The organism is Halorubrum rutilum, from assembly GCF_042665015.1.
GTDB classification, from domain to species: Archaea; Halobacteriota; Halobacteria; order Halobacteriales; family Haloferacaceae; genus Halorubrum; species Halorubrum rutilum.
Map to the genome: position 1 here is coordinate 201,275 of NZ_JBHTBL010000008.1, position 55,160 is coordinate 256,434.

Consider the following 55,160-nt stretch of genomic DNA (forward strand, 5'->3'; position numbering starts at 1 on the left):
CGCGAGGGACGCGGTGAGTGAGGGGCGACCGCAGGGAGTCCCGAACGAACCGCGAGGCTGGGGAGGCGTGAGGTGCGGTCGCCGTGCTGGGCGGGGCGGGACTCAAAGGGGCAGGGGCGAGGACGAAGCACGGCGCAGTAAGCACCGCAGCGAGGGAGCGAACGAAGTGAGCGACCAAGCGAGGAGCACAGCAAGCCGCGCGAGTTCTCGCGCCTGGGGCTTTGCCGGTGTTCACGGGAGTAATGTCGGTGACGTATCGCCGAACGGCCGGTACTGTGGAGGTAGTCGCCGTCGAGTCAGTATTCGCGTGTCGTCGAGCAGCCGGGGGCGTGTCGGTGTTCGCCGCGACCGCGACTCACTCCGACGAGTTCGTCGAATCGGTCGCGGATTCCGAGGCCGAAACGCTTCCGCTCACGCTCGTCGATCCGCCGAGGAGGGAGGAGTCCGAGTCGCCGCGCAGCGTCGTGACCGTCTCGCCGTCCTGTTTCACGATCAGGGTCCAGGGATCGTCGCCCGCGGGAATCCGCATCGTGCCGTTGTAGCGGACGACGCCCGAACACGACCGGGACGCGTTCCCGGCCTCCTCGATCGGCACGTCGAGGACGTAGGCGGACTCGTTCAGCCGTTCGAACGTCGGATCCCCGACGGCGTACGAGGAACTCGGCAGGGAGACGTTTCGAGCGTACGTTATCTCCGTGTTCTCGGGCCCGGCGGACACCGCGGTCGAACTGTTGGCCGCGAACTCGTCGGGGCAGCGGACCTCGTCGGAATCGAAGTGAAGCAGCGCCGGCTGATCGCTCGCTCCGCCGAAGAGGCTGCCGGGCCCTCCCGACACGGGGCCGGCGAGGGCGACGGCGCTACCGGCCACGAACAACGCGAGCGCGACGACGACGACGGCCAGACTACGTCTGCTCATCACGTTTCGGACGACGGGGGAGACGCGGATAGTACCGCGTATAACTCAAAGAGGGGTTTGCGTCACCGATCGCCTCACGGGCGCAGACGGAACCGCCGGGGCGGTGAACCGAACGCGCCGGAACCGACGAACCGCCTCTCAGTCGTCCGCGGTCGCGGCGTCGACCTCGCCCTCGTACAGCTCGCCGGCGCGCTCGCGCTCGGAGAGGTAGTCGTCGGCGTCGAGCGCGGCCTGCACGCCCATCCCGCTGGCGGTGGCCGCCTGCTGGTAGTGGAAGTCGACCACGTCGCCCGCGCCGAAGAGCCCCTCGACGCCGGTCCGGGTCTGCCCGCCGCCGCGGCCGCCCTCGGTGATCAGGTAGCCGTCGTCGTCGGTCTCGATCCCCGTCCCCTCTAGGAAATCGGTGTTCGGCGTGTGGCCGATGGCGAAGAAGACGGCGCCGACGTCGAAGTCGTACTCGTCGACCTCGTCGGCGGTCGCGGGGTCGTCGAGCTTCTCCTTCGGGTGGCCCTCGGGGTGCTCCACGAGCGTCACGTGGTCAACGCCGTCCTCCGGCGTGCCGTGGATCTCGGTGAGCTCGGTGTTGAGGAGGAGCTCGATCTCGCCGTCGTCGACCTTGTCCATCACGCGCTCGATCCAGACGTCCTCCGCGCGGAACTCCTCGCGGCGGTGGGCGATATAGACGGTGTCCGCGAACTTCGTCAGGAAGTTCGCCTCCTCCATGGCCGCGTCGCCGCCGCCGACGACGAGCATGTCCTCACCGCGGAAGAACGCGCCGTCGCAGGTCGCGCACGTCGAGAGCCCGTACCCCATCAGCTCGTTCTCGCCGGGGACGCCGAGGGTCCGGGCGCTCGCGCCGGAGGCGGCGATCACGGCGTCGGCGGTGTAGACGTCGCCGTTGGTGAGCTCGACGCGGAAGTGGCCCACCGGCTCCTTCGAGACGTCCTCGATGACCCCGTTGCGGGCCTCGGCGCCGAACTTCTCGGCCTGCGCTTTCATGTCGTTGATCAGCTGCGGGCCGGAGATCCCCTCGGGGAAGCCGGGGTAGTTCTCCACGTCGGTGGTCAGCGTGAGCTGGCCGCCCGGCTCGTCGCCCTCGATGAGCAGGGGGTCGTTGTTCGACCGCGCGGCGTAGATCGCGGCGGAGAGCCCCGCGATACCGGTGCCGGCGATGATCAGTCGGCGGTGGTCGACGACGTCGTCGGTCATGTGAGACCGTTCGCCGCCGCGAAGTATGTAGGTTGCGCCATCGGGCGCGGTTGCCGAACGCGAGCCGACGGGCGCGTGACGCGGCCGCGGGGACCCGAGCCGGCGCGTCCCCGCCCCCGCCCTCAGTCGGTCGGGAACTCCGACGCCGCGCCGGTCGGCTGCGTCGGCGCGTCGTCGAGCGCCTCGAAGAAGCGCCCGGAGACGAACGTCTCGACGACCTCCGGCAGCGACTCCGACTCCGACACCTCCTCCAAGATGCCGAGCGGGACCTGCGCGCCGGCCATCGTGGCGTGGCCGCCGGCGGAGCCGACCGGGTCGAGCGCGTCGCGGAGGAGCTCGCCCACGTCGAGGTCCGTGCCGCGCGACCGCGCGGAGCCGTAGATCACCCCGTCCATGTAGCCGTAGACGAACGTGACCGCGACCCCGTCGAGGTCGAGGAGGCGCTCCGCCGCCTGCGCGAGCGTGTCGCGGTCGCTGATCTCGCCGACGCAGGAGGCGACCGTCGACCCCCGCACGTCGCGCCCCTCGATGGCGTTTGCGAGCACCCGGAGCGTCTCCTGGCTCACGCTCGGGCTCTCGACGCGTTCGAGCGTGGACTCGTCGGCGAGCGGCGACAGCGACGCCGCCGCCTCGAAGTCCGGGATCGACGTCGACCGCGTGAAGTCCTTCGTGTCGATCCGGATCCCGTACAGCAGGGCCGTGGCGAGGGGCCGGTCCGGCTCGACGCCGAGTCGAGAGAGGTACTCCTCGATCAGCGTGCTCGTCGCGCCGACGTCCGGCCGGATGTCGACGAACGACCCCGCGACCGGCCCGCGCGGCGGGTGGTGGTCGACCACGACGTCGACCGGGTGTCCCTCGGGGAGGCTGTCGTTGATCCCCGCCCGCGAGTGGTCGACGAGGGCGACGCCGTCGTAGTCGTCGAGGTCGATCCCGTCGAACGTCGACAGCGAGAGGTCGAGGAGGTTCACCATCGCGCGGTTCTCCTGGTGGGCGATCTCGCCGCCGTAACAGGGGTCGGCGGGGACGCCGACGACGTCCGCGACCCGCGCCAGCCCGATCGCGCTCGCGATGGCGTCCGGGTCGGGGTTGTCGTGGGCGACGACGAGGAGGGGGCCGGAGAGCTCGCGGAGCGTCGCGAGCAGCCGGACCGGGAGCTCGTCGGTCCCCCCCTCGTCGCCGTCGGCGCCGATCGCCTCGCAGACGCGGGTGACGAGCGCCTCGACCGGGTCGACGACGCGGTCGGCGGCCGCCTCCAGCGCCGACCGCTCGGCCGCGGTCGGACTCGTCCCGACGTGCGCCACGATCATCGCGTCGGGGTAGCGCTCCCGCGCGGCCTCCGCGGCGGCGACGTTGCGCGCGGGGTCGTCGCTCGCGACCAGCACGACCGCGGCGCGGTCGGGGTACGCCGACGGGTCGGTGGGGTCGGCCTCGACGGTGGCGACGTTGCGGTCGCGGAGCGTCGACGCCCACCCGGTGTCGTCGGTGATCGCGATCAGCTCGCCGCGCTCTCCGCGGCTGCGCTCGACGAGCGTGTTCCCGACCGCGCTACAGCCGAGCAGCAGACGCCGGGCCATACGGGCGCGACGCGACCCGAGAGGAAAACGCTGCCGTCATTCGTCGGGGACGTCGTCGCCCTCCGGAGGGCCGCCGTCGAGAGCGTCGCCCTCCGGAGGCCCGCCGTCGGGAGCGTCGCCCTCCCGCAGCGCCCCGTTCACCGCGGCGGCCACGTCGACCGCGGCGCGGTTCTCCGCCACGTCGTGGACGCGCACGAGGTCGGCGCCGCGGTCGGCGGCGAGCGCGGTGGCGGCGACGGTGGCGTGCTCGCGGTCGTCCGGGTCGCGACCGACGGCGCCGAACATCGACTTGTGCGAGTGCCCGATCAGCACCGGGCAGTCGAGCGCGGCGAACTCCCCGACGCGGTCGACCAGCTCGAACGCCTCGGCCGCCGACTTCCCGAAGCCGAGCCCGGGGTCGACGATCACCTTGTCCCGGTCGATCCCGGCCGTGTCGGCGAGCGCCAGCCGCTCGCGGAGCGACGCGATCACGTCGCCGACCGCGTCGTCGTACTCGGGGTCGTTCGTCGGGTCGACCGGCGCGTCGAGGCTGTGCATCACGACGACGGGGCAGTCCGCCTCGGCGACGACCTCGCGCATCGCCGGGTCCTCCAGCCCGGTCACGTCGTTGATGACGTCGGCGCCGGCCTCCAGCGCCGCCGCCGCGACCTCGGCCTTCCGCGTGTCGACCGAGACCAGCACGTCGCCGTCGGCGACCGCCGGCACCGACCGCACCGCCTCGACCGTCGGGACGACGCGGTCGATCTCCTCGTCGACGGGGACCGGCTCCGCGCCCGGCCGGGTCGACTCGCCGCCGACGTCGACGACGTCGACCCCGGCCTCGACCATGCGCTCGGCGCCGGCGACCGCGTCTTCGAGGGCCTCGTGGCGCCCGCCGTCGTGGAAGGAGTCCGGCGTGACGTTGAGCACGCCCATCACCGCGGTGCCGTCGGACCAGGGGTAGTCGGGGGCGGCGTCCGACCCCTCCTCGGCGTCCGATCGGTCCCCGTCGAGCCCGAGTCGCCCCGCGAGGTCGGTCGCGACGCCCGCGAGCCCCTCGCCCTCCCGGTCGCGCAGGCGGTCGAGCAGCCCGCGGTACTCCGCGACGGTCGCGCCGAGCGTGACCGGGACCTGCTCGCCGCCGGGGACGCGGCCCTCGCCGGCGCCGAGCCCGCCGATCGCGGCGTCGCCGCCGACCTCGCGGACCGCGGCCGCGAGGCGCTCGGCGTGGTCGCCGCGCAGCCGGAGCGTGAGGACGCGGTGGTCGAGCCCGTCGGCGCGGGCCGCGGCCGCGTCGGGCGGGACTCCGGCCGCGTCGAGCGCGCGGCGGGCGTCGGTGTTCCGACTCCCTCCGCCGCGGTCGCCCTCGCCCCGTCCGCCCGCCCCGCCGACCGACCGCGGCGTCACGGTCCGGAGCCGGGCGGCGCGCGCCTCGGCGACCGCGAACAGCGAGCCGACGAGCAGCACGCAGTCGTCCGGGTCGGCGCGGGCGACCGCGCGGTCCAGCGCGGCGGCCACGTCGCCGCCGACGGTCACCTCGTCGACGCCGGCGCCGCGGAGCGCGGCCGCGAGCACCTCGGGGTCCTCCGCGCGGTCGAGCGCCGGCCGGCAGGTGACCGCCGAAGCGGCGTCGGGGAGCGCGCTCGCGGCGCCCGCGTGGTCCTTGTCGTGCATCGCCGCGTACACGAGGTGGAGGTCGTCGTAGTCGTACTCGTCGAGCGTCCCGGCGAGCGTCCGGCAGGCGGCCGGGTTGTGCGCGCCGTCGAGCACGGTCAGCGGCGCCGTCTCGACCACCTCGAACCGGCCGGGCCACGTCGCCCGCGCGAGCCCGTCGCGGACGGCCGACTCCGGGATGGGGTCCGAGGCGCCGTCTTCCGCGTCCGCCACCGCGGCCGCGGTCCGTCGGGCCAGCGCGACGGCGACCCCCGCGTTCGTCGCCTGGTGGTCGCCGACGAGCGGGATCCGGTAGGTCCCCGCGACCTCGCCCGCGAGCGTCGCCTCGGCGTCGGTGGGGCTCACGCGCCCGTCGTAGGCGACGGAGAGGGTCGGATCCGGGTCGGGACCGTCGCCGCCGTCGGCGTCCGTGCCGTCGACGTCCGTGCCGTCGGCGTCCCGGTCCGAGCCCGCCCCCACCACCGTCGCGACCGGCGCGCCCGCCTCGCCGGCGACCTCGCGGACGACGCCGAGCGCCTCGCCCTCGCAGGCCGTCACGAGGGGGGCGCCCGGCTCGGCGATCCGGGCCTTCGTGCGGGCGATCTCGGCGATCGTGTCGCCGAGGACGTCGGTGTGTTCGAGCGAGACGTTCGTCACGGCGGTCGCGACCGGGTCGACCGCGCTGGTCGCGTCGTACTCGCCGCCGAGCCCGACCTCCAGTACCGCGACGTCGACGTCGCGGCGCGCGAAGTCGCGGATCGCCATCGCCGTGACGACCTCGAAGAAGGTGAGCGGCTCGCCGGCGGCGGCGCGCTCGACGAGCCACGGCTTCGCCTCGGCCACGAAGTCGGCGACCGCGTCCTCGGTGATCGGGAGCCCGTCGACGCGGACGCGCTCGGCGAGCGCGGAGAGGTGCGGCGAGGTGTAGAGGCCGACCGAGAGCCCGGCCTCGCGCAGGATCGACTCGGTCATGCGCGCCGCGCTCCCCTTCCCGTTCGAGCCGGCCACCTGCACGAACGGCACGTCGTCCTCGGGGTTGCCGAGCCGGTCGAGCAGCGCCGCGATCCGCTCGGTCCCGGGCTTGACCGAGAAGCGGCGGAGGTCGAAGAGGAACGCCGCCGCCTCGTGGTAGTCCATGTCCCTGGGTCGGCGCCGCGTCGCTTAGGCGTAACGGACCCGAGCGAGCTGGGACGGCACCGCCGACGCGAGGACCGGCGGTCGCCGACCGTCCGCGGGGAGCCGGCCGCGAAGAGCAACCCTTACGCGCGCGGCACCCCGACTCGGTCGCATGAACGAGACAGCGGCCGCGTCGGCCGCCGGGGGAGGTGCGGCGGGGGACGACGCCGCCGGCGACCCGGTCCTCGTCGGCGAGGACGTCCGGCGGTCGTACGGCGACGTCGTCGCGCTCGACGGGGTCGACCTCCGCGTCGAGGCCGGCGAGGTGTTCGGGCTCATCGGCCCCAACGGCGCCGGCAAGACCACGCTCGTCCGCGCGCTGACGGGGACGACCGACGCCGAGGGCGACCTGCGCGTGTTCGGCGCCCCGCCCGACGCGGTCGACCCGCAGCGGATCGGGCTGCTCCCGCAGTCGTTCGACCCGCCGGAGCGCCTCACGGCGACCGAGCTCGTCGAGTACTACGGCGGCCTCTACGACGACGCCCGCGACGTCGAGTCGGTCCTGCGGGACGTGGGGATGGCCGGCGACGCCGACGCGTGGTACGAGACGCTCTCGGGCGGGCAGCGGCGCCGGACCTGCGTCGCGACCGCCGTCGTCAACGACCCGGACCTCCTCTTCCTCGACGAGCCGACCACGGGGATCGACCCCGCCGGCCGCCGGTCGATCCACCGCCTGATCGAGCGGCTCGCCGACGGCGGCACGACCGTCTTCCTCACGAGCCACGCGATGGACGAGGTCGAGCGGCTCGCCGACCGCGTCGCCCTCCTCCGGGACGGCGCGGTCGTCGCCGTCGGGCCGCCCGACGAGCTGATCGCCGAGCACGGCGGGGCGCCCCGACTTGACGTGACCCTCGACGGGCCCGCGGGCGAGGCGGTCGCCGGGCGCGTCGGCGAGCGCGCCGCGGCGGCGCTCGCGGGCGGCGCGGGCGACGGTTCGAACGACGTCGCCGTCGAGTCGACCCGCGACGGACTGCGGATCCGCGGCGTTCGACCCGAAGCGATCGGCGACGCGGTCGACGCCCTCGACGCGGCCGGGGTCGCCTTCGAGTCGATCGCGTGGTCCGAACCGTCGCTGGAGGACGTCTACCTGCGGCTCACCGGCGAGGAGTACTCGCCGCGCGAGGAGGTCCTCGACGGGGTGCCCCGAGACGGAGGCGACCGATGACCCGCGTGGGCCGGGTCCGCACCGAGGCGACCGCGGCGGCGCGGTCGTTCCTCCGCCGGCGGACGGCGGTGTTCTTCACGTTCTTTTTCCCCGTGATCCTCGTCGTCATCTTCGGCGCCTTAGTCCGCACCCAGCCGACCGGCGGGGGGCTGTTCGCGGAGCCGGCCGGCTACTACATCCCCGGCTACCTCGCGGTCGTCGTCCTCTTCACCCCCCTCTCGCGGGTCGGCTCCGAGATCGCCCGCCACCGCGACGGCGGCCGGTTCGAGAAGCTGGCGACGACCCCGCTCTCGCGGGCGGAGTGGCTGCTCGCGCACACCCTCGTCAACGTCGCGATCATCGGGGCGGCGAGCCTCCTGATCTTCGGGCTCGTGCTCGCGGTGACCGACGCCGAGCCGGTCGTCTCGCCCGCGCTCGCCGTCCTCCCCGTCTTCGTCGCCGTCGGCGTCGCGCTGTTCTGCGGGCTCGGGGCGGTGCTCGGCGCGCTCACCGACTCGCAGGACGGCGTGATCGCCGCGAGCAACACGGTCGCGCTCCCCCTCCTCTTCCTCTCGGAGACGTTCGTCTCTCCCGACCTGCTGCCGGGGTGGTTCCGGCCGGCCGTCGCCGCGTCGCCGCTGACGTACTTCGCGCGCGGGACGCGGGCGATCGTCCACGAGCCCGGGGCGTGGGTCGGCGACCTCGCCGCCCTCTCCGCCCTCGCCGTCGCGTTCCTCGCGGTCGGCGCGTACGCGGTCCCGCGGACGGATTAGGCGGAGGGCCGGCGGCCCGGCGTGGAGCGGGGAGCCGGCCGCTCGGCGCGGCGCCGCCCCGAAGCCGGTCATTTATACGGTCCGCCGCCGTCTCGGAGAGACGAGAGAGGGCCACCGTTGACGACCGTTCACTTCACCTGTTCCGACTGCGCGCAGACCATCGAGGTCAACGAGGAGATGCGGGAGACGATCCTCGCGGCCGGCTGTCCGGTGTGTACGACCGGCGCCAGCGAGGACGACTTCTCCGACGACCCCGACGACGGGTAGGCTCCCGCCCGGACGCGGTGCCCGCGCGGTCGGACCTCGGGGGGCGGAGCGTCGGCGGCCCCTCACTCCTCGTCGCGGTCGACGACGATCCGTCGGCCGGTGAGTCGCTCGGGGACGAACCGGTAGAGGTCGATGTCGAGGTCGGACTTCCCGTCGGCCCAGATCTCGAAGAGCGGGCGGCGGGTCTCGCCGTACTGCGCGATCGTCTCGGGCGTGAGCTCGTCGAGGTCGACGCGCCGGAGCACGCCGACGCCGACGACGCTCCCGTACTCGTCGCCGTCCTCCTCGTACACGACGATCCGCGCCTTCGGCTCGGAGGCGAGGAACTCGCGCTTCTCGCTGTCGGGCGTCGACACCAGCCGGAGGAAGGCGTCGCGGGACTCCTCGTCGAATCCGTAGGAGATCGGGATCGCGTACGGCGTCTCGTCGCGCGCGAGCGAGAGCACGCCGGTCTCGTGACGCGAGAGGAACGCGTCGACCTCCGCGTCGGTCATCTCGACCTCGCCGTTCGTCGCCATACGCGAAGGTCGGCGTACGCCGGGATAAAGGGCACGAGACGGATCGGGGGTGTGAGGACGCGAGCGGGAGTACCGGGACGCGAGCGGGGGGTGCGACGACGCGAGCGGGAACGACGAGGGGCGGGCGGTCCTACGCACTCTGCGGATCGGCGATGTCGCCCTCGGTGACGGGCTCGCCGCAGACGACGCAGCCCACGTCGAGCAGGGTCGCCCGCATGGCGTCGTCCACCTCGATCGACCGACGACACTCCGGGCAGACGAACGTGTGGGTCCGTGGGGTCGTCATGGATGCGCGTACGACGCGGACGCTCATGAAGGATGGATCGGATTCCAGAGGGTTCGGAATACGGTCGACCGACGGCGCGGGGCGGTCCCCGGCCGCTCAGTCGATCAGCGTCGAGAGCAGCTTCCGCTGCGCGGCGGCGATGTGCTCCGAGAACGTCGAGCGGTCGATGCCGAGCGAGTCGGCGACCTCGCCGGCGTTGGCCCCCTTCGGGTGGTCGAAGTAGCCGGCGTCGTAGGCGGTCGCGAGCACCTCGCGCTGGCGCTCGGTGAGGTCGCTCCGGTCGACGGTGACGAGGTCCGACTCCTCCGGCGTCGACGACGACTGGAGGAGCCGCAACACCTCCATGTCCGGGGTCGACTCCCGGAACGCGTCGAGGACCGACCGGAGCGTCGGGAGGTCGGTCGCGTGGAACGTGACGAGGAGCCGCCCGTCCCGGACGGTCGTCTCCGATGCGGGGAGCCCGTGGCGGTCGAGCACCGCGAACGGCGACGCCTCGTCGGGGTCGGTCTCGAACCGGTAGGCGGCCTTTGCGCCGTAGTCGAAGACGACGTCGACGCCCTCGGGCACCGACAGGTCGGCGTCGGCGACGAACTCGAAGACGACCGTCCCCGCGGCCCCGTCCGGAGCGGTCCGCGCGACGCTGTATATCGGCGTCGAGCCGTCGGCGATCCCGTCGAACGGCGACGGCGTCCCCGCCGGGAGCGAGACCTCCGCCCTGATTCCGGATCCCATCTGCGTCCGTCCGTGACCGCCCCCGGGCAAAACGTTGACGCCGCGGAAGCGGTGGCGGCGCGGAGCCGCCCGCGGCCGCGTCGGCCGGTCCGACGCCCGCCGCGGGAAGGAGGCGAGAGGCGGTCGAAGGCGACCGGGTTCGGCGCGTCCTTATAAAACACCCCTCATATGCAGGGGCGGTGTTGGGGTGGGTGGAACCGGTACGTACATCCATGAAGCGACAGGCCTCGTACGCGACCGGACCGACGACGGCGACCGAGGGCGACGAGACGCTGGACGCCACCTTCGACGTCCTCGCGGACCCGGACTGCCGAGCGATCCTCGGCGCCGCCGACACGCCGATGACGACGAGCGAGCTGGCCGACGCGTGCGACATCGCGCTCTCGACGGCATACCGGAAGGTCGAGCGCCTGAGCGAGACGCCGCTCCTCGTCGAGGGCGTCCGCTTCGACCCCGAGGGCGACCACGCCGCCGAGTACACCCGCGGCGCCACCGACGCGGCGATCGAACTCGGGGACGACGGTGTCACGCTGACCGTCGAGGACGGGGGCGTCGACTCGCTCACCGCGGCCGTCGAGACGACCGGGGTCTCGGCCGACTGAGCCCGGACCGATTTTTTCGTCTGCGATAATCGGGGAGTCAGCCTTATCTATCGCTCAGCGAACCGGTTCCGTATGCGCGACGGGCCGGACCCCGAGACCCTCCTGGACCTCGCTCAGGACAAGGTCGTGGTCCTCGACGAGGAAGGGGTGTACCGGCACCTGAACGCGGCCACCGCCGACGTGATCGGGTTCGACCCTGAGGAGCTCGTCGGCACGGACGCGTTCGAGCTCGTCCACCCCGAGGACGAGGCCCGTCTCCGGGAGACGTTCGCGGCGATCGTCGCCGGCGAGGCCGAGCCGGACGGACCCTTCGAATACCGCTACGCGACCGCCGACGGCGGGTGGGTGTGGCTCCGGACCAGGGTGCACACGCCCGACTCCACCGGGGTCGACGGCTACGTGTTGACCTCCCGCGACGTGACCCGCGAGGTGGAGTCGCGGCGTCGGTTGGAGACGATCGCCTCGGTGTCGCCGGACGTGTTCTGGATGTTCACCCCGGACTGGTCCGAGCTGCTGTTCGTCAACGACGCCGTCGAGCGGGTGTTCGACGTCCCCGCGGAGCGGCTCGAACGCGAGCCGCGGGTCTTCCTCGACTCGATCCACCCCGAGGACCGACCGTACGTAGAGCGAGCGATGCAGCGGCTCTCCGCCGGCGAGTCGACGCTGATCGACTACCGGCTCGGGACGCCCGACGGGGCCACCCGATGGGTTCGAGTGCCCGGCGAGCCGGTCGTGGAGGGTGACGAGGTCGTCGCCGTCACGGGCTTCGCGCGCGACGTCACGGACGAGTACCGCCGCGACCGCCAGCTCACCGTGATGGACAACCTGCTCCGGCACACGATCCGGAACGACATGAACATCGTCGACGGCACCGCGGAGCGGATCGTCGAGCGCGTGGCCGCCGCGGACGCGCTCGATCCGGAGGCCCGGGAGGGAGCCGAGACGACGGAGGGAACGGGGCCGGAGGAGACGGGGTCGGGGGAAACGGGGACGGCGGAGGAAACGGCGACAGGGGGAACGGACGGGTCGGCGGGGGCCGACCCCGACGAGCTGGCCGAGCTCGGCGCGGACGTCGCCGAGCACGCCGAGACGATCCGCCGCGTCGCCGCCGACCTCTTGGCGACCGCCGAGAAGCAGCGCGGCGTCATCGACCTGCTCCGCCAGCGCGGGTCGCCCCGGTCGGTGGAGATCGCGCCCGTCGTCGAGGAGGCGATCGACATGGTCGTCGACGACTGCGAGGGCCGCGACGAGATCGACGTCAGCTACCGCGAACCGGCCCCCGACGAGGCGGTCGGAGACGGAGCGCACGACTTCGAGTCGACCGCCGACGGGTCGCGGAACCGCGGCTCGGACGCCGACGGATCGCGGGGATCGGACTCGGACGCCGACGGCGGGGACGTCGCGACCGTCTCCGTCTCGTACCCGCGGGACGTGGAGGCGTTCACGCACCCGGAACTGGACTACGCGATCGCCGAGCTCGTCGAGAACGCCATCGAGCACGCGGAGTCGGCGCCGCGCGTCCGGATAGACGTGACGGAGGCGGACGAGAGCGTCGAGATCGCGATCCGGGACAACTGCCCGCCCATCCCGACGGAGGAGCGGTACGTCATCACCGACCGGTGGGAGATGGACGACCTGCGCCACACCGGGGGGATGGGCCTGTGGCTCGTCTACTGGGTCGCGAACCGGTCTGGCGGCGACCTCTCCTTCGACACCCATCCGGACGGGAACGTCGTGACGCTCAGCGTCCCGAGCGCCGGGCGGGAGACGGAGGAGGCCCCGGCCGCGTCGACGCTCCCCGACCGACCGCGGACGACGGCGGACCGCGCGAACCGCGGGGCGGACGCCGAGAGGGGCGGCGAGGTCGGCCCGGAACCGGGAGGCGGTGCGGGAACCGATTGAGGGTGCGGGGCGGTTCAGACGGGTGACCCGTCGACGGCCCGAACGGCCCGCCGCCGACCCGGGCGGTTCCCGATCGGTCGTTCGTGATTGACTCGGCTACCGAACGGGCTCCCACGGATCTTAAGCCGCCGGTTCGCGTAGCTCCACGCTGATGGGTACGCTCAACGAGCTGTTCGACCCGGATCGGGTCGCCGTCGTCGGCGCGACCGCGCGCGAGGGGGCCGTCGGCCGCGCGGTCACGTCGAACCTGCTCGACGACTTCGACGGCGACACCGTTCCCGTCAACCCGAACTACGACGAGGTGCTCGGGACGCCCTGCGTCGACGAGGTGGGCGACGCCGACGCCGACGTCGCCGTGGTCGTCGTGCCGCCCTCGATCGTGTTGGACGCGATCGAGGCGTGCGGCGCGGCCGGCGTCCGGAACGTCGTCGTGATCACCGCCGGGTTCGGCGAGACGGGGGAGGACGGGGCGGCGCGGGAGCGGCGCCTCGCCGAGATAGCCGACGAGCACGACCTCGACCTCGTCGGCCCCAACAGCCTGGGGATCATGTCGACGCCCTCGGGCATGAACGCGACGTTCGGGCCGGAGAACGCGCTCCCCGGCGGGCTCTCCTTCATGAGCCAGTCGGGCGCGTTCGTCACCGCGGTCCTCGACTGGGCCAACGACAACGGGATCGGGTTCAAGGACGTCGTCTCGCTCGGCAACAAGGCCGTCCTCGACGAGACGGACTTCGTCGACCACTGGGGCGACGACGAGGAGACCGACGTGATCATCGGCTACCTGGAGGGGATCGAGGACGGCCGCGAGTTCATCGAGACCGCCCGCGAGACGACCCGGGACACGCCGATCGTCGCGGTGAAGTCCGGCCGGACGAGCGCCGGCGCGCAGGCCGCCTCCTCGCACACCGGCACGCTCGCGGGCTCCGACAAGGCGTACGAGGCCGGGCTCGACCAGGCCGGCGTCATCCGCGCCGAGTCGGTCGACGAGCTGTTCGACTCGGCGGGCATCCTCGGGAGCCAGCCGCTCCCCGACACCGACAGCGTCGCGATCGTCACCAACGCCGGCGGCCCGGGCGTGATGGCGACCGACGCGGTCGGCGACGCCGACCTCGACATGGCGTCGTTCACCCGGGAGACGACCGATCGGCTCGCCGACGCGATGCCCGAGGAGGCGAACATCCACAACCCGGTCGACGTGATCGGCGACGCCGACGTGGAGCGGTTCCGCGAGGCGCTGGAGATCACGGTCGCCGACGACGACGTCGGGGCCGCGCTCGTGTTGGCCGCCCCCACCGCCACCATCGACTTCGACGAGCTGGCGGGCGCGATCACCGACGTGAGCGACGAGATGGACGCGCCCGTCGCCGCCTGCCTGATGGGCGGCGACCGCACCCGCGAGCCGAAACAGCGGCTGCAGGCGAAGGGGATCCCCTGTTACTTCGACCCCGCCCGCGGGATCGAGAGCCTCGCGACGCTCGCGCGGTACCGTGACATCAGGGAGCGGGAGTACGCGCCCCCGATGTCGTTCGACGTCGACCGCGAGCGCGCCCGCGAGATCCTGGGAGCGGTGCGCGACCGCGACGACAACCGCCTCGGCGTCGAGGCGATGGAGCTGCTCGACGCGTACGGCATCCCCACGCCCGACGGCGAGATCGTCGACACCCCCGAGCGCGCCGCCGAGGTCGCTTCCGGGATCGACGGCGACGTGGTGATGAAGATCGTCTCGCCGGACATCCTTCACAAGAGCGACATCGGCGGCGTCGCCGTCGGCGTCGCCGACGCGGACGTGGCCGACACCTACGAGGACCTGATCACCCGGGCGCGCAACTACCAGCCGGACGCGACCGTGCTCGGCGTGCAGGTGCAGGAGATGGTCGACCTGGAGGACGGCGTCGAGACGATCGTCGGGATGAACCGCGACCCGCAGTTCGGCCCGCTGCTGATGTTCGGGCTCGGCGGCATCTTCGTGGAGGTGATGGAGGACACCACCTTCCGCGTCGCGCCCGTCTCGGAGCCCGAGGCGCGCGAGATGACCGAGGAGATCCAGTCGGCGCCGCTGCTGCGCGGCGCCCGCGGCCGCGATCCGGTCGACGTCGACGCCGTGGTCGAGACGATCGGCCGGCTCTCCCAGCTGGTCACCGACTTCCCCGCAATCTTAGAACTCGACATCAACCCGCTCGTCGCACTGCCCGACGCCGACGGCGGCGCGAACGCCGCCGCCGTCGACGTGAGACTCACCGTCGACCCGGAGGCGCTCGACCCGGAGGCGCTCGACCCGGTCGACGCCGACCCCGAAGTCACCGACTCGGAGGAACCCACCAATGACTGACACACCCACCACACTCGTCACCGCGACCGGAGAAGGCGCCGGAAAGACAGCGATCGCCGTCGCGCTCGCGCGGCTCGCCGCCGACCGCGACCGCAGCGTCGGCTACATGAAACCGAAGGGGACGCGGCTCCAGTCGAACGTCGGCAAGACGCTCGACCAGGACCCCATGCTCGCCCGCGAGGTGCTCGGTCTCGACTCCGAGATGCACCAGATGGAGCCCGTCGTCTACTCGCCGACGTTCGTCGAGGGCGCGATCCGCGGCACCGAGGACGCCGATGCCCTCAGCGACCGGATCCGCGAGGAGTACGAGGAGCTCGCGGCCGACCGCGACCGCATGTTCGTCGAGGGGGGCGGCAGCTGGACCACCGGCGGCGTCGTCGACCTCACCGACGTCGACGTCGCGGAGCTGCTCGACGCGCGGGTCGTGCTCGTCGCCGAGTACGGCTCGCCGAACGACCTCGACGACGTGCTCGCGGCCGCCGACGCCTTCGGCGACCGCCTCGCCGGCGTCGTGTTCAACAAGGTCTCCGACGACGCGTTCGACTCGCTCGGCCAGGACGGGATCCCGTTCCTCGAGTCGCGCGGGATCACCGTCTTCGGCGCGATCCCCCACGAGAAGGAGCTCGCGGGCGTCACCGTCGGCGAGCTGGCCGACGAACTCGGCGCCGAGCTGCTCACCGACGCGCCGACGGACGGCTTCGTCGAGCGCTTCCTCGTCGGGGCGATGGGCGGCGACGAGGCGCTGCGGTACTTCCGACGCGCCCGCGACGCCGCCGTCATCACCGGCGGCGACCGCGCGGACGTCCAGACCGCGGCGCTCGACGCCTCCGGCGTCGCCTGTCTCGTCCTGACCGGCGGCCACCGCCCCTCCGGCGCGGTGCTCGGGAAGGCCGCGGACGCCGGCAAGCCCGTCCTCGCCGTGAACACGGACACCGTCACCGCGATCGACCGCGCCGAGGGGATCGTCCGCAGCGGGCGGACCCGGGACGCGCGCACCGTGGACCGGATGGCGGAGCTGCTCGACGCGCACGTCGACGTCGACGCGTTGCTGTAGGCTCTCGGTCGCCGCCGCCCCGCGACGCCCGCCTCGTCCCCCGCGCGGGGGAACGTCTGACGTACTGTTTTCACGGAGGACGACGTAGGCCGCGTATGACCAGTCTCTCGGAGGCGTACGGTGGACGGGGGGGCTCCGAGGTCGACCCGCGCCGGCTGTACCTCGGCGTGGGCTCGTTCGTCGCCGGAACCCTACTGCTCGTCGCCGGGCTGTTCGTGGCCGCGGAGGTCGTGCTCCCGAGCGGCTACGGCTCCGCCGAGGCGCGGCGGCTCGGCGGCGTGCTCGGCGGCGTGGGCGTCCCATTGGTGTTGCTCGGCGTGATGACCGTCCTGCCGGCGGATCGAAGCACGCGCGTCGCCGCGGTCGTCGGGGCGAGCGTGATGTGCCTCGGCGTCGCGCTGTTCGCGTACGCGTACCCCTACCACTGGGTGAGCGGGCCGCGCCCGGAGCTGACCGACCTCACGCTGCCGACCGCGGGGCTGTACTTCGTCGGCGCCGCGACGACGCTGTGGAGCGTCTTCATCGGCGTCGCCAACTTCAAGACGCGGAACGACCCCGGCGGCACCGTCACGATGGAGGTGACCCACAAGGGCGAGACGAAGGTCATCGAGGTCGGCCGCAACCAGCTCGACGGGGCCGGCGGCGTCGGGCTCCTCGGCGGGACCCCCGACGGCGACGTGGAGACGCAGACGAACCGGCCGGACCGCGCCGGTGGGAGCGACGGGTCGACCGGCGACGGGCCGCGGTCCAGGAGCCGACCGTCGGTCGGGGAGGAGTCGCCGGCCGGCGGCGGATCGCCGACCCGGAACGGATCGGCGACCGGGACGGGGCCGACGACCGGTTCCGGAGGCGGCCTCGGCGCGGGGCGCTCGGACGCCCTCTCCGGCGGTCGAGGCGGCGGCTCCGCCGGCGTGAGCGACGGCGGCGAGTCCGGCACGGACATCCGGTCGCCCCTCGACGACGCGGGGTCGGCGGGACCGAACGGACCCGCGGGGCCGGGCGAGGACGGACGAAGCGGGGCGGACATCTCCCCCGGCGTCGACGCCGCCGCGCGCGACGGTCCCGGCGACACGTACTGCGGGAACTGCACGCACTTCGACTACGTCCGGACCGATCAGGGGATGCAGCCGTACTGCGGGCACCACGATGAGCTGATGGACGACATGGACGCCTGCGAGGAGTGGACGCCGCGGTAGCTCTCAGGGGCGCTTTCCGAACCGGCACGCCGCCTACCCGCTCTTCCGCTCGCCGACGCCGGCCGCCGACGGGAGCTGCGACTCCGCGACGGCGAACGCGAGCGTGCTCAGCACGGCCGTGAGCGTCCCGGCCGCGAGCGCCATCGCGAGGTCCGGGAGCCCGAGCGACGTGACGCCCGGCGCGTCCGGCAGGAAGAACCCGGAGACGGCGTACAGCACGACGGCGATGGAGAGCACGTAGAAGGGGGCGTTGAGGTACCGCCACCGGAAGCGTCCGCCGAGGTACTCGTCGGTGATCTGTCCGAGGCTGGAGGTGACCCCGGCGACCGCGAGCCACTGGACGAAGCCGTGGACGAACGCCGCGAGGGTCACGCCGGCCGTGATCGACCCGCCGCGGACCGCGCTGACGGCCTCGACCGTCTCCGTCCCCTGGACGCCGCCGACGACGATCAGCGCGAGCGCGACGACGTAGGTGACGAGCGTCACCCGCCCCGTGTAGAGGACGTTCCGCACGGTCGAGGCCGCGCCGTCGACGGTCTCCTCCAGCCCGAGGCCGCGGAACAGCGAGTAGAGCCCGACGAGCCCGGAGAGGATCCCGAGGACGGCCGCGCCGGCGACGTCGAAGAGGTTCGCGACGACGACCAGGGGGTAGATGAGCAGGAGGACGCCGAGCGGGACCAGAATGGTGCCGCGGGTCTCCGGGTCCGCCAGCACCTGCTTGATCGTGTAGTAGAGCGACTCCAAGTCCTGCGCCTGCCGGACGACGACGCGGCGCATCCCGTCGATCGGCATCCGGGAGCGGATCACCGGGAGGACGGACTCGTCCTGCGCGCCGTCGGTGATCACGACCGCGGAGACCTCCTCGCCGGTCGACAGCTCGGCGAGGACGCGGTCGACCTCCTTGCCGACCGCGCGGTTCGCCTTCACGTCGGCGCCGTCCACGCCGGTGACGGCGGCGACCTCGACCGCCTCGCCGCCGGCCGCCAGCTCGTCGTGGACGTTCACGCCCTGGAAGAGGACGTTCACGTCCGAGTCCTCCGGGTCGGCCGTCGCGAGCGCGACGGCGGCCTCGGTGACGTCGTCGGCGCCGATCACCGGGGTCGGGATCCCGGTCTTGCGGCCGAGGTCGTCGTCGAGGTCGACGCAGAGGACCAACAGCATTACGCGACGCTATGCGAGGGGCCGACATATGTTTTCGGCTCGCGTCGGCGACTTGACGGCTCGCGGGGCGCGGCTCTCGCGCGTTCGGTCGCGTGTGCCCGGTCCGTGTGTGGTCGCGTGCGCCCGGTCGAGTCGACCGACCGTCGCGTCGTTCCGTTGCCCTCAGTCGTCGTCCGAGGCCGGCTCGTGTTCGATCCCGTTCATCATCCGGCGGACGTTCTCGCCGTCGCTGAACGACGCCGGGTACGCCGCGAGCGGCAGGACGAAGTCGTCGCCGGTCTCGACCGGCTCCCCGACGTGGAGCTCCAGCTCGACGCCCGCGCCCGTCCCCCCGATCTCGCCCTCCGCCGTGTAGACGACGACGTCGGCGTCTGCGCCGAGGACCGTCGTCGAGTACTCGGAGCCGCGCTCCAGGTCGCCGACGTCCTCGTAGCGGCTCAGGATGATCTCCGCGCGCTCGCGGGTCGTGAAGTCGGCGATCGGGTTGAGCGCTTCCCCGAGGACCTCCACCCGCGGCGTCGCCACCGCGGCGAAGACGGCGGCCTGGTAGCGCTCGCCGAACAGCTCCACGGCCTTGTCGTACTCCGCGACGGTGTTCGTCACGCGGACCTCCCGCGTCCGTCCGGCCACCTCGACCTCCCGGGTGATCGTCTCGTCGGTCACCTCGTTGAGCTCGTAGCCGCTCTCCGAGAGCGTCGCGTCGGCGACCGTCGCGGTCCCGGCGGCGAACTCCGCGGGGCCGTCGCCGCTGACGACGTCGTACGCGGTGCAGCCGGCGAGGCCCGCGAGGCCGGCCGCACCGCCGACCGCGAGGGCGCGACGGCGGGTGATCGCGTCGCTCGCGGTCCGGTTCTCGGCGTCGTCGTCGACGGTCGGCTCTCGGTTCATGGCCGGCACTGGCGCCGGCGGGGGTACATACTTTGTGTCCGAGTCGCCCCGTGCGCGGCGCCGTCGAGCGTCGGAACCGCCCCGTGGCAACGGATCCCCCGGGAACGCGCGCTTCGGACGCTTTTTGAGGCCGCGGCCGGTAGGGAGGGGTAGATGATCTCCAAGGGCTGTGAACAGTGCGCCAAGGGCGGCAAGATGGTGCTGTTCGTCTACGGCTACTGCGACCAGCGGGACTGCTTCTACTGCCCCCTCGGAGAGAACCGGAAGAACGTCACCGACGTGTACGCAAACGAGCGGAAGGTCGAGTCCGACGAGGACGTGATTCGAGAGGCCAAGCGCATGAGCGCGCTCGGCACCTCGATCACCGGCGGCGAGCCGCAGGAGGCGATGGCGAAGACGTGCCGGTACCTCGAACTGCTGAAAGACGAGTTCGGCGAGGACCACCACACCCACCTCTACACCGGGATCACGGGCGGCCGCGAGAACATGCGGAAGCTCTCCGAGGCCGGCCTCGACGAGATCCGCTTCCACCCGCCGCTGGAGATGTGGGGCGACATGCACGGCACCGAGTGGGAGGAGATCCTCCACGTCGCCCGCGAAGAGGGGCTCACGCCCGCCTTCGAGATCCCCGGCATCCGCGCGGAGCCGGAGTTCCTGGACTTTTTGGACGAGGGCGCCGCCGAGTTCTGTAACATCAACGAGTTCGAGATGTCCGACGGGAACTACCGTCGGATGCAGGAGGAGGGGTTCGAGCTGCAGGACGGGCACATGTCCGCCGTCGAGGGGTCGAAGGACGACGCGATCGTCTCGGAGATGGCGAGCCACGAGAAGGTGTACTTCTGTACCTCGGTGTTCAAAGACGCCGCGCAACACCGCAACCGCCTGAAGCGGATGGCGGAGAACATCCGCCGCGAGTTCGACGAGGTGACCGACGACGGCACGCTCGTCTACGGGAAGGCGTTCGCCGACCCGGAGCGCTTCGACGCGCTCGGCGTCCCCGAGGAGTTCTACACCGCGAAGTCGAACCACGTCGAGGTCGCGTGGTGGCTCCTCGAAGAGATGGTCGAGGACGGCGACCTCGACGAGGGGGAAATCGTCGAGCAGTACCCGACCGTCGACGGCACCGTCGTCGAGCGGACGCCGGTCGCCTGAACGGACAGGGTTCGGGTCTTGTTCCGCTGGTCGGCATCCCCGTCTACTCGTGGATGCGGTGGCGCGTGCCTGCGAGCGGCCGATAGGCCGCGAGGAGCACGCGCGAGGGACGCGGCGACCGGAGCGAAGCGGAGGGAGCCGCGAGGCTGGGGAGGCGTGAGGTGCGGTGCTGTGCGGGGCGGGATTCAAAGGGGTAGCCGTGAGACGACCTGAGGCGGCGCAAGCACCACAGCGAGTGAACGGAGTGAACGAGCGAGGAGCGCAGCGAGCGTCAGGCCGTCTCACGGCTGGGGCTTTGGCGGTGTTCGCCGCCGATCGGTGGTCGTATATCCCACCCGTGTCGTGCTACCTACTATCACAATTATAAGTCATAAACACGTACCCCCCTGTATGGCTACCGACGAACCCGTCTTCGCTGACGTGAGTATCGGACAGACGGTGTACGACGAGTCGGGCGAGGAACTCGGCACCGTCCGCGGGGTCGACGACGACGGGTTCTACGTCTCGTCGCCGTCCGGATCGAAGTCGCTGAGCCTCACCGACGCGCGCGACGTGTTCGGCACCGCCTACGTGATGTGGCGCTGCTGGGAGTGCGGCGAGATGGGCGAGATCGGCACGGAGCTCCCCGAGAACTGCCCGAACTGCGACGCGCCGCGCGAGGATCTGTACTACTGGGCCGAGGACTGAGACGACTACTGCGAGAAGCACCGTCGTTTCTCCGGTCTCTGTTTATATTCAGTCGACCGCGCAGACGCTGCTGACAGCCTCGAAGTCCCAACCGCTCGGCTGTACGGAGTTGATCGTGAATCGCCGGCGACAACCCCCGAAGCCCCAACCGGGAGGACTCGATGCGCTCGCTGTGCTCCTCGGTCGCTCGTTTCACTCGCTCCCTGCGGTGCTTGCGTCGCCTCAGGTCGTCTCCCGGCTGCCCCTTCGAGTCCCACCCCGCACCGCGGCCTCGCGCCTCCCCAGCCTCGCCGCTCACGCCCTACGGGCGTTCGCGGCGTCCCTCGCGCGTGCTCTTCGCGGCCGCCTTCGGCGGCCACTCGGAGGCACGCGCCACCGCCTTACCTTTTCAGGAGTGGCCGCCCTCCCGACCGTTCGGCTCGTCGCCGCGACCGTCCTGTTCGTCGCCCACCTGTTCCCGGAGGCGCTCGACCTCGGCTTCCAGTTCGGCGATCCGGTCGGCGTCCGGCCGGTCGTCTCGCTCGTCTTCGTCGTCGGAGCGCAGCGCGAAGAACAGCACCGCGCCCGCGACGAGGACGAGGGGCACGCCGAAGAGGAGCACGGCGATGATCAGGACGATCAGGAGTTCGGGCCCGGCGGGGATACCGCCGAACGCGGGGACGAGAGAGACCATGCGCTACCCACTCGGCCTCGCGACTAAAGGGATGGGGAGGGAGGCGTGCCGTCGCCCGGCGGCTCAGCCCGCGTCGACGAAGTCCGCGAGGTTCGCCTGGAGCCCGGCCGCGAGCGTCGACTTCCGGCGGAGGCGAGCGAGCGAGATCGGGAGGCGGTCGGCGACGCCGCGGACCGCCTCGCCGAACGTCTCCGCGGTCCCGCGCTCGCCCTCGAAGGCGTTCCGGACCGCCTCGCGCACCTGCCACACGCCGACCGGGCCCCAGTAGTCGTCGGAGACGTGGCGGCAGACGAGCGCCTTCGCCTGTCGCCCGCGGTCGTCGAGGTGCTCTAAGACGCCGAGCCGGGCCGCGTAGTAGGCGCCCGCGGTCTCCTCGACGTAGCCGGTCCGGCCCTCGCGGCCCTCGCTCGCGGCCGAGAGGGAGACGCCGGCCTCGGGGTCTGGGTTCCAGATCGAGCCGGGCGCCTTCATCTCGACGAGCTCGTACTCCCACTGCCCCGGCACGAGGATCACCCAGAAGGCGTTGCCGAGGTACTCGTTGCGGTGGACCTCGATCCGGTCGACCGTCGGGTCGTCGCGGATCGACCCGCGGAGGAACTGGCCGACCGTGTCGTCGACGGCGGTGATCGACCAGCGCGTCGGGACGAGCCGGCGGTTCTCGCCGCGGCCGAGCGCGCCCGCCGAGAGGATCGTGTTGATCTCGTACACGTCGAACCCGCGGCGGTAGAGGTACGTCATCGCCCCCTCGGCGCGCCAGTCGTCGTCTTCGAGCGTCTTCTGCACCGGCCGCGGGACGTGCGGGTTCTCGCCGAGCTCGGCGGTGCGGGCGGCCGCGCGCGGCCCCGTCGGCGTCTTGATGTCCTCGGTGCCCACCTCGAAGTCGAGGTCCGGCCGGCCGTCAAGCCCGATTTCCACGTCGACCGGGCGGTCCGCGATCGCGACCTCGCGTTGGACGCCGAGCCAGCCGTCCCACGCGTCCTGGACGCTCTCCGCCGGCCCGTCGCCGCCCCCGATCGACGCCACCCCGCCGGTCGCCCCGGCGTCCGCGACGTCGACGCCGCGGGTCGAGTTGAGCAGGCTCGTCCGGCGGTCGAACACGTCCGAGATGGAGACGCCCTCGTCGTACCACGCCGCGGAGGTCTCGAACGCCGCCGCGCGCTCCTCGCGGCCGACCGGCGAGAGCAGCCCGGTCGAGACGTTGGGGTAGTCCGCGCGGCCGACGAAGATGGAGGGCGAGACGCTACCGACCACGGCGTCGTCGGAGACGTGCTCCTCGAAGCGCCGCTCGAAGGAGTCGAGGTGGTCGAGGATGCCGTAGTCCTTCTCGCTCGCGAGGCGCCGCCGCTCGGCGCGCTCGTTCGCCTCGAACTCGATGAACTCGTCGAGCCGCATTCGCCGTCGAGTAGGGCCGAGCGCGACTTGACGGTGTCGGCGGCCGGCGGGACCCCGTCCCGAACCGCAAGGGACGTTTGCCGCTCAGGTCGCGAGCGACGTCGCGCCGGCCGGCAGCGTCGCGCCGACGCGCCACGCGTCGTCATCGCGGACGACCAGCGGCGTCGGCTCCCCGCCCGCGAACCCGTCCTCGTCGACGCGCAGCGTCCCGCCGACGAGCGTCCCGTCGACGACCGCCCACGAGGCGACGAACGCCGGTTCGGCGGCGGGCACGGGGTCGGCGTCGAACCCGTCGCCGTCGGCGGGCCCCGAGAGGGTCACGCCCGAGGGCGCCTCCGGGCCCCAGCGGTTCGCCCCCGCGTAGAGTCGGTCGCCGCGGACGACCGCCTCGCGGAAGTAGCTCGCCCAGAAGTCGCGGAAGTCGGTGTCGAGCCGGTACCACAGGTCGCCGTCGTCCGTCCGGTAGAGCCCGCTCCCGGTGGCGGCGACGACGGCGCCGCCGTCGAGCACGCGCAGGTCGTGGACGTCGTCGTGAACGCCCCGCCCGTACCGCCGCCAGAAGTCGCCGTCGAACGCGTAGACGCCGCCGGGTTCGAGCCCCGCGAGCACGCCGTCGTCCGGGTGGACCGCCAGCGTCCTGACGCTCGGCGCCGCCCCCGGCGCGCGGTCCCGCCACCGCTCGCCGTGCGGGTGCGCGTCGAGGTCTCCGATCGGGTCGAAGCGCCACCCGTCGCCGTCGGTCGCCGGCCGCGCCCGGAGCACGTCGACCGAGCCCGTCCCGACCAGCACGGTCTCCGGGCCGGCGAGCACGGAGACCGGGTCGTCCGGGCCGTCGAGCCGGTGCCAGTCGGTCCCGTCCGTCGAGCGGTACAGCCCCTCGGCGGTCGCGGCGATCCGGGCGTCGCCGCTCCGGACGACCTCGCGGACGCGCCCGCAGGCGGCGACCCGCACCGGGTCGCCGTGCGGCCCGTCGAGCCGATACAGCCCGCTGTGGGTTCCGCAGACGAGCATGTGTGGCGATCGGTGACCGAGCGAAAAAACCGTACGCCTCCCGTCGACCCGCGGCCCGCTAGCTGTGGATCCCCATCGCCTCGATCTGCTCCTGGTACCGGTTGCGGATGGTGACCTCGGTGACCTGCGCGACGTCGGCGACCTCGCGCTGGGTCTTCTTCTCGTTACAGAGCAGCGAGGCCGCGTAGATGGCCGCCGCGGCGTAGCCGGTCGGGGACTTCCCGGAGAGGAGCCCCTGCTCGGCGGTCGTCTCGATGATCTCGTTCGCCTTCGACTGCACCTCCTCGCTCAGTTCGAGCTCGGAGGAGAACCGGGGCACGTACTTCTTCGGATCGACTGGACGCATCTCCAGGCCGAGCTCCTGAGAGATGTAGCGGTACGTCCGGCCGATCTCCTTGCGGTCGACGCGGGAGACGTCGGAGATCTCCTCTAACGACCGGGGGATCCCCTCCTTTCGACAGGCGGCGTAGAGCGCGGCGGTGGAGACGCCCTCGATGGAGCGCCCGCGGATCAGGTCCTCGTTGAGCGCGCGTCGGTAGATGACCGAGGCGACCTCCCGTACCGAGCGGGGCACGCCGAGCGCCGAGGCCATCCGGTCGATCTCCGAGAGCGCGAACTGGAGGTTCCGCTCGCCCGCGTCCTTCGTCCGGATCCGCTCCTGCCACTTGCGCAGCCGATGCATCTGCGACCGCTTCTTCGAGGAGATGGATCGCCCGTAGGCGTCCTTGTCCTTCCAGTCGATCGTCGTCGTCAGCCCCTTGTCGTGCATCGTCTTCGTCGTCGGGGCGCCGACCCGCGACTTCTCCTGCCGCTCCGAGTGGTTGAACGCGCGCCACTCCGGTCCGGGATCGATCTGCTCCTCCTCGATGATGATGCCCGTCTCCTCGTGTATCAGCTCCCCGTCGGCCGTCCGGGTGAGCTCCTCCGGGTCGAAGTCCTCGGGGTCCAGCTCGTCGGCGTCGACCCCCTCGACCCCCTCGGCGTCGGTCTCGGTCTCGTCGGCGTCCTCGTCCCGCACACGCTGCCGGTCGTGATCCCGTTGCCGGGTTGGCCGTGTCATCGCATTTATATACTATCCAATCGGACTGACTTAAAAGTTCGTGAGGGTCGGCGATCGCTCGACCGGAGCGAGGAGAGGTCAGTGGACGCTCGGTCGGCGACCGCGACGGACAAGGCTTTGACGCGCCGGCGTCGACTGCGACCGAATGCCGACGATCGACTGCGACCCGGCGACCGCGCGCGCCCGCCTCGAGGACGCCGGCGTCCCGATCGACGACGGGAACACGGCCCACGAGCGGTGGCGCGCGGAGCGCGAGGGCGCCGTCGCCGTCGCGTACGACGGCAAGGTCGTGGTCCAGGGGAGCGACCCGACCCGCCTGACGAACCTCATCCGCGAGGGGGGCGGCCGCGCGCACGTCTACTTCGACGGCGCCTCCCGCGGGAACCCCGGGCCGGGCGCGGTCGGCTGGTGTCTCGTCACGTCCGACGGCGTCGTCGCCGAGGGCGGCGAGCGGATCGGGACGGTCACCAACAACCAGGCCGAGTACGCGGCGCTGATCCGGGCGCTGGAGGCGGCCGACGAGTACGGCTTCAACGAGATCGACGTCCGCGGCGACTCGGAGCTGATCGTCAGGCAGGTGCGCGGCGAGTGGGACGCCAACGACCCCGAGCTGCGCGAGAGGCGGGTTCGCGCCCGGGAGCTGTTAGAGCGGTTCGACCGGTGGTCGATCGGCCACGTTCCGCGGGAGATAAACGCGCGCGCCGACGATCTGGCGAACGAGGCACTCGATGACGCGAACTAACGACGAACCCCCGGAGTGGGCGAAGGAGCGGGCGCGAGAGGTGATGGCGGCCGAGGAGGGCGCCGAGAGCGACGGCGACGGTGACCCGGCCGACGAAGGCGCGAGCGACGCCGACCGCGTCCCGGACGTGCCGGTCGAGGTCGTCGACGAGGCGGAGCGGCTCACGCGGCTCGCGCGGCGGGCGGAGGAGGACGCGGCGGCCGCGTTCTACCGCGAGCGCCGCGACGAGCTCGTCGCGGGCCACGGCTACGTCCCGCGGCTCCGCGAGGACGACGACACCCTCGTGTTGTACCCCGACGAGTGGATGGCCGACGGGACGGTGCGACTCGACCGGATCGAGACCACCGAGCGGGCCGTCGAGGTGTCGCTGTCCGGGCCGGGCGACGCCGACCGGTACGACGAGGTCGCCGCGTACAACGAGGCGGTCGCCGACGCGGTCGCCGAGGCGCACGGCGGCGCGCACGCCGACACCGCCCGCAGCTTCGCGGCGTTCATGAGCAACCACTACGTGCGCGCCGTCGACGACGCGACCCCCGAGGTGCGCGAGGAGTTCCGCGAGGAGTACCTGCCGCGGAACGGCTGGCCGACGGACGAGCAGCTCGCCGTCGTCGAGGAGTCGCTGGCGGTGATCGAGTCGGTCGCCGCCGAGGTCGACGGGCCAGAGGAGTCGTAGTCGAGGCCCGAATCGCCGATGTCGGCGTCGTCGACGACGGCGCCGGGGCTGGGAGTCTCGGGGGCGCGCGGTTTTCACCGCGCGTCGTGTGCCAGGATACTGTCGGTTTCGCGCCGATGCGTCCCGCGGGCTCGCCGCGCTACTCGTCGAGGAGCGCGCGGACCTCGTCGGCCCGCTCCTCGTCGGTGACGAACCGGTCGAGGGCCCACTCCAGCTGGCCGAGGACCGCGTCGTGGCCGGCCTCGGTCAGCTCGTACTGGTTCGTCCGCTTGTCGAGTTCGCTCTTCTCGACGAACCCGTCCGCGACCAGGTCGTCGAGGTTGGGGTAGAGCCGCCCGTGGTTGACCTCGGAGCCGTAGTACGATTCGAGCTCGCGCTTGACCGCGAGCCCGTACATGGGCTCCTCCGAGAGGATCGCGAGGATGTTCTGCTGGAACGCCGTCAGCTCCGACGCCGGCCGCGGTGTCTCCGCATCAGTGACTGATTGTGCCTCTGACATGGGTATCTGAAGGGTTCCCGAACTTATAACCTTTCTCAAGATTCAGCATCTTTTAAATACATAACTACGCCGCACGCGTTCGTTTCCGGCCGTCGTCGGCCGCAGAACGGCTGAACTGCCGGTTCGTTCCCGACACCGGATCCGAGCGATCGCCGACCGACGCGACGCATCCGTGACGATCCGTCGGACGAACCGGGAGCTTCGGACACAATACGACATCCGATCAACCGGTAGCCGTCTCCGAGGAGCGGTCGGTAAACGCGGGGGCGCGAACGACGGTCAGTCGAGACGATCGATCGGAAAGCACGGTCGAATCGGAAAGCGACGGTCGAATCGAAAAGCGACTCGGCCGACGACGGTCGGAGCGGTGTCGCCGGGAACCCGAAAGGACTTTGCTACCGATGGACCGAATATCGGTCACATGGTCAACCTCTGGGAGGACCTCGAGACGGGCCCGGACGCACCCGACGAGATCTACGCGGTCGTGGAGTGCCTCAAGGGCGAGCGGAACAAGTACGAGTACGACAAGGACATCCCCGGCGTCGTCCTCGACCGCGTGCTCCACTCGAACGTCCACTACCCGTACGACTACGGGTTCATCCCGCGGTCGTACTACGACGACGAGGACCCGTTCGACGTGATGGTGCTCGTCGAGGACCAGACGTTCCCCGGCTGCGTCGTCGAGGCCCGCCCCGTCGCGCTGATGAAGATGGACGACGACGGCGAGCAGGACGACAAGGTGATCGCGGTGCCGACCGAGGACCCCCGCTTCGACCACATCGAGGACTTAGAAGACATCCCGCAGCAGATCCGCGACGAGATAGACGAGTTCTTCTCGACGTACAAGAACCTCGAAGCGGGCAAGGAGGTCGAAACCCTCGGATGGGAGGACAAGGCGGCCGCGAAGGACGCGATCGAACACGCGCGGGACCTGTACGACGAGGAGTTCGGCGAGTAGCGCCGGACTCGAAGAGATAACTACCGGACATCGCGTCCCGCGGACGGGATGCGTTATGCCCATGGGTAATTTTTAGTCGGTGGCGCGCCTACGTACTGACAGAGCCATGAGCGCGAGCACCCCGTCCGTCGGCATCGATCACCCGACGGTCGTCCCCGCCAACTTCGAGCCCGAGCGCCGCGACGCCGACTCGGACGACGCGTCCGACGGCGACGCCGACCGGTCGACCGCGTAGGCGTCCCGACCGCCGCGTCAGGCGTTCTCGACGACCGCGGACAGCCGTCGGGCGTCGGCGGTGAGCGACTCGAACCGGTCGTCGACCCAGTCGACCACCGCCGAGTCGGTGGACTCCAGCACGCATCGGGGGTTGTTCCGGCGGTCGTACGCCGTCACGCAGGCGACGTCGTCCCGCCTGAACAGCCCGTACTCGATCGGGTCGGGCGAGACGTAGACGGTCGCGTCGTCGTCGTCGAGCGCCCGGTCGGTCGCCCGGGCGAAGTCGGCGATCGACGCCTCGACCACGTCGCGGTCGATGACGAGCTCGACCTCCGCGCCGGCGTCGAGCGCGGTCGCGGCCGCCCGGTTGAACTGCTGGATGACGACCGGCGAGACCGCCCTGATCTCGGCCCGACGGCCGTCTCGGATGATGTCGGCGATGCGGTCGACCGCGGCGAGCGGGTTCCGGTCGGTCGCGACTGTCAGGTCGCCGGCGTCGACGGCCTCCGCGGGGAACCCGGCGCCCACGCGTTCGAGGTCGGCGGCGAACCCGCCGTAGCGGTCGGCCAGCTCCACCTCGTCCAGAAGGGTCTCGTACGCGTCGTGGACGCGCTCTCCGGTCGCCGTCACGCGGTACGCCGCGTCGCGCTTGACGACCCAGTCGCGCTCGCGGAACCCCCCGAGGATCCGCTGGACCGTCGTCCGGGTCGCGTCGACCGCGTCCGTCAGGTCCGTCGGACGACGCGGCTCCCGCCGGAGCGCCCGGAGGACCGCGACCCGGACCGGCGAGCCGGCGAGGTACTGTGCGCCGTCGTGTCCGTCGTCGGACGTCATCGTGTACGGGGCGTCTACGAGCACCGCACGCTTAACCGTACCGCGCTACGGGCGGTATCGGAACGAGACGACGGTGCCGATCCCGTCGTCCCCGTCGATCGTCTCCGTGGTCACGGTGACCCCGGCGACCGCGTCCGCGCCGAGCGCCTCCTCGATCACGGCGCGGAGCGCGTCGGGGTCGGCCCCCTCCCGGAGGACCGGGACGCGGACCTGCCGTCGGTTGACGGCGACGTCGCCGAGGTCGTAGTCGGTGTGCTCGAACGCGTCCCGCACCGCGGCGGCGATATCGGTCATGCGAAGCGGTTCGCGTGTGGGATATAAAAGGTTAGTCGAGACCGATCGCGTCGGACTGCCACCGAGGGACCTCTGCCCCCTCGGATCCGGCCGGCTCACCCGGAGCTCCGCGCCGAGATACCAGTCCTGATAACTCGCGGGAGGGATTCAATACGGACGGTCGACTGATCCGTACCATGCTGGTAGAGACGGCGGTGTTCGCCGCTGTGGCGGCGCTGATGGGGGTATCGACAGTCGCGTTCGTCGCGTTCTCGCTGCTGGGGGACCACGAGAACAGGTACTTCCTGCTCCCGCCGGCAATCATGTCGATCGCGGGGCTCTCGTACGCCGGGATGGCGGCGAGCTCGGCCGGGATCGCCCTGGAGGGGTTCGTCGTCGAGCTCCGGTACCTCGACTGGGCACTGACGACGCCGCTCATCGTGTTACACATCGCGGTGGTCGCGGCCGCTCCGCGGAAGACGATCGCCGCCGCGATGGGCGCCGACGCGCTCATGATCGCGGCCGGCTACGCCGCGACCACCGCGGCGACGCCGGGGGTCAAGTGGGGCGGGTTCGCCGTCTCGTCGGCCGCGTTCCTCGCGGTGGTCTACCTCCTGCTCACGACCGTGACGGACGGCGTCCGCGACGAGAGCGCCGCGGTGCAGGGCACCTTCCGGACGCTCCGGGACCTCACCATCGCCCTGTGGTTCGTCTACCCGGTGATCTGGCTGCTCAGCGGCTCCGGCGTCGGCGTGATATCGACCGCCGACTACCACTTCATCGTCGCCGTGCTCGACACGACCGCCAAGGTCGGCTTCACCTCGATCGTCACGTTCAGCATCACCCGCGTCGGCGACCTGTTCGCCGAGAGCGAAACGACGACCGCGACGACCGCCGCCTGAGACCATGACGGACACGACCACTTCCGGTTCGATACTGACGCGTAGCCTCAACACCAAGAGCTTCCTCGGCATCGCGGGGTTCGCGCTGCTGCTCGGGGTAACGGTGTGGACCCGGTGGCTCTCGGTCCGCGGGTCGATACCCGCCGAGGCCGAGTCCGCCGTGCTGTCAGCGCTGGTGACGACGCTGTTCGTCGCGGTCGTGGGCGCGTCGCTGCTGACGATCACGCTGGTCCGCGACACCGCCGGCGCGCTCGGGTTCCTCAACGAGAAGGCGGCGCGGATCGAGGACGGCGAGTTCGACGTGAACCTCGACGCGCCGCGGTACGACGAGGTCGGGCGGCTGTTCGCGGCCGTGCGCTCGATGCGCGACGCCATCGCGACGCGGATCGACGAGCTGGAGACCGCCCAGCGGGAGGCGGAGGCGGCGCGCGCGGAGGCCGAGCGACAGGCGGAGTCGCTGGCCGCGAGCGCGGAGCGCATGAGCGAGACGTTCGACGCGGCGGCCGACGGCGACCTCTCCGTGCGGGCCGACGAGGACGTCGACGCGGAGGCGCTGGCGACGATCGCCGCGTCGTTCAACGACATGATCGGCGACGTGGAGGCGACCGTCGAGGGCGTCCGGTCGTTCGCGGCAGAGGTCGACGAGGCCAGCACCGAGATCGACGACACGGCGCGGCGGCTGGCGTCCCAGGGCGACGACGTCGTCGAGGTGATCGACGGGATCGCCGACAACGCGGGCGACCAGTACGACACCGTGCGGGACGCCTCCGGCGAGCTCTCCGACCTCTCGGCGTCGATCGAGGAGATCGCCTCGTCGTCCGACGAGGTCGCGACGAAGTCGGCGAACGCCGCCGAGATCGGCAACGCCGGCAACGACGCCGCCACCGAGGCCGTCACCGAGATGGAGGCGATCCGCGAGCGGACGGCGGCGTCGATCGAGAAGGTCGAGCAGCTGGAGTCGGAGATGGACCGCATCGGCGAGATCGTGACGCTCATCGACGACATCGCGGAGCAGACGAACATCCTCGCGCTGAACGCCAACATCGAGGCCGCGCGCGCCGGCGGCGGCGCGGGCGGGGACGCGAGCGAGGGGTTCGAGGTCGTCGCCAACGAGGTGAAGTCCCTCGCGGAGGAGACCGCGGAGAAGACCGACGAGATCGAGACGCGGATCGAGACGCTGCAGTCGACCGCCAGCGAGACCGTCTCCGAGATGCGCGAAACCGGCGAGCGCGTCGAGCGCGGCGTCGAGACGATCGACGACTCGGCGGAGCTCCTGCTGGAGATGGTCGACACGGTCGAGGACGCGAACGACGGCGTCCAGTCGATCAGCAAGGCGACCGACGAGCAGGCGACGGCGACGGAGGAGACCGTCGCGATGATGGACGAGGTCGCGGAGCTGAGCGAGGCGTCCACCGCGGAGGCCGCGGACGCCGCCAAGCTGGTCGAAGAGCAGAACGACGACCTCGACGCGGTGAGCGACCGGATCGACGACCTCTCCCGTCGGACCCGCCGGCTCCGGGAGCGGCTCGAATCGTTCGACGGCGGCGACGGCGCGGTCGCGGGGCCCGACGCGGCCGGCTCCGTTCCGGGCGCCGCGGACGACGACTGAGTCGACCCGCGAGGCGCCGCCGCCGACCGAGTCGATCCGCGAGGCGACGACGCCGGTCGAGCCGGCTCCTCCGAGCGCGCTCGGGTCTCACGCGTACGCGTCGTACTCCTCGCCGAACAGCGCGAAGTACGCGACGCCGACGAGCCCGACCGCGCTTGCGAGTCCGAAGGCGACCGTGGGGCTCCCGGCGACAGCGACCTCGGTCCCCGGCACCGAGAACCCGCCGTAGAGCAGCCCGCCGAGCGCCGCGCTCGGGATGACGACCGCGTTGCGGAGGAGGTAGTACGACCCCGAGACGCGGCCGCCCGTGTCGCGCTCTGCGGGCCCGACGATCAGGGCCTTGTGCGCGGGGAGCCCGGCGAACCGGAGCCCGGAGAACGCGAACAGCGCGACGACGAGCGGCGCGGTCAGCGGCGTGTCGGCCGGGACGTTGATGAGGAGCACCGGGAAGACCGCGTACACGAGGAAGCCGAGCGCGACGACCGGCTTGAGCCCGACCCGCTCGGCGGCCAACGCCGCGGGTGGCATGGAGACGAGCGCGACCAGCATCTCGATTGCCAGCAGCACGCCGAAGAAGGCCGCCGGTGACAGCGAGACGGGGCCGACGTCGATCCCCACTTCGAGGAACCGCGTGATCACGATGACGAAGAAGACGTACACCATCCCGTTCGCGAACCGCACCAGCGTGTCGCCGACGAGCAGCGGGCGGAGCTCCGGCGGGAGGCGCCGGAGGTCCGCGACCACCTCGCTCACCCCCTCGAACTCCTTGCCGAGCGTGTCACCCTCGGCGTCGTAGAGGACGTGTTGGAGCGCGGTGGCGACGACGCCGAACAGGAGCGCCACCGCGAGCACGTACTGGAAGCTCACGGTGAAGTCGGCGGCGTACTGGATGATCCCCGCCGCGATCAGCGGCCCGATCAGGAACGCGGTCCGGCGGAACACCTCCGTGCTCGCGAACCCGCGCGCCAGCCGCTCCGGCGGCACCGACTGCTTGACGATCGCGAACGTCGCGCCGAGCCCGAACGACTTCCACGCCTGCGCGAGGAAGAGGCCGACGAAGATCCAGATCCACGGCTCGAAGGCGACGCCCCCGACCGTCACGGTCCCGAGGGTCGGCGCGGCGAGCCACACGCCGAACCCCAGGCTCGACACCAGCCCGAACAGCGTGAGCGCGACCCGCGATCCGATCCGGTCCGAGAGCCGGCCGCCCGGGTACGGGTAGACGGCGCCGATGACGTTGCCGACGGTCCCGAACAGCCCGACGACGAACGCGCTCGCGCCCAGCGCCGACATGTACTCCGGGACGTACCGGTTCGTCATCTGGAAGCCGAGGCTGAACGCGAACATCGCGAGCGACAGCACGAGCACGTCCCGCCGCAGCGAGAGGAACTGCCGGAACGGGTCGAGGAGGTCGACGTCGTCACCCGTTCCCATACCGGGAACTGTGACGAAACGACCTTCAATACACCGGTGATACGGCCGAGCGAGGTCGAAGAAGTCGAGCGGCTCGGCCGGCAATAAATTTATTCATAATATTTGATATTCAAATATGTAAAACCAGTCACCGCAGAATAATTTATTCTTTAATTACGCGCGATTTTTTGTGAAATATGCACGAAAGTGTAGCGGAGTACGTGGCAGAGCACCCGAAAATGGCCGGCGTCCTGTTCACCGCGCTCCTCCTGCTGACGCAGGCGGCGCCCGCGGCGGCGAACCAAGCGGCTACTACCCCAGGTCCGTAAGTCCATCAAAGCTGTCGTTCCAAGTGAGTTCCCCATCGTGGAAGATCGGCGTATCTTCCATATTCAGGAACTGCTCAACCTCAGCGGTTGAGACCTTTTTTGCGGTTATTTTTGAAGGAACAATGTGATTATTATTGTCGCTGTCTAAATTCAGGTATGTCAGCGAGCCCGTTCCATACGGGCCATTAGGGTATGTCTCTGCAGTCAGACTCCAGCAGTCTGTACCATGATCTCTTAAATTAAGGACAAGTGCTACTCCACTTCGGCTCTGACAGATCGTCGTCCCGCCGTCCCCGACGACGATGTACTGATGTCCGGTGATCAGCTCCCGTTTCGCCACGTGAAGCGCGGTGCGGAGGTTGAACCCGGTGTTCATCAGGCGCGCGATGATGCGGCCGAGCTGGGTGGCCGGCGAGTTCGCCACGTCGGAGAGGGTGACGATACCGCCGCGGGAGCCGCGGTGGACGAGGGCCTCGCCCTGCTGATAGGACTGGCAGGCGTTGAGCAGGAAGGCGCTGACGCCGACGTCGAGCTCCTCGTCGGTCAGGTCGAGGTAGTCGTCGGTACACTGCATCCCGCGGTGGTCGACGTGGCCGACGTAGTGGAGGAAGTCGACGTCGGACCGGAGCGCCTCGCGCATCTCCGCGCGGGTGAGGTCGTGGCGCACCTCGATGTCGAACTGGACCATGTCGCGGAGGCCGTACAGGTCCGCGACCGCGCCCTCCTCGCGCATCTGCTCGTCGTTGCAGACGACCAAGACGGAGATCCGCGACTGCTCGACCGCGCCCGCCTCCAGCCGGCGGTGGTACGCGTCGAGGGTGGCCTTGTTGGCGTCGAGCGGGACGCCGTCGCCGACCCACGCGTGCTCGACGGTGTCGACCGGCTCGGGCCGCACGAAGTCGGCGTCGGCCGGTACCGCGCCGCGGTCGGCCGGGGCGTCGGCGCCGCGAACGGGCTCGGGCTCGGCGGCGCCCCGGACGAACTCGTCCGGGCCGGTCGACGCCGGAACCGGTGCGGGATCGCCGTCCGGCCCGCGGAAGAACCCGACGCCGCCCCCCTCGCTCGCGGTCGCCGGAGTGGCCGTCTCCGGCGACCGGACGACGGACAGCTCGCCGGCGACGAACGGGAGCATCTCCACGTTCCCGGGGTCGGGTCGCACGTCGGTCGTCAGCGTCCACTGCGGGAGCTCCGGCTCGACGCGCTCGAAGGGGACCGCGAGGTACTCGCCCAGCCGCTCCGCGAGGGGGAGGTCGTACAGCCGGCCCCAGTCGAGGTCGACGTCGGTCGCCTGTCGCTCGTGGAGGTCGACCGGATAGAACCCCTCGGTGCGGGCGAGGCAGTCGAGGTGGAACGACTGCCGGAGGACCTCGGCGGTCCGACGCTCGAAGTCGGGCTCCAAGTAGTGCGTCCAGCCGTCGCCCTCGATCCGGGGCGCCTCCCCGGGGACGACGTCGGCCGCGAAGTAGTACGCGAGCGAGACGACCGGATACAGGCGTTCGTACGTCGGCGGCACGACGATCCGGACCCCGGAGTCCGGCGGTTCGATCGGGTCGGGCACGCGCAGCTCGTCGCCCGGCCCGATCAGCGGGGGATGGCCGCGGAGGGTGGGGAACGACCGCTCCGGGCTCGTCGTCTGGAGCGCGGAGCCGAGCAGCGAGACGGCGTCCATCAGCGACTCGGGGTCGGTCGGCGTCTCGACGGTGCCGGCGGGCACCTGGTGGAGCGAGCGGAAGCCGAGCGCGACCTCGCTCGGCGCGTCGAGGTCGATCCGCGTGGTCCGGTCCGTCGTCGACACCGAGAAGCCGGCCTCGAACGCGAGGTACAGCTTGGTCGGCGCCGGATCGATGCCGACGTGGTACGTCCCGGGCGGCATGTCGTAGGCGTCGCCTCGGGTGAGGAGCGCACCGTCGCCGTCGCGCGTCTCGACGACCGCGACGCGCGGGATCTCGACGGACGCGGTCTCGACGGTGACGCTGGCGTCGACGGGGAAGTAGTGGGCGTCCGCGGGGTTCGGGCGGGGTTCGACGGTCCGGTCGGTGTACACCTCGAACTGGGTGTTCTCGATGTGGTCCGTGACCGCGAGTCCGGCGTCGTCCGACAGCGGGTCGATGTCGATGCTCATGTGAGTGGACCGCGTCCGACTACCGGTCGGGCCGGTCAGATCGGCGAGTCCGGTTCGGCCGGTCAGGGGGCGAGACGGACCGGAGCGCTCGGCGAACGCGACCTTCGGTACCGGTTCGTCGGCCGAGACGGCGATAAAGCTTGTGTCGGTGGATCGCCGTAGACCGAACGGATAAAGGGGCGGCCGGCCCACGTTCGCGTAATGATCACGCTTGGAACGGCCCGCGCCCCGCCGGGCGAGACGGATACGGGCCGTCTCGAAGTGGGCGAGACGCGGGACGGGAGCCCCGTGCGGCTGCCGGTCGCCGTCGTCAACGGCGCGACGGACGGACAGACGCTGTACGTGCAGGCGGTCAGCGACGGCGACGAGCTCAACGGGCTGGGGGTCGTCAACCGCGTCGTCCCGCGGCTCGACCCGACGGAGCTGTCGGGCGCGGTCCTCGTCGTCGGCATCGTCAACTACTTCGGATTCCAGGTCGCGGAACACCGGAACCCGATCGACGACCGGAAGATGAACCGGGGGTACCCCGGCGACGAGGACGGGACGACCAGCGAGCGGATCGCCCACGCGACGTTCCAGGCGGCGAAGCGCGCGGACTACATCCTCGACCTCCATCAGGGGTCGACCAGTCGGATGATAAACGAGACGCGGGTGCGGTGCGGGATCCGCCACCATCTCCACGGGGACTGCCTGGAGCTCGCGAAGGCCTTCGGCTGCGGGCACGTCCTCGACATCAAGGGCCCGGACGGCCAGCTCGCGCGGGCGGGCCCGGAGCACGGGATCCCGACGATCGACCCCGAGCTCGGCGGCGCCGTCGGCTGGGACGAGGAGTCGATCCGGTACGGCGTCGAGGGGGTGTTCAACGTGCTCCGACACCACGGCTTCCTCGACGGCGACGTCGACCTCGAGCGGCAGGTCCGGGCGCGCGGGTTCGACCAGTACGGGTCGCCCGCGGGCGGGCTCGTCCGGTTCCAGCGGGACCTCGGTGAGCGCGTCTCGGCCGGCGACGCCCTCTTCGAGGTGACGGACACCTTCGGCGAGCTGAAGGGCCGCGTGACCGCCGACGACGACGGGATCTTCTGGCGCACCCGACGGCTCCCGCAGGTCGCCGCCGGCGAGTACGTCTGCTCGGTCGGCACCAACGTCGACCGGTACTGATGGCGGCCGACGACGGGCCGGAGGGAGGGGAGGAGGGCGGCGCGACCCCGAGGCGGCTCGCCTGTTCCGACTGCGGCGCGACCGTCGCCGACCGGTGGCGCTGCGAGTGCAGCGCCCCGCTGAACTTCGCCGATCCGCCGGTCCCGGATCGACCGGTGCCGGAGCCGGGTCGCCCGGCACCGGAGCCGGCGGAGGGGGACGAGCCGCTCGGCGTCAGCGACGGGGACGGACTCTGGGCGTTCGCGCCGTTCCTCGCGGTCGGCGACGACCCGGCCGACCGGGTGACGCTCGGCGAGGGGGGGACGCCGCTCGTCGACGCGGACGGTCCGCGGGGCGACGCCGGAGCCGACGGGAAGGCGTGGAACGCCGCGTTCAAGCTGGAGTACGTCTTCCCGACGGGGTCGTTCAAGGACCGGGGCGCGACGACGACGCTCACGCGCGCCCGCGAGCTCGGCGTCGACCGCGTCGTCGAGGACTCCTCGGGCAACGCCGGCGCGGCGATCGCGACGTACGCGGCCCGGGCGGGGATCGACGCCGCGGTGTACGTCCCGGCCGACGTCAAGGAGTCGAAGCTCCGCGCGATCCGCCGCGCCGGCGCGGAGCCGGTCCGGATCGAGGGGAGTCGGGGGGACGTGACCGACGCCTGCGTCGCCGCGCTCGGGGACGGCGGGCGAGAGGGAGGGACCGCGGGCGGAACGGACGGGAGTTCCGAGGGCTCCGCGTGGTACGCCAGCCACGCGTGGAACCCGGCCTTCTTCGAGGGGACCGCCACCGTCGCCTACGAGATCGCCGCCCAGCGCGGCTGGGAGGCCCCGGACGCGGTCGTCGCCCCGCTCGGGCACGGGACCCTGTTCCTCGGCGCGTACCGGGGGTTCCGGCGGCTGGAGCGGGCGGGCTGGACGGACTCGGTCCCGCGGCTGTTCGGCGCGCAGGCGGCCGGGATCGCCCCGATCGTCCGCGAGCTGCACGGGGCCGAAGCGGCCGACCCCGGGGGGCGCGTCAACGCCGCGGCCGACGGGATCCAGATCGCGGAGCCGGTTCGGAAGCGGGAGATCCTCGACGCGATCGCGGAGACCGACGGCGACGCGCTCGCGGTGACCGAGTCGGCGGCCGAGCGCGAGCTCGACCGCCTTCACCGGGCGGGCTTTTACACCGAGCCGACCTGCGCCGTCGCGCCGGCCGCGCTCCGGGAGCTCCGCGAGCGCGGGGTCCTCGCGCCCGACGACGACGTCGTCGTCCCGCTGACCGGCAGCGGACTGAAGGGCTGACCGCGCCGCCGACCGCGCCGGGGCGAGTTCGACGCCCGGGCGCCGTCACCACCGTCACGCCTTTTCAGTCGCGCCTCGTGGTGATGCGTATGGAGGTCCTCGTCTACGGCGCCGGCGCGCTCGGGAGCCTGATCGGCGGGCTGCTGGCCCGGGCCCACGACGTCACCCTCGTCGGACGCGACCCCCACATGCGGCGGATCCGAGGGGACGGGCTCCGGATCGACGGGGAGATCGAGGCGCGCGTTCGCCCCCGAGCGCTCACCGACGGGACGCACCGCGGCGCCGATCTCGCCCTCGTCACGACGAAGGCGTACGACACGGACGCGGCGGCGCGGGCGCTCGCGACCGGCGAGTACGACGCGGTCTGCTCGCTCCAGAACGGGCTCACGGAGGAGCGGCTCGTCGCCGCGCTCGACCCGACCGTGCTCGCGGGCACCGCGAGCTACGGCGCCCTGCTCGCCGAGCCCGGCCGGGTGACGTGCACGGGGACCGGCGAGGTCGTCGTCGGCTCGCTCGCCGGCGGTCGGGACCCGCTCGCGGAGCGCGTCGGCGCCGCGTTCGACGAGGCCGGGATCGAGGCGACCGTCGCCGCGGACATGCCCCGCCGCCGGTACGAGAAGCTCGCGGTCAACGCGGGGATCAACGGTCCCTCGGCGCTCGCGCGCCTCGCCAACGGCGCGACGCTCGACGGACCGGGCGGCGAGGTCGCGCGCGAGGCGGCCCGCGAGGTGGCCCGCGTCGCGCGCGCCGACGGCGTGGACCTCGGCGGGGACGAGGCGGTCGCGGCCGTCGAGCGCGTCGCCGACGACACCGCCGCTAACCGCTCGTCGATGCACGAGGACGTCGCCGAGGGGCGGCGGACCGAGGTCGACGCGATCTACGGCGCCGTCGTCGACCGCGCGGACCGCTTCGGGACCGCGGCGCCGACGTGCCGGACGCTGGCGTCGCTGATCCGGGCGTGGGAACTCGGAGAAGGGGTCCGCGAGTCCGCCTGACGGTCATGGGGGTCGCGCGAGGCGACCGCGGCGACCGGCTACCGGCTCAGCACCACTCTTCGAGGACGGTCGCGTCGGTCTCGTCGACCGAGACCCACGCGTTCTCCCGCGAGACGTCCGCGATCACGAGCTCCGGTCGCGACGCCGAGGAGTCGATCGACGCCATCACGTCCGGCGAGTCGTCGGCGTCGAGCGTCGGACCCGCCGGCAGCGCGGTCCGACGGTGATCGGGGTCCGGGTCGTCCCAAGGAGTGGAACTCCGTGACATGGTTGTTAATTGTTCACAGTAGGTATAAGCGTTCCGAACCGGAGACGTCCGCAGTCGGCGAATTCCCGGTCCGAGCGAACGGATCGACGGCGAATCCGGACTGACGCCGTCGATCGGACGGGTCCCGGCCTCGGTCCGGCGTCGATCCGACGGACCGGTCGAGCGGCGGACCGGTCGAGCGGCGGACCGGTCGGATCGCTGTCGGGTGTGCGCCTCGCCTCCGGGATCCGAGCGGCGCCGACGGCGGCGACCCTTCCCCGCGCCGTCGCCGACCACCTTCGCAGTATACAAGAGGTGTCACGCTGAAAGACGGTGCATGAACGTATCAGACGCCATGACGCCGCGGTCGGATCTCGTCGTCGTCGAGATCCCGGGGAGCCGGAACGACGTGCTGGAGTACATCCAGGAGCACGGCTTCTCCTCGGTCCCCGTCGTGAAGGACGTCGACGGCGACGAGGTGTACCGCGGCCTCGTCACCCGCGACGACCTCATCGAGCAGCCGGACGAGGACCAGCTCGCGCTGCTGATGCGGGAGGTCCCGACCGTCGGCGCCGACGACGACATCGTCGACGCCGCGGCCACGATGGTCGCGGAGTCGTCGCGCCGCCTCCCGGTCGTCGACGGCGAGTCCCTCGTCGGAATCCTCACGGTTACCGACGTGGTGCGGGCGATCGCCCGCGGCGAGATCGACGGCGACGCCGAGGTGGGCGGGCTCGCGACCCGGGCAGTCAACGCGACCCACACGGAGACGCCGCTGCCGGTCGCCGAGCGGGAGATCGGGCTCGCGAACGTTCCCTACGCCGTCGTGCTCGACGACGACGCCGCGATCGCGGGGATGCTCACCGAGGTCGACGTGCTGGCGGTCGCCCGCGTCGTCGAGGGCGAGGCGAGCACGGGCGACTCCATCGCCGAGCAGGACTCCGAGTGGTCCTGGGAGGGGATCAAGGCGACCGGCGCGCGCTACCTCCCGACCCGCAACGTGGAGCTCCCGGCGGAGCCCACGCGCCACTTCATGACGGAGGACCTGATCACGGTCAGCGGCACCCGGACCGCAAAGGAGGTCGCCCAGGAGCTCATCAGCAACGACATCGAGCAGGTCCCCCTCGTCAGCGGCACGGACCTCGACGGCATCGTGCGCGACGTCGACCTGCTGGAGGGCCTCTAGATGGCCGCGGACGACCTCGTCGAGCTGGCGAAGCGGCGCGGCTTCTTCTTCGGCTCGAACGGCGCGTACGGCGGCACCGCCGGCTTCTACACGTTCGGCCCGCAGGGCGCGGCGCTGAAGCGGAACTTGGAGGACGCGTGGCGCGACCGGTTCACCATCCAGGAGGGGAACCGCGAGATCGAGGCGCCGACGGTGATGCCGGAGCCCGTCTTCGAGGCCTCCGGCCACCTGGAGGGGTTCGACGACATGCTCGTCGAGTGCGGCGAGTGCGGCGAGTCGCACCGCGCCGACCACCTCGTGGAGGCGGCCACGGAGATCGAGGACGCCGAGGCGCTCCCCGGCGAGGAGGTCGAGGGCCTCATCGCCGACAACGACGTCGCCTGCCCGTCCTGCGGCACCCCCCTCGCCGGCGAGCCGGTGGAGGCGTTCAACCTGATGTTCGCGACCGACATCGGACCGGGCGACGCCCAGCCCGGCTACCTCCGCCCGGAGACGGCGCAGGGGATCTTCGTCGAGTTCCCGCGGCTGAAGGAGTACGCCCGCGGGAACCTCCCGTTCGGGATCACGCAGATCGGTCCCGCCTACCGCAACGAGATCTCGCCGCGCGGCGGGCTCCTCCGGCTGCGCGAGTTCACGCAGGCGGAGTTAGAGCAGTTCATCGACCCCGAGGAGGACGAGCCGCCGCTCGACCGGGTGCGCGACGTGGAGGTCCGGCTGTACCCCGCAACCGAGCAGGAGGCCGAAGACGGCGACTACCTGAACACGACGGTCGGCGAGGCGGTCGACGAGGGCGTCATCGGCTCCCCGTGGGTCGGCTACTACCTCGGCGTCGCGCAGGCGTGGTACGAGCGCGTCGGCGTCGACACCGAGCGGTTCCGCTTCCGCCAGCACCTCGCCGGCGAGCGCGCCCACTACGCGGCCGACTGCTGGGACGCGGAGAGCGAGGTCGACGGCGACTGGATCGAGATCGCCGGCTTCGCCTACCGCGGCGACTACGACCTCTCGAAGCACGGCGAGTACGGCGACGACTCCTTCACCGTCTTCAAGCGCTACGACGAGCCGAAGACGGTCGAGCGCGCGACGGTCGACCCCGACATGTCCGTCCTCGGGCCCGAGTTCGGCGGCGACGCCGGCGCGGTCGCCGAGGCCTTACAGACGCTCGCCGAGCGGGACCCCGACGCCTTCGACGGCGAGACGGTGGCGGTCGACGTGAACGGGGAGACGCGCGAGGTCGACGTCGACGTCGCGAACTTCGCCGTCGAGGAGACGACCGAGAGCGGCGAGCACATCACGCCGCACGTCGTCGAGCCCTCCTTCGGCGTGGGTCGCACCGTCCAGACGCTCCTCGCGCACGGCTACCGCGAGGACGAGGTCGACGGCGAGTCGCGGACGTACCTCTCCCTGGAGCCCGAGATCGCGCCGCAGGACGCCGCGGTGTTCCCGCTGGTGACAAACGACGACCGCCTCGTCGGCCTCGCCGAGCGCGTCGCGAGCGACCTGCGGGCCGCGGGGCTCGCGGTGGCGTACGACGACTCCGGTTCGATCGGGCGGCGCTACCGGCGGCAGGACGAGGTCGGTACGCCGTTCTGCGTCACGGTCGACCGCGACGGGATCAAGGGCGACGGCCCCGACACCGTCACCGTCCGCGAGCGCGACTCGGCGGCGCAGGTCCGGGTGCCCGCGGACGACCTCGCCGCCGAGCTGGCCGCGCTCCGCGCGGGCGAGCCGTTCGACGCGCTGCTGGACCGGTACGAGACCGTCGAGACGGACGTCGAGACGAACTGAACCCGTGCCCCTCCCGGCGACGGCGTGGCGGGCCGAGGTGGAGTTCGAGCGGCGGCTGGTCCACGCCGGGGGGACCCTCTACCCGGTGCCGTACCTGCTCGGCTGGTTCACGTGGACCGAGACGCGCTACTTCCTCGTGGCCGCGCTCGCCGTCGTCCTCTCGCTGGAGTTCCTCCGGCTCGTCGTCGGGCTCGACCACCCCCTCTACCGGAAGCTCACCCGGGAGTACGAGTCGGACGCGCTCGCCGGCTACGCGTTATACCAGGTGAGCATGACCGGCGCGGTCCTCCTCCTGGAGCCGACGATCGCGATCCCCGCGATGTGGATGCTGTCCGTGGGCGACCCCGTCAGCGGCGCGCTCGCGGACAACGAGGCCACGGAGGCGAAGCGGCCCGCCGCGTGGATCGCGATGTTCCTCGTCTGCTTCGGGCTCGCCGTCCCCTTTACGATCCCCGCGTTCGGCCCCGACGTGGGCGTCGCCGTCGCGATCGCCGGCGCCGCCCCCGCCGCCGTCGCCGACGGGCTCCCCCCGATCGTCCGCGGGGTCGCGATCGACGACAACCTCACCATCCCGCCCGCCGCCGCCGGGGGGATGCTCCTCGCGATCGCGGTGTTGGGGTAGCCTGCGGGACGGCTCACGGCTCGTTTACGAGCGAGGAGAGCGGTGGCCGTTTATAAACAAACAGTCGCGGCGGCGCGCGCCTCCGAGTGGTCGCCTCCGGCGGCCACGAGGAGCGCGTGCGAGGGAGTCGCTGGCGCCGGCGGCGCCAGCGACAGGGCGAGAGCTTCGCTCTCGCTTGCAACCGGACGTAGTCCGGTGACGAGGCTGGGGAGGCATGAGGTGCGGTTGCGGTACGGGGTGGGACTCAAAGGGGCAGCCGTGAGGCGGGCGCAGGCGACGTAAGCACTGGAAGGAGCGAGCACCGCGAGCGACTGAAGCGCGCAGCGAGCGTGCGCCCGCCTCACGGCTGGGGCTTTGGAGGTCGTCATCACGACATCAACAATTTATAAGCGAGCGGCTTGGGCGGTGGAGATTCCAGTGACGTGAGCGAGCACAGCGGTTTATAACGATCAACGGAGCGAAGATCAGACGAATCGCACCCGCAGCTACCGAACCCGGAGGAGTAGACGAAAAACGCGTATGAGAGACCGCTTACGTCGCGCGGCGTTCCTTCGCCTTCGGGCGGAGGTTCGTGTAGCCGCACTTGCGGCAGCGCTTCGCGTCGGAGGAGTTGCGGGCGTTACAGCGCATGCAGATCTGCCGGTCGAGGTTGCGGCGTTCCGCGGCGTCGAAGCTGGCCATACGGCTACTGTCGCGGCGACGCTGTAAAAGGTTGCGAGACGCGGCGGCGGGTCGGAGACCGCTCGCGCCGCCGAATCAGACGGCGAGTCCGGGCCTCAGGCGCCGGCCTCGGAGAGCGCGGCCTCGATGTCCTCGCGCTGGGTGACGCCGACGAACCGGTCCACGACGCCGTCGTCGTTCTCGACGATCAGCGTCGGGAGCGAGCGCACCTGGTACTGGTTGGCGACGTCCTGCTCCTCGTCGACGTTCACCTTCTGGAGCTCGAAGGCGTCGCCGAGGTCCTCCTGGATCTCCTCCAGGATCGGGTCCTGCGTCTTACACGGGCCGCACCAGTCAGCGTGAAAATCCAGCAGTCGAACAGTCATTATCCGGGCGGTCATTCCGGCGGACCGCGCATAAGGGTTTCCCACTGGTGCACGCCTCGCCGGTGCTCGCCCCGTCCGCGCACGCGCCCGAGGGCTCTGAGCGAGATCCCGATCCCGCGCCCCCGTCCGCGACCGCGAACGAAACGTTTAGAACACCTCGGAAGCCACTCGCAGGTATGAGCAGTGGTTCCAACTCCGGCGGGCTGATGTCCAGCGCGGGACTCGTCCGCTACTTCGACAACGAGGACCGGAACGCGATCTCGATGAGCCCCAAGACCGTCCTCGCGTTCTGCGTCCTCTTCGGCGTCTTCGTGCAGGTCCTCTCGCTGACCGTCGCGTAACCGGCCCGAGACGGAGGTTCGTCTCCCGCACTCGCAAAGCCCCGTAGCGCGTCCTTTTTGCCCCTCGCCGACCGAACCTATCGCATGAAAGCAGGCGTCATCGCCGTGCAGGGCGACGTGGCCGAGCACGCCGCCGCCGTCCGGAACGCCGCGGCCGCCCACGACGAGTCCGCGGCGGTCGTCGAGGTCCGCGACGCCGGGATCGTGCCCGACTGCGACGTCCTCCTCATGCCGGGCGGGGAGTCGACGACCATCTCGCGGCTGATCCACCGGGAGGGGATCGCCGCCGAGATCCGCGACCACGTCGCGAGCGGGAAGCCCGTGCTCGCGACCTGTGCCGGCCTCATCGTCTGCTCGCGGGACGCGAAGGACGACCGGGTCGACGCGCTCGGGCTCGTCGACGTCTCCGTCGACCGCAACGCGTTCGGCCGCCAGAAGGACTCGTTCGAGGCGAAGATGCCGGTGACCGGGCTCGACGAGCCGTTTCACGCCGTGTTCATCCGGGCGCCGCTCATCGACGACGTGGGCGCCGACGTCGAGGTGCTCGCGACGGTCGACGGCCGACCGGTCGCCGTGCGCGACGGCCCCGTCGTCGCCACCGCGTTCCACCCGGAGCTCACCGACGACCCGCGGATCCACGACCTCGCGTTCTTCCCCGAGGACGAGGTGGTCGCGTGAGCGACACGGAGGCGGACGCTGACGGAGAGCCCGACGCCCCGTCCGAGGCCGTCCTCGACGAGCTGTTCGCCACCATCGAGTCGCGGAAGGCGGAGCTCCCCGAGGGGTCGTACACCGCCTCGCTGTTCGCCCACGAGAAGGGCGAGAACGCCGTCTTGGAGAAGATCGGCGAGGAGTCGACGGAGGCCATCCTCGCGGCGAAGGACGACGACCGCGACGAGCTCACCGCCGAGAGCGCCGACCTCGTCTACCACCTGCTGGTGCTGCTCGCGATGAAGGACCTCGACCTCGGCGACCTGCGCGGGGAGCTCCGCGAGCGGTTCTGACCGCCTTCCGCGCGAACCTGGGTTCCCGCTCACGCCCCCCCGCCCACGCCACTCACGTCTACCGCTCGCGTTCGAGTTCGCGGTCGAGCTCGTCGAACTCCTCCGTCTCCAGCTCGCTCTCGATCCGACGCTCGAACTCCGCCTCGCTGATCTGCCCTTCGACGTACTGCCGTCGGAGTCGGTCTTGACGGCGCTCCGCCGCGTCGTCGGTCGACGTCGACGAGGACGACCGCGAGTCGCCGATCGAGCCCGCGTCGACCGAGGCGTCGTCGCTCCCGGAGAGCCACGACCCGGCCTTGTACGCGACGTAGACGACCCCGGCGAGAACGGCGAGCGTGACGACCCCGGAGATCACCGCCCACGCGAGGCTCAGGATCGCCGAGACGACGGAGACGAGGACGCTGACGCCGATCAGGACCGCGAGCGCGACCGCGCCGTAGTAGAGGGCCTGCTTCCCGTCCATACCGGGGAGTGACGCGTCCGACCGCAAATACCTTCGGCCGGGGGCGATCCCACACCGTCCCGGCGTCAGAAGACTTATTCTCGGGGGTATTCGTTACATTCGGAAATGGCACCGGAACCGCGAACCCGACCGAGACGCGTCCCCGTGCGGTCCGACGAGGGACGAACGTGACCGAGTCCGGCCGCCGGAGCGGTGGATCCGAAGGGCGAACCGTCGACCGCCGGACCGTCCTCGGCGCGCTCGCGGGCGCCGGGACCGCCGCGGTCGCCGGCTGCTCCGGCTCCGAGCCCGACGACGCGCCGACGGGCGACCTGGACTCCGATCGGCTCGACGAGCTCGCGGCCCGCTTCGCGCCGACGCTGTACTTCGACGCCGCGGAGCCGTGGTACCCCACGGACCCGCGTCCGTACGCGACCGAGGCGGACGGCGAGACGGTCGTCGACGGCTTCGCGGCGTTCGACGGCTACCACGAGCGGTTCGAGGCGGCGGGCGCCCCGCCGGACCCGACGGTGTTCTACAACGGCGTCCGGTACGAGGGCTCGCCGCTCGCGGTCGTCCAGTTCTGGTTCTACTCCGCGTTCGACCAGTTCACGGCGAACTTCCACTGGCACGACTGGGAGGTCCTCCACGTGTTCGTCGACCTCGACACGGGCGACCCGCAGCTGTACGTCGCCAGCTCGCACTCCCGGAGCGTCCCGAACAACGAGTTCCTCGACCCGGACCCCGAGGTCGTCCCGCGGATCCTCCCCGAGCTCGGCTCGCACTCCAGCACGCTCTCGGTCAACGAGATCCCCGACGGCTTCCGGCGCGTCGGCGAGGACGGGCTGCTCGCGGACATCACCAACACCACGATCGACACCGTCGAGGACCTCCTCGGGATCCCGATCGCGTACGGGCTCCCCCGCGACGAGGGGGCGCGGCTCCCCTTCGTCGTCCCCGAGTACGAGGGCGAGCCGATCTACGAGCACCCCGACCTCCCCTCGGTCACGGAGTCGTCGCTGGTCGACGGGGCCCTGACGGTCCGGTCGCTCGACGCGCTGCGGTCGCCCCCGACCGACCTCCCGCTCCGGGAGACGGGGATCGCCTTCCGCCACGCCGACCGGGAGGACCCGCTCGCGGACGAGACCGTCGACGAGGTCGTCGGCTACGAGCTCGTCGAGAGCGCCGAGCTGGAGGAGATCGCGGCGTTCACCGGGCCGCAGCTCAGCTTCGAGTTCGCCGTCCCCCAGGCGGTCGAGGACGCCGTCGCGAGCCACATCACGACTACTGGCGTCCCGTGGGAGCAGCCCCGCTACGAGAACCCCGCGCTCGACGTCACCGCCGGGAACCACCGGGCGGAGCTCGCCGCCAGGTACGACGCGATCGCCGCCGACGAGTCGGTTGGGAGCGAGGCGGCCGGCGCGCTCGACGCGGTCGTCGCTCGCGTGACGCGGGCGATCGAGACCGATGAGGCCCCCGATGGCGAGGGGCTGACGACGACCGACGCGGGCGTCGAGTCGGTCGTCCTGATCGAGAGCGACCCCGAGGCGGTCCCGACGTTCGCCGGCGGGGTCGCGGTCGCGAACGGGGTCCCGGAGGGCGACCACCGCCTGACGGTGAACGGCGCCGGACGGGCGCCGCACAGCGAGCAGCTGACGGTCTCGGCCGACGAGCCCGTGACGGCCGCGGGCGCGGACGGCGAGATCCCGCTCGTCGCCCGCGGTGACGCGCGGAAGGTGGAGCTGTCGGACGCGGAGAGCGACGTCGACCTGGCGCGGACGGCGATAGAGGACGACTTCGCCGGGCGGATCTACGACTCCGCGATCGACGGGAGCGACGCGGCCTACGTCCACGCCGGCGGGGCGTACACGACCGAGATCCGCGACGCCGACGGCGAGGTCGGCGCGTACCGGGTCAATCCGGATCCGTCGTTGGGGGGGAGCGGCGACGGCTCGGGCGACGAGGACGGAACTCCCGGGAACAGCCCGATCCGGATCGAGCGCCCGGAGACGGGGGCGGCCCCGCTCGCCGGCTACGTCGCCGACGTGGCAGAGGAGACGCGCGCCGCGGTCGCGGCCGCGGCGGCGGAGGGCGACGACAGTGACGACGGCGACGAGGATGACGACGGCTCCGGCGGCGGGAGCGGCGGCGGAGGCGGCGGTTCCGGCGGGGGCGGTTCCGGCGGCGGCCCGTCGAACGCGGTGAACGGGCTCGAACGCGCCCTCGCCGCCGCGGTCGACCAGGCGAGGCGGGCCGAGGAGCGCGCCCGCGAGGGCGACGCCGAGGGGACGGAACGCCAGTTAGCGAACGTGCTCGACCGGATCGCGCGGATCGAGGAGCGGCTCGCGGCGGCCCGCGACGGGCTCCCGCCGGGGCTCGCGAACGCGACCGGAAGGCGAGTCGAGCAGGCGACGCGGCGCGTCGAGCAGGCGCGGAACGCCGAGAAGCTGTAGCGGCCGGACGGTCCCCGCCCGGGGCGCCAGCGCGCGAGGGGGGCGGCGGCGCGCAGCCATTCCGATCCTCGCCCACGGGGGAGCGTGTCACGCCGCACCAGTGGATGGAAAGCTATACGACGCCGACCCGACCACGAGTATATAAGCAGATGTCTCAGGAGGGTTACGACCACACCGCGGTCGAGAATCGGTGGCAGGAGGCGTGGGACGACGCCGCCGTGTATCACACGCCGGACGAGGCCGACGACCCGACGTACGTCCTCGGGATGTACCCGTACCCGTCCGGGAAGCTCCACATGGGCCACGTCCGCAACTACACGATCACGGACGCGTACGCCCGGTACCGCCGGATGCGCGGCGACGACGTGCTCCATCCGATGGGGTGGGACGCGTTCGGCCTCCCGGCCGAGAACGCCGCCAAGGAGCGCGACACCAACCCCCGCGACTGGACGTTCGACTGCATCGACACGATGAAGGGGCAGATGAAGTCGATGGGGTTCGGCTACGACTGGGACCGCGAGATCACCACCTGCACGCCGGAGTACTACGAGTGGAACCAGTGGCTGTTCGGCCGCTTCGCCGACGCCGACCTCGTGGAGCGGCGCGAGGCCGAGGTGAACTGGTGTCCCTCCTGCGAGACCGTCCTCGCCGACGAGCAGGTCGAGGGCGACGCCGAGCTATGCTGGCGCTGCGACACCCCCGTCGAGACCCGCGACCTCGACCAGTGGTTCCTGGAGATAACCGAGTACGCCGACGAGCTACTTGAGGCCATCGACGACCTAGAGGGGTGGCCCAACTCGGTCCGACAGATGCAGCGCAACTGGATCGGCCGGCAGTACGGCACGACGCTGGATTTCGAAGTCGACGGGCACGGCCCCGTCGAGGCGTTCACCACCCGCGTCGACACCGTCCACGGCGCGACGTTCTTCGCGCTCGCGCCGGACCACCCGATCAGCGAGGAGCTGGCCGCCGAGGACGACGCGGTCCATCAGTTCGTCCACCACGAGGCCGACCCCGATGGCGACGAGCCGAACGGCGTCGAGACCGGCCTGACCGCGACCAACCCCGTCACGGGCGAGGAGATCCCCGTCTTCGTCGCCGACTTCGTCCTCTCGGACGTGGGGACGGGCGCGCTGATGGCGGTGCCCGGCCACGACGAGCGCGACCACGCGTTCGCGACGAAGAAGGGCCTCGACATCGTGCCCGTCGTCGCCCCCGAACCGGACGACTGGGACGGCGAGACGGTCCCGGACGCGCCGGACGTGAGCGAGGAGCCGTTCACCGACGACGGGGTCCTCGTCAACTCCGGCGAGTACAGCGGCCTCGACAGCGAGACGGCCCGCGAGCGACTCACCGCGGAGGTCGAGAGCGCGGCGGAGAGCACTCAGTACCAGCTGCGCGACTGGGGGATCTCCCGCCAGCGCTACTGGGGCACCCCGATCCCGGTCGTCCACTGCGACGACTGCGGCCCCGTGCTCGTCCCGGACGAGGACCTGCCCGTCGAGCTGCCGGAGTTCATCAACACCACCGGGAACCCGCTGGACGCCGCCGAGGAGTGGAAGGCGACGACCTGCCCGGAGTGCGGCGAACCCGCGACCCGCGAGACCGACACGATGGACACGTTCGTCGACTCCTCGTGGTACTTCCTGCGCTACGTCTCGCCCGGCCTCGACGACGCCCCCTTCGACCTGGAGCGCGCGAACGACTGGATGCCGGTCGACCAGTACGTCGGCGGCATCGAGCACGCCGTGATGCACCTGCTGTACTCGCGCTTCTTCACCAAGGTGCTCGCCGACGAGGAGGGACTGGAGCACCGCGAGCCGTTCACGAACCTGCTGGCGCAGGGGATGGTCCAGCTGGAGGGCGAGAAGATGTCGAAGTCGAAGGGGAACGTCGTCTCCCCCCAGCGGATCGTCGACGAGTACGGCGCGGACACGGCCCGGCTGTTCATGCTGCAGGCGGCCCGGCCCGAGCGCGACTTCGACTGGTCCGAGGAGGGCGTGCGGTCCACCCACCGGTTCCTGGCACGGCTGAGCGACCTCGTGGAGGAGCAGGCGGCGGGCGGCGGGGCGGGGGACGGTGCGGGCGACGCGGACGCCGCCGACGCCGCCACCGCCGATCGCGACACGATCGACGACTACGTCGCCGACGAGATCGACGCCGCCGTCGCCGTCGCGGGCGACGAGTACGACGACCTGACGTTCAACGTCGCGCTCCGCGAGGCGCAGGACCTCGTGGGGACGCTCCGGAGCTACCGCGAGCACGCCGACCCGGACCCCGACACCTTCGAGCGCGGGCTCGACGTCGCCGTCCGCCTGCTCGCGCCGGTCGTCCCGCACCTCGCCGAGGAGCTGTGGGAGGCGCTCGGCCGCGACGGGTTCGTCGTCGAGGCCGACTGGCCGACCGCGACGGTCGACCGCGACACCGTCGAGAAGCGCCGACGGCTGGTCGCGAACACCCGCGAGGACGTGCGCGACATCGTCGACGTCGCCGGCATCGAGGACCCCGAGCGGATCGACGTGGTCGTCGCGCCCGACTGGAAGTACGACGCGCTGTCGATCGCGATCGACAGCGACGCCGACAACCTCATCTCGGAGCTGATGTCGGAGTCGCACATCCGCGAGCGGGGGGACGCCGCCGCCTCGTACGGGCAGGACCTGCAGGCGAACCGCGAGGCGCTGCGGGCGACCCTGTCGGGCGACGAGGAGTACGACGCGCTCCGTGCGGCCGCGTGGCTGATCGAGCGCGAGTTCGACGCGCCGGTCCGGGTCGAGCGCGCCGCGGACGCCGACGAGAGCGCGGTCCGGAAGGCCGAGCCGGGACGGCCCGCGATCGACATCGTCGAGTAGCGGCCGGCTCCGCTCTCGAATATCTCCGACGGCCCGGAAGCGATTAGTCGACGGCGACGCCCGAACCCGTATGGACGACCCGTACGCTCCCGCCCGCGACGCACTCGCCGGCGATGGGCCCGACGGCGACGCGCGCGACTCCGCGGACGCCGACCCGGCGGTCCTCGCCGCCCGTCTCGACGACGCGGACCCGCTCGCCGGGTTCGCGGACCGGTACCGGATCCCGGACGACCTGCTCTACATGGACGGCAACTCGCTCGGCCCCGCGAGCGACGCCGCCCTCGCGAGCCTCGACCGCGTCGTCGACGAGTGGCGCGAGCTGCTCATCTCGGGGTGGACCGACGCCGACCCGCCGTGGTTCTCGGTCGGGGAACGGCTCGGCGACGCGCTCGCGCTCCTCGTCGGCGCCGACCCGGACGAGGTCGTCGTCGGCAACTCGATCACGGTGAACATCCACACCCTGATCGGCACCTTCCTCGACGAGCTGCTGGCGGGGAACGGGCCCGAGCGAGAGGGGGTCGAGCGCGCCGACGGGAGCCGGGACGCCGGGGTCACCCCCGCCGTCCTCGTCAACGAGCTCGACTTCCCCTCCGACCACTACGCGATCCGCGCGCAGCTCCGGGGGCGCGGGATCGACCCCGACGAGAAGCTCCGGGTCGTTCCGAGCCGCGACGGGCGGACGATCGACCCCCGAGATGTCGAGGCCGCGCTGGAAGCGCACGACGACGTGGGGATCGTCTTCATGCCGACCGCGCTGTACCGGTCGGGACAGCTGTTCGACGTCGAGCGGATCACCCGGGCCGCCCACGAGGCGGGCGCGTACGCCGGCTTCGACGCGGCCCACTCCGCGGGGGCGGTCCCGCACGAGTTCGGCGCGGCCGGCGTCGACTTCGCCGTGTGGTGCACGTACAAGTACCTCAACGCCGGCCCGGGGTCGATCGGCGCGCTGTTCGTCGCCGAGCGCCACCACGGGCTCACGCCCGCGCTGGCGGGGTGGTGGGGTCACGAGAAGGCGACCCAGTTCGAGATGAACATGACGTACACCCCCGCCGACTCGGCTGGCGCGTGGCAGATCGGGACGCCGCCGCTGTTCTCGGCCGCGCCGCTGGAGGGGTCGGTCGAGCTCCTGCGCGAGGCCGGAATCGAGCGCCTGCGCGCCAAGTCGCTCGCCCTGACCGACTTCCTGATCGCCCTCGTCGACGACCGGCTGCCCGAGGTGTCGGTCGGCACGCCCCGAGAGCACGCCGCCCGCGGCGGTCACGTCGCGCTGGAACACCCGCACGCCGAGCGACTCAGCGAGGCGCTCAAGGACCGCGGCGTGGTCGTCGACTTCCGTCCGCCGAACGTGGTCCGCGTCTGTCCCGCGGCCCCCTACACCTCGTTCGCCGACGTGCTCGACGTGGTCGACGAGATCGAGGCGATCCTCGACAGCGGCGCGCACGAAAAATACGAGACGAGCGAGGGCGGCGTGACGTAGGGGGCGACGTCCATTTATAGCGAGATATGAGGTGGCGCGTGCCGATGAGCAGCCGTAAGGCTGCGAGTCGCACGCGCGAGGGAGCCCGCGGCCGCCATTGGCGGCCGCGGCGAGGCTGGGGAGGTGTGAGGCTGCGGTGCCGTGCAGTCGGGGCGGGATTCAAAGGGGCAGCCACGAGGACGAAGCACGGCGCAGTAAGCACCGCAGGAACGAGCGAAGCGAGTGACGAGGAGCACAGCAAGCCGCGCGAGTCGTCGTGGCTGGGGCTTTGGCGGCGTTCTCCGGCGACCTGTAGTCAACTGCTTATGAGCGAGCGGCCGGGGCTTTGGCGGTGTTCACCACTATCAACCGGTCATCAACGTATAACCGACTACCAACCACTTATAAACAGAATTCGTATAGCGACGGGCTTAATCGCCCGAGCACCCAATCCGAACCGATCACAGAATGGCGGAACCGTCGGGCATGGACGCGTTCGCGCACCTCAGGAGCGAGGTCCGGGAGGCGCTCTCCGACCAGGGGTTCACCACTCCCACGGAGCCGCAGCGCGAGGCGATCCCGCCGCTCGCCGAGGGGCGGAACGCGCTCGTCCTCGCCCCGACGGGCACCGGGAAGACGGAGACCGCGATGCTCCCCGTCTTCGACGCGATCGTCGACGCTCGGGATTCGCCCGGAGACCGGCCTCGCGAGGGTATCTCCGCGCTGTACATCACCCCGCTCCGCGCGCTCAACCGCGACATGATGGACCGGCTGGAGTGGTGGGGCGACTGCCTCGGCGTCGAGGTGGCGGTGCGCCACGGCGACACCACGCAGTACGAGCGGTCGAAGCAGGCCGACGACCCGCCGGACGTGCTCATCACGACGCCGGAGAGCCTGCAGGCCATCCTGACCGGCTCGAAGATGCGCGTCGCCCTCGAAGACGTCGCGCACGTCGTCGTCGACGAGGTCCACGAGCTGGCCTCGGCGAAGCGCGGCGCGCAGCTCACGGTCGGGCTCGAACGCCTCCGGCGCGTTTCGGGGCCGTTCCAGCGGATCGGCCTGTCGGCGACCGTGGGCACTCCCGAGGAGGTCGGGCGGTTCCTCGTCGGGAGCGGGAAGCGCGACCCCGACCGCGAGGGCGACCGTGCGTTCGAGATCGTCGAGGTCGCGGCCGGGACGCGGACCGACGTACGCGTGCTCGACCCCGAGATCACCGAGCGCGACTCCGCGCTCGCCGGCGAGCTCGCGGTCGACGAGACGACCGCGAGCCACGTCCGGACGATCCGCGAGATCGTCGCGAACCACGAGTCGACCCTGATCTTCGTCAACACGCGACAGACCGCGGAGGCGCTCGGGTCGCGGTTCAAGGCGCTCGCGGAGCGGGAGGAGACGGACGAGGGAGTCGGCGACCCCACCGAGATCGAGGTCCACCACGGCTCGCTCTCGAAGGACGTGCGGATCGACGTGGAAGACCGGTTCAAGTCGGGCGAGCTCGACGGGCTCGTCTGCACCTCGTCGATGGAGCTCGGCATCGACGTGGGGCGGGTCGACCACGTGGTCCAGTACGGGAGCCCGCGCGAGGTCGCCCGCCTGCTCCAGCGCGTCGGGCGCGCGGGGCACCGCCGCGATCTTGTCTCGGAGGGGACGGTCGTGACGCAGGGGGGCGACGACACGCTCGAAGCGCTGGCGATCGCCCGGCGCGCCGGCGAGGAGCTCGTGGAGCCGGCCGCGATCCACCACGGGAGCCTCGACACGGTCGCGAATCAGGTCGTCGGCGTCGTGATGGACGAGGGCGACGTGCACGCCCGCGAGGCGTACGAGATCGTCACGAGCGCCTATCCGTTCCGGGAGCTCTCGGAGCCGCAGTTCCAGGAGGTCGTCCGCGAGCTCGACGGCAACCGCCTGCTGTGGCTCGACGAGGAGTCGGACACCCTCGAGAAGTCCGGGGGCACGTGGCAGTACTTCTACGCGAACCTCTCGATGATCCCGGACGAGTCCACCTACGAGGTGTACGACATGTCCTCGCGGCGGGGAATTGGTACCCTCGACGAGCGGTTCGTCGTCAACTTCGCCGGCCCGGGCGAGACGTTCATCCAGCGCGGCGAGATGTGGCGGATCACGGAGGTCGACGAGGAGGAGGAGCGCGTGAACGTCACGCCCATCGCCGACCCCGCGGGCGAGGTGCCCTCGTGGATCGGTCAGGAGATCCCGGTCCCGAAGCCCGTCGCGGAGGAAGTGGGACGGATCCGCGGCGAGGCCGCCGAGGCGCTCGCCGCGGGGTCGACCCCCGAGGCGGTCGCGGCGGACCTCGCGGAGCGCTACCCCGCCGACGAGGAGACGATCGCGAGCGCCCTGCAGCCGGTCGTCGACCACGTCGACGCCGGCCACCCCGTCCCCACCGACC

The 55,160-nt window shown here is 71.6% G+C and carries 51 protein-coding genes and 1 pseudogene (1 of these 52 cut by a window edge); 30 read left to right on the top strand and 22 right to left on the bottom strand.

Annotated features, from left to right (window positions below):
* Positions 1-355 precede the first annotated feature (355 nt).
* The 4 genes from ACFQMF_RS10255 to folP form a co-directional block, all read right to left on the bottom strand.
* On the bottom strand, positions 356-916 hold the full coding sequence (locus ACFQMF_RS10255; RefSeq protein ID WP_256409148.1) for a hypothetical protein: 561 nt from the start codon (positions 914-916) through the stop codon (positions 356-358).
* Positions 917-1,054: 138 nt separating this feature from the next.
* Positions 1,055-2,125: an NAD(P)/FAD-dependent oxidoreductase gene (locus tag ACFQMF_RS10260; RefSeq protein WP_256409149.1), complete on the bottom strand. Its 1,071-nt coding sequence runs from the start codon at positions 2,123-2,125 to the stop codon at positions 1,055-1,057.
* A gap of 122 nt (positions 2,126-2,247) precedes the next feature.
* Positions 2,248-3,699: a DHH family phosphoesterase gene (locus tag ACFQMF_RS10265; protein WP_256409150.1), complete on the bottom strand. Its 1,452-nt coding sequence runs from the start codon at positions 3,697-3,699 to the stop codon at positions 2,248-2,250.
* 36 nt (positions 3,700-3,735) lie between these two features.
* Positions 3,736-6,468, bottom strand: coding sequence for a dihydropteroate synthase (folP, locus tag ACFQMF_RS10270; RefSeq protein ID WP_256409151.1), 2,733 nt, complete (start codon positions 6,466-6,468; stop codon positions 3,736-3,738).
* A 151-nt stretch (positions 6,469-6,619) separates the two neighbouring features.
* On the opposite strand from folP, the gene ACFQMF_RS10275 reads away from it, so the two are divergent.
* The 3 genes from ACFQMF_RS10275 (at position 6,620) to ACFQMF_RS10285 (ending at position 8,691) form a co-directional block, all read left to right on the top strand.
* The gene (locus ACFQMF_RS10275) at positions 6,620-7,672 is read left to right on the top strand and encodes an ABC transporter ATP-binding protein (protein ID WP_256409152.1); all 1,053 of its coding nucleotides are present in this window, start codon (positions 6,620-6,622) and stop codon (positions 7,670-7,672) included.
* On the top strand, positions 7,669-8,424 hold the full coding sequence (locus ACFQMF_RS10280; RefSeq protein ID WP_256409153.1) for an ABC transporter permease: 756 nt from the start codon (positions 7,669-7,671) through the stop codon (positions 8,422-8,424). Before ACFQMF_RS10275 ends, ACFQMF_RS10280 begins: the two co-directional genes overlap by 4 nt.
* Before the next feature lie 117 nt (positions 8,425-8,541).
* Positions 8,542-8,691 carry a DUF7560 family zinc ribbon protein gene (locus ACFQMF_RS10285; RefSeq protein ID WP_256409154.1) on the top strand — a complete coding sequence of 50 codons (150 nt, stop codon included), beginning with the start codon at positions 8,542-8,544 and terminating at the stop codon, positions 8,689-8,691.
* 62 nt (positions 8,692-8,753) lie between these two features.
* Here ACFQMF_RS10285 and ACFQMF_RS10290 read toward each other — a convergent pair whose 3' ends face one another.
* From ACFQMF_RS10290 to ACFQMF_RS10300, 3 genes are all read right to left on the bottom strand, one after another.
* Positions 8,754-9,209 carry a pyridoxamine 5'-phosphate oxidase family protein gene (locus ACFQMF_RS10290; RefSeq protein ID WP_256409155.1) on the bottom strand — a complete coding sequence of 152 codons (456 nt, stop codon included), beginning with the start codon at positions 9,207-9,209 and terminating at the stop codon, positions 8,754-8,756.
* A 130-nt stretch (positions 9,210-9,339) separates the two neighbouring features.
* Positions 9,340-9,495 carry a DUF7560 family zinc ribbon protein gene (locus ACFQMF_RS10295; protein WP_256409156.1) on the bottom strand — a complete coding sequence of 52 codons (156 nt, stop codon included), beginning with the start codon at positions 9,493-9,495 and terminating at the stop codon, positions 9,340-9,342.
* Between the two features lie 96 nt (positions 9,496-9,591).
* On the bottom strand, positions 9,592-10,227 hold the full coding sequence (locus tag ACFQMF_RS10300; protein ID WP_256409157.1) for a helix-turn-helix domain-containing protein: 636 nt from the start codon (positions 10,225-10,227) through the stop codon (positions 9,592-9,594).
* Positions 10,228-10,439: 212 nt separating this feature from the next.
* Between ACFQMF_RS10300 and ACFQMF_RS10305 the strand changes: the two genes are divergently transcribed.
* The 5 genes from ACFQMF_RS10305 (at position 10,440) to ACFQMF_RS10325 (ending at position 17,310) form a co-directional block, all read left to right on the top strand.
* Positions 10,440-10,829, top strand: a complete 390-nt coding sequence (locus ACFQMF_RS10305; RefSeq protein WP_256409158.1) for a winged helix-turn-helix domain-containing protein — start codon at positions 10,440-10,442, stop codon at positions 10,827-10,829.
* 72 nt (positions 10,830-10,901) lie between these two features.
* Complete coding sequence (locus tag ACFQMF_RS10310; RefSeq protein WP_256409159.1) at positions 10,902-12,731, top strand: PAS domain-containing sensor histidine kinase; 1,830 nt, start codon at positions 10,902-10,904, stop codon at positions 12,729-12,731.
* 151 nt (positions 12,732-12,882) lie between these two features.
* Positions 12,883-15,060, top strand: coding sequence for an acetate--CoA ligase family protein (locus ACFQMF_RS10315; protein ID WP_256409160.1), 2,178 nt, complete (start codon positions 12,883-12,885; stop codon positions 15,058-15,060).
* A complete protein-coding gene (locus tag ACFQMF_RS10320; protein WP_256409161.1) occupies positions 15,053-16,114 on the top strand; it encodes a phosphotransacetylase family protein in 1,062 nt (353 codons plus the stop codon). The genes ACFQMF_RS10315 and ACFQMF_RS10320 overlap by 8 nt, the downstream gene beginning before the upstream one ends.
* 95 nt (positions 16,115-16,209) lie before the next feature.
* A complete protein-coding gene (locus ACFQMF_RS10325; RefSeq protein WP_256409162.1) occupies positions 16,210-17,310 on the top strand; it encodes a cell division protein CdpA domain-containing protein in 1,101 nt (366 codons plus the stop codon).
* Between the two features lie 33 nt (positions 17,311-17,343).
* Here the strand turns inward: ACFQMF_RS10325 and ACFQMF_RS10330 are convergent, their stop codons facing one another.
* Positions 17,344-18,471, bottom strand: a complete 1,128-nt coding sequence (locus tag ACFQMF_RS10330) for a DUF373 family protein (protein ID WP_256409163.1) — start codon at positions 18,469-18,471, stop codon at positions 17,344-17,346.
* Positions 18,472-18,633: 162 nt separating this feature from the next.
* Complete coding sequence (locus ACFQMF_RS10335; protein WP_256409164.1) at positions 18,634-19,359, bottom strand: DUF6517 family protein; 726 nt, start codon at positions 19,357-19,359, stop codon at positions 18,634-18,636.
* A 153-nt stretch (positions 19,360-19,512) separates the two neighbouring features.
* Between ACFQMF_RS10335 and ACFQMF_RS10340 the strand changes: the two genes are divergently transcribed.
* Together ACFQMF_RS10340 and ACFQMF_RS10345 are read left to right on the top strand one after the other, a co-directional pair.
* The gene (locus tag ACFQMF_RS10340) at positions 19,513-20,511 is read left to right on the top strand and encodes a radical SAM protein (protein ID WP_256409165.1); all 999 of its coding nucleotides are present in this window, start codon (positions 19,513-19,515) and stop codon (positions 20,509-20,511) included.
* Positions 20,512-20,901: 390 nt separating this feature from the next.
* Positions 20,902-21,198 carry a DUF7130 family rubredoxin-like protein gene (locus tag ACFQMF_RS10345; RefSeq protein WP_256409166.1) on the top strand — a complete coding sequence of 99 codons (297 nt, stop codon included), beginning with the start codon at positions 20,902-20,904 and terminating at the stop codon, positions 21,196-21,198.
* Between the two features lie 388 nt (positions 21,199-21,586).
* On the opposite strand, the gene ACFQMF_RS10350 is transcribed toward ACFQMF_RS10345, so the two are convergent.
* From ACFQMF_RS10350 to ACFQMF_RS10365, 4 genes are all read right to left on the bottom strand, one after another.
* A complete protein-coding gene (locus tag ACFQMF_RS10350; RefSeq protein ID WP_256409167.1) occupies positions 21,587-21,871 on the bottom strand; it encodes a preprotein translocase subunit TatA in 285 nt (94 codons plus the stop codon).
* Between the two features lie 63 nt (positions 21,872-21,934).
* Positions 21,935-23,263 (bottom strand): DNA repair protein NreA, encoded by a 1,329-nt coding sequence (gene nreA / locus ACFQMF_RS10355; protein WP_256409168.1) that lies wholly within the window; start codon positions 23,261-23,263, stop codon positions 21,935-21,937.
* Between the two features lie 84 nt (positions 23,264-23,347).
* Positions 23,348-24,274 carry a beta propeller repeat protein gene (locus ACFQMF_RS10360; RefSeq protein WP_256409169.1) on the bottom strand — a complete coding sequence of 309 codons (927 nt, stop codon included), beginning with the start codon at positions 24,272-24,274 and terminating at the stop codon, positions 23,348-23,350.
* Between the two features lie 58 nt (positions 24,275-24,332).
* Complete coding sequence (locus ACFQMF_RS10365; RefSeq protein ID WP_256409170.1) at positions 24,333-25,334, bottom strand: transcription initiation factor IIB; 1,002 nt, start codon at positions 25,332-25,334, stop codon at positions 24,333-24,335.
* 145 nt (positions 25,335-25,479) lie between these two features.
* On the opposite strand from ACFQMF_RS10365, the gene rnhA reads away from it, so the two are divergent.
* Both rnhA and ACFQMF_RS10375 read left to right on the top strand, forming a co-directional pair.
* Positions 25,480-26,076: a ribonuclease HI gene (gene rnhA / locus ACFQMF_RS10370; RefSeq protein ID WP_256409171.1), complete on the top strand. Its 597-nt coding sequence runs from the start codon at positions 25,480-25,482 to the stop codon at positions 26,074-26,076.
* The gene (locus ACFQMF_RS10375) at positions 26,063-26,749 is read left to right on the top strand and encodes a DUF7108 domain-containing protein (protein ID WP_256409172.1); all 687 of its coding nucleotides are present in this window, start codon (positions 26,063-26,065) and stop codon (positions 26,747-26,749) included. Before rnhA ends, ACFQMF_RS10375 begins: the two co-directional genes overlap by 14 nt.
* A gap of 139 nt (positions 26,750-26,888) precedes the next feature.
* On the opposite strand, the gene ACFQMF_RS10380 is transcribed toward ACFQMF_RS10375, so the two are convergent.
* Positions 26,889-27,248, bottom strand: a complete 360-nt coding sequence (locus tag ACFQMF_RS10380) for a PadR family transcriptional regulator (RefSeq protein ID WP_256409173.1) — start codon at positions 27,246-27,248, stop codon at positions 26,889-26,891.
* 421 nt (positions 27,249-27,669) lie between these two features.
* On the opposite strand from ACFQMF_RS10380, the gene ACFQMF_RS10385 reads away from it, so the two are divergent.
* A complete protein-coding gene (locus ACFQMF_RS10385; RefSeq protein ID WP_256409174.1) occupies positions 27,670-28,206 on the top strand; it encodes an inorganic diphosphatase in 537 nt (178 codons plus the stop codon).
* A gap of 106 nt (positions 28,207-28,312) precedes the next feature.
* The gene (locus ACFQMF_RS10390) at positions 28,313-28,441 is read left to right on the top strand and encodes a hypothetical protein (RefSeq protein WP_256409175.1); all 129 of its coding nucleotides are present in this window, start codon (positions 28,313-28,315) and stop codon (positions 28,439-28,441) included.
* 17 nt (positions 28,442-28,458) lie between these two features.
* On the opposite strand, the gene ACFQMF_RS10395 is transcribed toward ACFQMF_RS10390, so the two are convergent.
* Positions 28,459-29,256 carry a helix-turn-helix transcriptional regulator gene (locus ACFQMF_RS10395; RefSeq protein WP_256409176.1) on the bottom strand — a complete coding sequence of 266 codons (798 nt, stop codon included), beginning with the start codon at positions 29,254-29,256 and terminating at the stop codon, positions 28,459-28,461.
* A 45-nt stretch (positions 29,257-29,301) separates the two neighbouring features.
* A complete protein-coding gene (locus tag ACFQMF_RS10400) occupies positions 29,302-29,550 on the bottom strand; it encodes a hypothetical protein (RefSeq protein ID WP_256409177.1) in 249 nt (82 codons plus the stop codon).
* A gap of 176 nt (positions 29,551-29,726) precedes the next feature.
* Between ACFQMF_RS10400 and ACFQMF_RS10405 the strand changes: the two genes are divergently transcribed.
* Together ACFQMF_RS10405 and ACFQMF_RS10410 are read left to right on the top strand one after the other, a co-directional pair.
* Positions 29,727-30,431: a bacteriorhodopsin gene (locus tag ACFQMF_RS10405; RefSeq protein WP_256409178.1), complete on the top strand. Its 705-nt coding sequence runs from the start codon at positions 29,727-29,729 to the stop codon at positions 30,429-30,431.
* Positions 30,432-30,435: 4 nt separating this feature from the next.
* Positions 30,436-32,040, top strand: coding sequence for a methyl-accepting chemotaxis protein (locus ACFQMF_RS10410; protein ID WP_256409179.1), 1,605 nt, complete (start codon positions 30,436-30,438; stop codon positions 32,038-32,040).
* Between the two features lie 87 nt (positions 32,041-32,127).
* Here the strand turns inward: ACFQMF_RS10410 and ACFQMF_RS10415 are convergent, their stop codons facing one another.
* Entirely contained in the window at positions 32,128-33,474 is a 1,347-nt protein-coding gene (locus tag ACFQMF_RS10415; RefSeq protein ID WP_256409180.1) for an MFS transporter, read from the bottom strand.
* Between the two features lie 176 nt (positions 33,475-33,650).
* Here ACFQMF_RS10415 and ACFQMF_RS10420 point away from each other — a divergent pair, with 176 nt between their 5' ends.
* The gene (locus tag ACFQMF_RS10420; RefSeq protein ID WP_256409181.1) at positions 33,651-33,782 is read left to right on the top strand and encodes a DUF7503 family protein; all 132 of its coding nucleotides are present in this window, start codon (positions 33,651-33,653) and stop codon (positions 33,780-33,782) included.
* On the opposite strand, the gene ACFQMF_RS10425 is transcribed toward ACFQMF_RS10420, so the two are convergent.
* Positions 33,766-35,904, bottom strand: coding sequence for a caspase family protein (locus ACFQMF_RS10425; RefSeq protein WP_256409182.1), 2,139 nt, complete (start codon positions 35,902-35,904; stop codon positions 33,766-33,768). The genes ACFQMF_RS10420 and ACFQMF_RS10425 overlap by 17 nt on opposite strands.
* Positions 35,905-36,105: 201 nt before the next feature.
* On the opposite strand from ACFQMF_RS10425, the gene ACFQMF_RS10430 reads away from it, so the two are divergent.
* The 3 genes from ACFQMF_RS10430 (at position 36,106) to ACFQMF_RS10440 (ending at position 39,325) form a co-directional block, all read left to right on the top strand.
* Positions 36,106-37,062: a succinylglutamate desuccinylase/aspartoacylase family protein gene (locus ACFQMF_RS10430; protein WP_256409183.1), complete on the top strand. Its 957-nt coding sequence runs from the start codon at positions 36,106-36,108 to the stop codon at positions 37,060-37,062.
* On the top strand, positions 37,062-38,330 hold the full coding sequence (locus tag ACFQMF_RS10435) for a threonine synthase (protein WP_256409184.1): 1,269 nt from the start codon (positions 37,062-37,064) through the stop codon (positions 38,328-38,330). Before ACFQMF_RS10430 ends, ACFQMF_RS10435 begins: the two co-directional genes overlap by 1 nt.
* Positions 38,331-38,419: 89 nt before the next feature.
* Positions 38,420-39,325, top strand: coding sequence for a ketopantoate reductase family protein (locus ACFQMF_RS10440; protein ID WP_256409185.1), 906 nt, complete (start codon positions 38,420-38,422; stop codon positions 39,323-39,325).
* A gap of 46 nt (positions 39,326-39,371) precedes the next feature.
* Here ACFQMF_RS10440 and ACFQMF_RS10445 read toward each other — a convergent pair whose 3' ends face one another.
* Positions 39,372-39,593, bottom strand: a complete 222-nt coding sequence (locus ACFQMF_RS10445; protein ID WP_256409186.1) for a DUF7556 family protein — start codon at positions 39,591-39,593, stop codon at positions 39,372-39,374.
* Between the two features lie 316 nt (positions 39,594-39,909).
* Here ACFQMF_RS10445 and ACFQMF_RS10450 point away from each other — a divergent pair, with 316 nt between their 5' ends.
* Genes ACFQMF_RS10450 through ACFQMF_RS10460 form a run of 3 tightly spaced genes read left to right on the top strand, consistent with a single transcriptional unit; the run spans position 39,910 to position 43,165 of the window.
* Positions 39,910-40,758 (top strand): CBS domain-containing protein, encoded by an 849-nt coding sequence (locus ACFQMF_RS10450; protein WP_256409187.1) that lies wholly within the window; start codon positions 39,910-39,912, stop codon positions 40,756-40,758.
* Complete coding sequence (glyS, locus tag ACFQMF_RS10455) at positions 40,759-42,543, top strand: glycine--tRNA ligase (protein WP_256409188.1); 1,785 nt, start codon at positions 40,759-40,761, stop codon at positions 42,541-42,543.
* Between the two features lie 4 nt (positions 42,544-42,547).
* Entirely contained in the window at positions 42,548-43,165 is a 618-nt protein-coding gene (locus ACFQMF_RS10460; protein WP_256409189.1) for a dolichol kinase, read from the top strand.
* A gap of 531 nt (positions 43,166-43,696) precedes the next feature.
* On the opposite strand, the gene ACFQMF_RS10465 is transcribed toward ACFQMF_RS10460, so the two are convergent.
* Positions 43,697-43,846 (bottom strand): 50S ribosomal protein L40e, encoded by a 150-nt coding sequence (locus tag ACFQMF_RS10465; RefSeq protein ID WP_256409190.1) that lies wholly within the window; start codon positions 43,844-43,846, stop codon positions 43,697-43,699.
* A gap of 95 nt (positions 43,847-43,941) precedes the next feature.
* Positions 43,942-44,211 (bottom strand): thioredoxin family protein, encoded by a 270-nt coding sequence (locus ACFQMF_RS10470; RefSeq protein WP_050033154.1) that lies wholly within the window; start codon positions 44,209-44,211, stop codon positions 43,942-43,944.
* Positions 44,212-44,387: 176 nt separating this feature from the next.
* Here ACFQMF_RS10470 and ACFQMF_RS10475 point away from each other — a divergent pair, with 176 nt between their 5' ends.
* From ACFQMF_RS10475 to hisE, 3 genes and pseudogenes are all read left to right on the top strand, one after another.
* Positions 44,388-44,552: a preprotein translocase subunit Sec61beta gene (locus ACFQMF_RS10475; RefSeq protein ID WP_123113924.1), complete on the top strand. Its 165-nt coding sequence runs from the start codon at positions 44,388-44,390 to the stop codon at positions 44,550-44,552.
* Positions 44,553-44,585: 33 nt separating this feature from the next.
* Positions 44,586-45,230 (top strand): annotated as a pseudogene (pdxT, locus tag ACFQMF_RS10480) (pyridoxal 5'-phosphate synthase glutaminase subunit PdxT); the annotation flags it as partial.
* Positions 45,227-45,556 carry a phosphoribosyl-ATP diphosphatase gene (gene hisE, locus ACFQMF_RS10485; protein ID WP_321169223.1) on the top strand — a complete coding sequence of 110 codons (330 nt, stop codon included), beginning with the start codon at positions 45,227-45,229 and terminating at the stop codon, positions 45,554-45,556. The pseudogene pdxT and the gene hisE, both read left to right, overlap by 4 nt.
* Before the next feature lie 58 nt (positions 45,557-45,614).
* On the opposite strand, the gene ACFQMF_RS10490 is transcribed toward hisE, so the two are convergent.
* Positions 45,615-46,019, bottom strand: a complete 405-nt coding sequence (locus tag ACFQMF_RS10490; protein ID WP_256409192.1) for an SHOCT domain-containing protein — start codon at positions 46,017-46,019, stop codon at positions 45,615-45,617.
* Between the two features lie 167 nt (positions 46,020-46,186).
* On the opposite strand from ACFQMF_RS10490, the gene ACFQMF_RS10495 reads away from it, so the two are divergent.
* The 4 genes from ACFQMF_RS10495 to ACFQMF_RS10510 all read left to right on the top strand — a co-directional run.
* Positions 46,187-48,451 carry a hypothetical protein gene (locus ACFQMF_RS10495; RefSeq protein ID WP_256409193.1) on the top strand — a complete coding sequence of 755 codons (2,265 nt, stop codon included), beginning with the start codon at positions 46,187-46,189 and terminating at the stop codon, positions 48,449-48,451.
* A 149-nt stretch (positions 48,452-48,600) separates the two neighbouring features.
* Entirely contained in the window at positions 48,601-51,300 is a 2,700-nt protein-coding gene (leuS, locus tag ACFQMF_RS10500) for a leucine--tRNA ligase (protein ID WP_256409194.1), read from the top strand.
* 70 nt (positions 51,301-51,370) lie between these two features.
* Complete coding sequence (gene kynU, locus ACFQMF_RS10505) at positions 51,371-52,777, top strand: kynureninase (protein WP_256409195.1); 1,407 nt, start codon at positions 51,371-51,373, stop codon at positions 52,775-52,777.
* 447 nt (positions 52,778-53,224) lie between these two features.
* Positions 53,225-55,160 carry the 5' portion of a DEAD/DEAH box helicase gene (locus tag ACFQMF_RS10510; protein WP_256409196.1) on the top strand. 983 nt of this gene lie beyond the right edge of the window, so 1,936 of the gene's 2,919 nt are visible here — the first part of the coding sequence; the start codon lies at positions 53,225-53,227; its stop codon lies beyond the right edge, outside the window.

Bases quoted from the DNA above. Each gene is read 5' to 3' on its own strand.
- ACFQMF_RS10260 (WP_256409149.1), bottom strand. From the start codon at position 2,125: ATGACCGACGACGTCGTCGACCACCGCCGACTGATCATCGCCGGCACC.
- ACFQMF_RS10415 (WP_256409180.1), bottom strand. From the start codon at position 33,474: ATGGGAACGGGTGACGACGTCGACCTCCTCGACCCGTTCCGGCAGTTC.
- ACFQMF_RS10475 (WP_123113924.1), top strand. From the start codon at position 44,388: ATGAGCAGTGGTTCCAACTCCGGCGGGCTGATGTCCAGCGCGGGACTC.
- ACFQMF_RS10325 (WP_256409162.1), top strand. From the start codon at position 16,210: ATGACCAGTCTCTCGGAGGCGTACGGTGGACGGGGGGGCTCCGAGGTC.
- ACFQMF_RS10390 (WP_256409175.1), top strand. From the start codon at position 28,313: ATGAGCGCGAGCACCCCGTCCGTCGGCATCGATCACCCGACGGTCGTC.
- ACFQMF_RS10395 (WP_256409176.1), bottom strand. From the start codon at position 29,256: ATGACGTCCGACGACGGACACGACGGCGCACAGTACCTCGCCGGCTCG.
- folP (WP_256409151.1), bottom strand. From the start codon at position 6,468: ATGGACTACCACGAGGCGGCGGCGTTCCTCTTCGACCTCCGCCGCTTC.
- ACFQMF_RS10335 (WP_256409164.1), bottom strand. From the start codon at position 19,359: ATGAACCGAGAGCCGACCGTCGACGACGACGCCGAGAACCGGACCGCG.
- ACFQMF_RS10305 (WP_256409158.1), top strand. From the start codon at position 10,440: ATGAAGCGACAGGCCTCGTACGCGACCGGACCGACGACGGCGACCGAG.
- ACFQMF_RS10470 (WP_050033154.1), bottom strand. From the start codon at position 44,211: ATGACTGTTCGACTGCTGGATTTTCACGCTGACTGGTGCGGCCCGTGT.
- ACFQMF_RS10465 (WP_256409190.1), bottom strand. From the start codon at position 43,846: ATGGCCAGCTTCGACGCCGCGGAACGCCGCAACCTCGACCGGCAGATC.
- leuS (WP_256409194.1), top strand. From the start codon at position 48,601: ATGTCTCAGGAGGGTTACGACCACACCGCGGTCGAGAATCGGTGGCAG.
- ACFQMF_RS10275 (WP_256409152.1), top strand. From the start codon at position 6,620: ATGAACGAGACAGCGGCCGCGTCGGCCGCCGGGGGAGGTGCGGCGGGG.
- ACFQMF_RS10265 (WP_256409150.1), bottom strand. From the start codon at position 3,699: ATGGCCCGGCGTCTGCTGCTCGGCTGTAGCGCGGTCGGGAACACGCTC.
- ACFQMF_RS10280 (WP_256409153.1), top strand. From the start codon at position 7,669: ATGACCCGCGTGGGCCGGGTCCGCACCGAGGCGACCGCGGCGGCGCGG.
- ACFQMF_RS10290 (WP_256409155.1), bottom strand. From the start codon at position 9,209: ATGGCGACGAACGGCGAGGTCGAGATGACCGACGCGGAGGTCGACGCG.
- nreA (WP_256409168.1), bottom strand. From the start codon at position 23,263: ATGCGGCTCGACGAGTTCATCGAGTTCGAGGCGAACGAGCGCGCCGAG.
- ACFQMF_RS10450 (WP_256409187.1), top strand. From the start codon at position 39,910: ATGAACGTATCAGACGCCATGACGCCGCGGTCGGATCTCGTCGTCGTC.
- ACFQMF_RS10430 (WP_256409183.1), top strand. From the start codon at position 36,106: ATGATCACGCTTGGAACGGCCCGCGCCCCGCCGGGCGAGACGGATACG.
- ACFQMF_RS10360 (WP_256409169.1), bottom strand. From the start codon at position 24,274: ATGCTCGTCTGCGGAACCCACAGCGGGCTGTATCGGCTCGACGGGCCG.
- ACFQMF_RS10340 (WP_256409165.1), top strand. From the start codon at position 19,513: ATGATCTCCAAGGGCTGTGAACAGTGCGCCAAGGGCGGCAAGATGGTG.
- ACFQMF_RS10375 (WP_256409172.1), top strand. From the start codon at position 26,063: ATGACGCGAACTAACGACGAACCCCCGGAGTGGGCGAAGGAGCGGGCG.
- ACFQMF_RS10385 (WP_256409174.1), top strand. From the start codon at position 27,670: ATGGTCAACCTCTGGGAGGACCTCGAGACGGGCCCGGACGCACCCGAC.
- ACFQMF_RS10350 (WP_256409167.1), bottom strand. From the start codon at position 21,871: ATGGTCTCTCTCGTCCCCGCGTTCGGCGGTATCCCCGCCGGGCCCGAA.
- ACFQMF_RS10400 (WP_256409177.1), bottom strand. From the start codon at position 29,550: ATGACCGATATCGCCGCCGCGGTGCGGGACGCGTTCGAGCACACCGAC.
- ACFQMF_RS10435 (WP_256409184.1), top strand. From the start codon at position 37,062: ATGGCGGCCGACGACGGGCCGGAGGGAGGGGAGGAGGGCGGCGCGACC.
- ACFQMF_RS10440 (WP_256409185.1), top strand. From the start codon at position 38,420: ATGGAGGTCCTCGTCTACGGCGCCGGCGCGCTCGGGAGCCTGATCGGC.
- ACFQMF_RS10410 (WP_256409179.1), top strand. From the start codon at position 30,436: ATGACGGACACGACCACTTCCGGTTCGATACTGACGCGTAGCCTCAAC.
- ACFQMF_RS10345 (WP_256409166.1), top strand. From the start codon at position 20,902: ATGGCTACCGACGAACCCGTCTTCGCTGACGTGAGTATCGGACAGACG.
- kynU (WP_256409195.1), top strand. From the start codon at position 51,371: ATGGACGACCCGTACGCTCCCGCCCGCGACGCACTCGCCGGCGATGGG.
- ACFQMF_RS10405 (WP_256409178.1), top strand. From the start codon at position 29,727: ATGCTGGTAGAGACGGCGGTGTTCGCCGCTGTGGCGGCGCTGATGGGG.
- ACFQMF_RS10295 (WP_256409156.1), bottom strand. From the start codon at position 9,495: ATGACGACCCCACGGACCCACACGTTCGTCTGCCCGGAGTGTCGTCGG.
- ACFQMF_RS10330 (WP_256409163.1), bottom strand. From the start codon at position 18,471: ATGCTGTTGGTCCTCTGCGTCGACCTCGACGACGACCTCGGCCGCAAG.
- ACFQMF_RS10300 (WP_256409157.1), bottom strand. From the start codon at position 10,227: ATGGGATCCGGAATCAGGGCGGAGGTCTCGCTCCCGGCGGGGACGCCG.
- ACFQMF_RS10425 (WP_256409182.1), bottom strand. From the start codon at position 35,904: ATGAGCATCGACATCGACCCGCTGTCGGACGACGCCGGACTCGCGGTC.
- rnhA (WP_256409171.1), top strand. From the start codon at position 25,480: ATGCCGACGATCGACTGCGACCCGGCGACCGCGCGCGCCCGCCTCGAG.
- glyS (WP_256409188.1), top strand. From the start codon at position 40,759: ATGGCCGCGGACGACCTCGTCGAGCTGGCGAAGCGGCGCGGCTTCTTC.
- ACFQMF_RS10315 (WP_256409160.1), top strand. From the start codon at position 12,883: ATGGGTACGCTCAACGAGCTGTTCGACCCGGATCGGGTCGCCGTCGTC.
- ACFQMF_RS10420 (WP_256409181.1), top strand. From the start codon at position 33,651: ATGCACGAAAGTGTAGCGGAGTACGTGGCAGAGCACCCGAAAATGGCC.
- ACFQMF_RS10365 (WP_256409170.1), bottom strand. From the start codon at position 25,334: ATGACACGGCCAACCCGGCAACGGGATCACGACCGGCAGCGTGTGCGG.
- ACFQMF_RS10380 (WP_256409173.1), bottom strand. From the start codon at position 27,248: ATGTCAGAGGCACAATCAGTCACTGATGCGGAGACACCGCGGCCGGCG.
- ACFQMF_RS10445 (WP_256409186.1), bottom strand. From the start codon at position 39,593: ATGTCACGGAGTTCCACTCCTTGGGACGACCCGGACCCCGATCACCGT.
- ACFQMF_RS10320 (WP_256409161.1), top strand. From the start codon at position 15,053: ATGACTGACACACCCACCACACTCGTCACCGCGACCGGAGAAGGCGCC.
- ACFQMF_RS10490 (WP_256409192.1), bottom strand. From the start codon at position 46,019: ATGGACGGGAAGCAGGCCCTCTACTACGGCGCGGTCGCGCTCGCGGTC.
- ACFQMF_RS10255 (WP_256409148.1), bottom strand. From the start codon at position 916: ATGAGCAGACGTAGTCTGGCCGTCGTCGTCGTCGCGCTCGCGTTGTTC.
- ACFQMF_RS10310 (WP_256409159.1), top strand. From the start codon at position 10,902: ATGCGCGACGGGCCGGACCCCGAGACCCTCCTGGACCTCGCTCAGGAC.